A 40,738-nucleotide genomic window follows, 5' to 3' on the forward strand; every position below is an offset into this window, starting at 1 on the left:
GCACCACCCTGTTCCGGCCCCTGCGCCAGGTCATCGAATCGATCAACCAGACCTTCAAAGCCCAGCTCGACCTCGAACGCCACAACGGGCGCACACCCCAAGGAGTATGCGCCCGAGTCACCCAACGGATCCTCGCCCTGACCGCCGCCATCTGGCACAACGACCAACAACGCCAACCAGTCCTACGCTCCTTGACCGCCTACGACCACTGACCCCAAGGAATCAACCATCTAGGCCGCCGGTGCCATCCGCCGCCCGGGACGCGAAGGGGGTGTTCCGGGCGGCTCACTTTGCCGCCGAATCCGGTAGCGGTTCAAGCGGGCAGCGACGAAAAGGTCGCGAGCGGCGAAAGGCTCGCTGCGGCTGCCGGATTCGATCAATGCGGCGTTCAATCGGGCGGCGACAAAGAGGACTGAGTCGGGGCGGGTGTGCAGTGCGGCCGTCGGGCAGCGTCGTGAGAGCTTCCTGTTGCGGCCCAAGGCGGTACGTGGCACAACTGGGGCAGACATCGATGCTCCTCAATGGAATATTCACCCCATTGAGTGATGACACCACAACACCAATGTGTCATCATTGAAATACGAACAAGGAATCGAAAACCAGCAGTTTATTCGAGAAAAGCGGAAGGGAGGCGAGACCGATGACCACTCCAGCCCACCCCGTCGAGCGGCACTCCCGAGCTGCCGCCCTCCGCTCGGCCCTCGATACCGCCGCCGCTGCGATCAACGCCCAGCACGCCCAGGTCCTCACTGCGGTCATCTCCATGAAAGAGGAGAACCTCCACCGCTCCGAGTTCGGCTTCTCCGCCCTCCGCGACCTCCTGGTGTCCCAGTTCGACTTCCACAACCGCACGGCCGCTGACATCGCCGCGATCGCCCGCCTCTCCAGGAAGTTCTCCCTGCTTGCCGAGGCCGCCACCTCTGGGGCGGCCCGGATCGACCAGGTCGCCTTCGCCGTCCGCCAGCTCGACCAGACCCCTTCAATGCGCCTGTTCGCCCGCACCCCCTTCCGCACTCCGGTGGCCTCGCCCTTCGACCCCGCGGTCCAGTGCGCCACCCCTGAGGCGATGATCGCCCAGTACTGCGCCCACGCCTCCTTCAACGAACTGCGCCGCCACCTCGATGAGCTGTGGGCCTCGATCGCCGAAGAAGCCGAACTGTTCGACGAGCTGGGTGCGCAGTCGTTGCAGCGCTTGGAGCTGACCGAGACCGGCAACGGCATGTGGCACCTGGACGCCGACCTCTCCGAGGCAACCGGCAGGCTCCTGGAGAAGTACCTGCAGACCTCCTGCCCTCCCCCGCGCGCCGATGAGGCCGACGAGACCGGGCTCCTGCCACCGGCCGCCAACCGGCATGCCGAAGCCCTCCACCAGTTGCTCGCCGGTTACGGGTCCTCCCCGCAGGCCGCGACCCGGCACGGCCACACCGCGACCCTGGACCTGACCGTCGACATCGAGACGTTGCAGGGCAAGGACACCGGCCGCCTCCCCCTCCTGGAAGGCGCCCCGATCAGCGTCGCCCGCGCCCGCCTCCTCGCCTGCGAAGCCGGAGTCATCCCCTCGGTCTTCAACTACGCCACCGGTGAAGCAGTCGAACTGGGCCGAGCCCTGCGACTCCCCAACACCGCACTGCGCCGCAAGCTTGAACTCGAGCAACCCGAAGGCTGCGCCTGGACCGGCTGTTCCCGCCCGGTCGCCTGGACTGAAGCCCACCACATCCAGCACTGGTCAAAGGTTACGGATTTACGCCCTACGTTTGCCCTGGTCAAAGCCTATCATCGCCCAAACTCCCCGATAATTGTGATGCGCACCACCAAAATGAGCAGCCATCTGCAGGAATTCATACAGTATGAATGGCGGATGTCGAGAAGCGGGCCGCCTGGACACGCGCCACTGGGATCCCAACATGCCGGGGGCGTATCTCTTCCACCCCAGGATGGCCAAGCTGATACCAATCCCTACTTGTTTGGCACGATCGATATCCCACCCACCGCGAGTGAGAACATTCGGGCGAACGCGAGCCGGACATCTGGGTCCCTATCGAGTCGTTCCAGCGATGCGTACCTCTGCGGATCGATATCGATCGTGGCGACCCCGCCAGAACCCCTGCCGACAGCATCTGAGAAGAGGACAAGGCATCGGTATGCCCGCACGGCCCCATCCCTCTTTTCGCGAAGCAGCGACTGAAGGATGACGAAGTCTTCCTTAACCTGACTGCGAAGGCTCTCGACAGAGCTCCATCGAGTCGACCAGCTTCGGCCCTCAGCCTCCAACTGGAGTTCGAGCAGTGTGTCGAAACTGATCTGGCACACCCGGAAGTCCAAGTCTGTCAAATGAATCCTGGACATCGGTTCAGTACCTCTCCAATACCTCGAAGTTGACCGGTGTTTCGGAATCGATATCCCCGCTTCGGATCCTATTAACGAGTTCATCCAAGCGATGATGACCGCTAAGAATATATCGTTTGCGCTACGCCAGACTTCGATAACTACCGCATATCGATCTCGGAGCTCATTAACAAGGCATTGGTCAGCGGTCGCACAACGCCACGAGCGCCCCTCGGGACTGATCGCCACGGGCGTGCTCTCAGTCGAGGAACTCGGCGATCCGCAAGCGGTCAAAGGATGGGAGCTGCTCTGCGCCATTGACCCGGTCTTCTTCCGACTCACCTTCGAAGACGGATCGGACTTCGAAGTCCGGATGAATCCGGGCGATGAGACCAAAGCATTCGAACTTGCCGAGTACACCGGAGTACTTCTGCCCGGAACGCGACCCTCGACCTCGGTCTCCTGACCTGAACCGCCAAGTGCCGCAGCAGTACTAAAGACTCCAAGAACCAAAGCCGCTGTGCTTTGAAGTTGCTCCATTGAACTGAAATCGCGCACAAATAAAATTACAGTCGTAGAAATCCCTGAAGTTTATTTTTCAAGTAGTGACTATTTCGGCATTCAGGGTGAAATTTTCCAATCAATCTAAATGAATCAAAAACCGCGCTCGACGACAGTTCCGCAATCTCGCCAAGTGAGCAAACGGCTACTTCTTCCACGTAGCTCGCCTGGATGTACACCAGCTCATTTCGGAGTTCAAAGGAGAACCACAGATCCATGTTCGACAAACTAGTCAAACATTTCCCTGTTCGGTTAAGTTCTATCTCCACCCAGGACAACATGAACGCGAAATCGAATAGCGAGACTCCAATTCCTCTTCGCGAAAAGTCTACTCCCCCAAGGATGAGCTCATAATTGATGGTGAAATGGTGCCAGAGAAATCCAGCATCACTCAATTCATTCCATCCAACTATTTCGCCCCAAGGATTATTGCGAGGGACCCAGTCGGCATCCCACGAAGAATCCGATCCCACCGGGGTGATCATCAGCCACATCAATTTCCTCCAAGTATATAATCGATCACCCTGCCGAGTTCCACGTTGGATATGCGGTGGATAGGTTTCCATTCGCGTCGAATGCGAGTTCGATCGTATATTGCCCATTGTATCCGATATTGTCGTCAAACTCATATCGAATCAGGAATCCCTCACGGGGATCAGATGAGGATCGCGGAGTTCTGGTTCCATTTTTAATCGCTTCATCGATCATCTTTCTAAATTCTGACTCCGTTATGTCATCTGCGAGCACATTCCCCATATCGCCACTCTGATGATAAGTTCCGCCTGCCTTGTGATCATCCCAAGCATGGTTAAAGGCGCCATCTGAGACCGTACATTTTGTTGCCTGATTGTGCACCAGGATAGAATCATCATTTGCCGTAATGAAGTAGGTATGAAGACCTTTGACACTAAGATTGAAGGTGTCAACATCAACCGCGAAATGGCTGGTTTTGATGATTTCTACCCAAGTACCATCAATGCTTTTCAGCCACGATCCCACTTGCAAGTCACTTGCATGGGACCACGACTCCTGGGAGCCGCTTAGCTCAATCTCCCAGAATGCGTGTCCGGCAGTAGCGGTGATTTGGGCGTCGCCTTTACCGTCGCCGTCAGTGTCGACTTCGATGGTGACCAGGTTGCGGAGTTGTTCCGGGGTAGTCATCGTGTCGGAGACGACCGCGGTGACAACTTCGCCGGTGGTTACATCTTGCGCAAGGACTTCCTCGCCTGCCTTGACCTCTTCAATGGGTTTGACGGTGCCGTCGGCCATGACGACGAGGGTCCCTGCGACGAAGCTGTTGCAGGCCTTCGTCGCCCCTGCTGCTACGTCATCGCCGTAGGGGAGGAGTTCATCCGCATACTTGAGGATCAGGTCGCCGATGAAACCTGCCAATTTTCCCGCACCAGGCACGAATCCGACTACAGCAAAGATGCAATCAGTCCAATTCGGGTCATTCGCGCAATTGACTGCATCCTCAACAGTCAACGTATAGACAGCCTGGACGATCCCACTGAGTAGGAATGCTCCGAAATCTAGGATGCTCCCGGAGGTGCCGCAGCCTGCGCTGATGGGCCCTTCACCGTCGAATGTTGGTGATGAAGGGACGCAAGCGGAAGTGTTGTTCCCTGGCGATGACGGCGAGTCTGGAGCATCCGGAGCATCGGGGGTGGGGCTTGTACCCTCGTCGTCGTTGTCGGGCCAGTGCCAGCCGGTGCATCCGAATGGTGTGCCTCCGCAATAGGTGGGGACCATGCCCGGGATTGGGGCTTCGGCGCTTAGACCGGTGGGGTCGGAGAAGACGAGTGGGTTGTTGAGGGCGTAAGCGTAGCCGTTGAGTTGTTGGGCGTCGGCGTAGTCGGCGATGGGGTCGACGGAGATGAATCGGCCGTAGATCGGGTCGTATTCTCTGGCGCCGATGGTGGTCAGGCCGAGGTTCTTGTTGTCGATGCCGCCGATGAATCCGCGTTCGTCAGGCCAGGTGTCGGAACCGTAGGTGCCGTCGCGTTCGACCCATGCGGTGGCGGAGCGGTCGTTGCCGAACGGGTCGAAGCGGCGGACTTTGGTGGTGAGGGTGTTGCCGTTGACGATCCATTGGCCGGTGCCGTGGTGGTCGCCGGAGAGGAACTGGATGTCGCCCTTGCCGACTCTCACGGCGATTGCGGATCCGCCGTGGGTGTAGTAGCGGGTGGCCTGTTTGACGCCGGTGGTGGCGTTGTAGTGCAGTTCGTATCCGGCGACCCAGGCGGTGATGTCGCCGTTGGGGTCGATGCGGGCGATGCGCTTGCCCTGGGCGTCGTCGAAGAACTGGGTAGTGGCGTCTTCACCCTGCTTGATGGTGTCGAGGCGCCCTGTGGCGGTCCAGTCGAGGAGGGCGAGGTCGCCGCCGCGGTCGATGGAGGTGGTGTAGCCAGCTTTGTCATAGGTGAACGCGGTGCGCTCGCCGCCATTGGCGGTGGAGGTGACCTCGCTGAGGGCGTGCGGGTGGTCGCCGCGTGCGGCGGGGAAGGTGTAGTCGTAGGTGGTCTGGCTGCTGCCGTTCCACCGGTTTTCGCTGGTGCGGTTGCCGGTGAGGTCGTACTCGTAGGAGGACCAGTAGTCGGCGGGGCCGCCGATGACGCTGGCGCTGGGGGTGGTGGCGCAATCGCCGGTGCCGGCTTGTGACCAGGCTTCGGTGAGTCGCCGGTGGTGGTCGTATTGGAAGCACTGGGTCTCAGGGGCGAGGGCTTCGGAGGTGTGGACCGGTTCATCGGTGATGGAAAGGACGTTGCCGGCGTCGTCGTATTCGTAGGAGAGAGCGGCGATGCCGTAGTTGGTGCCGTCATATTCCCCGGCGGTGTCCTTGTCGAAGTAGAACTCGGACAGGCGCCCGGTGCCTTCTTCGAAGATCCAGGTCTGCCAGGCCTGCCCGGAGGTCCCGCCGACATCGGCGGGGTCGCCGAGGCGGCGCTGGAGCAGCTGCCCGTACGGGGAGTAGGTCGCTGCGTCGACGTAGACCTTCGCGGCACCGAAATCGGGGCTTTCGCCGATCACGCGGGTGGGTTGGCCCATCGCGTTGTAGTGGTAGCGCATGGTTTCGGGACGCAGAGAGCCGACGCCGTTGGCGCGGGAGGTCCGCAAGCTGCCATCAGGATGGTAGGAGTAGACCTGCCAGTACTCCCCGGCGAGCGCCCCCGCGGTGGAGGGCAGGTAGTTGACGATTTCGATCGGCCGCCCGGCGTCGTCGTATTCGTAGACCTCGTCGGTCCAGGCTTTGCCGCCGATCCAGTTGGTGGAGGTATGGGGCAGGCCGAGGCCGTTGACCGCGGTGTCGTAGGTCCATTCCGACAAGAGCGTGCCACCGGTGCCGACGGCTCCCTCCCACAGCTCGGTCTTGCGCCCGAGCTCGTCGTATACATAGGCGAGGGTCGTGTCTTCTTCGGTCGTCCTCGTGGTCGTGGTGGAGATGACCTGGTCCGCCGCGTTGTACGTGAGGTCAGTGTGGCCGCTGTCGGGGTCGTCGGCGGCGATCTTTCGTCCGCGCAGGTCGTAGGTGAACGTCCATATGTTCTGGGCCGGGTCGGTCACGGTCTCAAGCAGTCCGGCGGCGGTGTAGTCGTAGCTGGTCGTATCAGGGGTGCCGGTCGGTGTGTTGCCTAGGTAGCGGTGGACCTCCACAGTCCGCCCCAAGGCGTCGGTGAGGGTGCCGGTCGCCGACGCACCGTCAGGCGGTGTGGTCGTTTCTTGCCAGTAGTCGTCGTTGCCGCCGTATGCAGTGGTGATGCGCCACTGCTCGTCGTCTTTGACGACGAAGATCTGGTCGGTGATGCGCCCGGCTCCGTCGTAGACGTATTCGGTGCGCGAGACGTCGTTGGAGCGAGAGATGCGCACCAGGTCCGCGGTGGGCCCGGAGTCGTTGTTGAAGCTCGCACCGGATTCGTAGATGACTTGGCCGCGGGAGTCGTACTCGGTCTGGGTGATCAGGCGTCCACCATAGGTTTCGGCCTGGGTCTGGCGGGGACGCATGAGAGCGTCGAATATCTGGACCTCAGTGAGGTAGGACTGGTCCCAGATCATCGTCTCGGTGGTGGTGGTACTGGGGGCGATGTCGGACACCGTGTAGGCGAACTTCAGGTTGGGCACTGCGCCACCGGTCTGGGACTGGCCCGGGAGCCAGACCGCCGTGCGGCGCCCGAGCGCGTCATAAGTGGCGCTCGTGACCTCCCCGTTGACACCGGTCGCCGACAGCACGCTACCCCACGCGGGCGCGAGCACGCCGATCTCGATATGCCCGAGAGGATTCGTGGTGGTCATCTTGGTGACGGGCCCCGCACCGGCAGGGGTGTAGACGATGCTGGTGGTGGCGCCGAGTGCATCGGTAGTGGTGATCTGCCGCCCGAGCGCGTCAAACGTTGAGGATGCAAGGGTCGCGTAGACCGGGTCCGCATCCCAGTGGTCGAGCGTCTCGGCCTTGGTCATCTCTCCGTAGGTCGGTGCTGCGCCGAAGGCTTTCCCGTCGTAGTAGGCGCGGACGTCACCGACGATATCGCCCGGGCGGGAGGGGTTCTCTGTACTGCAGGGGACTGAGACGGTCTCGATCCGTGAAGGTGCCTGGAGGATCCACTTCGCGGTGTTGTCGGCGAAGGTGGTGTGCTGGCAGCGTTCATCGCCGCTGGTCGCGGTGTCGCCGAGGGTGCTGACTTCGGTCGCGCGGCCGTAGTCGTCGAATTCCGTTGTGGTCGTGCGAGTGGTGCGCCAAGCGGTGGTCGATAGTTTTGTATCGGCTTCGACTTGGCGGGGGGCGCTCATCCAGGCTTTGAGATCGCCGCCGTCGTGGGTTCGAGTGCCGGTGTTCCGGGTCCAGTACTGGGTTGTGGTCGAGCCGATGATGGTGGAGCCGTCGTAGACGATTTGCTCCCAGACCTGCCCCGCGAGGGCCTCATGGTCGGCGATGGTGTCGCCGCGGGTGCTGGCGAGTGTCACCGAACGTTCGCTCCCGTCAGGGAGCGGCTGGCCGTTCATGCCGCGGTAGTAGCGGGCCGCAGATCGCAAATGCGGTTCGGATCCGGCGGGGTCGCCGATCAGGGTGGTGACCTGGCTGTACCCGCGCCACTGGTTGTAGGTGCGGTCCTCGTCCTCGGTGAACTCGGAGTCGTCCCAGGCCCACAGCGCACTGGTGCCACCACCGGCAGTGGAGTACTGGTAGCTCGTCCAGACCGTTGCGGATTCGCCGGTGGTGTCGGTTTCTGCCACTTGGGTGACGACGTACTTGTGGAAGTAGGCTTCGACCGAGTTCATCGTGCCCTCGGGGACATACGATGCCGGGTAGCAGCGTTTGGTGTTGTTCTCGGCCTGGGTAGGCAGGTTCCCTTGCCCGCAGTCAGGCTCGGAGTAGTTAACGGTGGTCACGCCACCGGATTCGTTCTTGATCGATGTCAGGCGCGGTCGCTGGATCGAGGGGTTCGCCGACCCGTCGTCGACGCGGTTGGGCATGAACGTGCCGCCGAACTCGACGGCCGGCAAGGTAGCGGTGCCGCCGACGTGACCGGTGTGCTGGATCGAGGACAGCCACAGCACCACTTGTGACTTGTCGCCGTAGGCCTTGAACTTGTGGGCGAGGGTCCAGGAATCGACGGTGTCGAACACGCCGCCGGCGGTGTTCCAGACTTCGGTGGTGATCTTCGAGAGGCGTTTGGTGGAGAAGAATGCCGGCGCGTACTGCTCACAGCCGGTCCCTGAATCGCATTGCAGGTCCCAGGGGATGTCGGGCCAGCTCGATTCCTTCGGGCTACCGGAGGTGTTGTAGCAGTTGCTCAGGCACCGGTCGGCAGCGATCAACTGCACGCGCCCGGTGGGTTTGACAGTGGGTTCGCCAGAGCGCAGCCCATACTCGATCCGCTTCAACCAGCCCGCCCGGGTATAGGCGACCGCGGCCGCTTCGCTGTCGACATTCGGGGAGTAGTAGCCGGTCTCGGTCCCGTAGACGTACCGGGTCATGTTGCCGCGCACATCGATGACCTGGTCGAGCATCCACCGGTAGGCCTGCGCGCAGCGCGATGCGTCAAAGTCGTTTGCGGTGTAGCAGGGCTCCCCGGAGTGGTTGCCGAACACCGGCACCGTCCACCGCGAGGCTGTGGTGGTGGGGTCGGCGGCGAAGAGGTACTGAGTGCCGTCGGTCGTGGTGATCTTCCACCGCTCGGTGGTGGCATTCGAGCCGTTCGCTGCCGCGCCGAGCTTCTCGATCCGCCAATTGGCGTCTGATGCCGCCCGCCACTCACCGGTCGCATCGTCGAGCACCAGTGGCGTGTTCGTTCCGTTCAGCGACATCGTGATCGACGGAGAATCCCCATCCCAGCACAGGTCACCGGTGGGGTCCTCACCGTTGTTGCCGTCTTGCTCCGCCTCCGATCCGCAGGCAGCGTAGGTCCGTTCGATGAACCCCGGCGAGTACCCCCACCCGTCGCCGATCCATGAGGCCTGGTTGTTCGTGCCCGAGGTCAGGCCGTCATGGGTCGCCGAAGAGTACGACAACGACAGACTGGGTGCGGGACCCGTGGCAGGGGGCACCCGCATCCCGTACGAGTAGGAGTAGCCGCCGGAGGAGCCGCCCTGCGACCACGACCCGGCCGAGGCCAGGTCGGTCGCCGACCAGTCCCCCCCATTCGCCGCGGTCTCGGTCGACCCCGCCCAGTCGGCGGCCGCGTCGTTGAACGAAGATTCAGCGGCGCCGATTCCACCGACCGGGGTGGACGAGGTCGACTGCGCCCCGCGCTGGAACTCACTCGCGAGGGCAGGACCAGCAGTCATCAACGACAACGTGATCGTCGCAGCCACCGCTAGGACGAGCCCCCTACGGATCGTCGAAATCAAGCGCGGCAGGCTCATAGGGTTGCTCCGGAATGTCGAGCGCAGCTGAGGACGTGAATTCAGGGTGTGCACGGCCACTACACCTCGGTGGTCGGGTGAGTGGCGGCGATGGTCTCGGAGGGGAGGGCGCCCAGCCAGATCTGCACCCGGTCGACCGCACCGACCAGTCCATCGCGGATGGTGCCGTCGGCATTGAGCTCGGCACCGATCACCACGGGACCGGCCGAGGCAGGCATGACCACACCAGTGGCAGTCCCGGCAAGGACACCATCGACGTAGAGGCGCAACTCGCCTGCGCGCAAGTCATAGACACCGACCAGACGCGTCCAGACACCGGCCACCGGTGTCGGCGCGCCTTCGGCAACGCGCCACCCGTAAGTGCCGTCAGGTGGTGCGGCAAACTCCCAGGAGCCGCTCGCATGCGAGTACTTCAGATCGATGACCCCGCGACTGGCGCCGGCAATACTCACCGCGACCTGATCAGCAGCGAGGCTATCGAGGTTGACCCAAGCAGCGATCGTGAACGACTCATCCGTTTCGACTACAGGCCCGGCAGTGTGGGCATAGCCGCCGCCGTCGAGCGCGATCGCAAGCGCACCGCCACGTGTCCCGTCCTCACCTCGGACCCAGGAGTAATTGTCCACCAACGTCAGGCCGTGGCCGTTGTCAGTCCATTCATCCCCATTGGAGTCAAGGTCCCACCAAGCCACACCGTCAGCGGGTGGATTCCCCATCATGCCGGCGATCTGGGTGGCGTCCACGGCGCCGCGCCATAGGCTCACGCCGTGGAGCGATCCGTCCAGGTGTGCCGTGCGGTAGTTGTCCGAGGTCCGACCGGAGCATCCGACGAGGGTCGGTCCTTCAGCTTTCCACAGGCCTTGTGGCACCGTCCGAGTGCTGGAAAGTTCACCATTCAGATACAGGCTCATCGTTCCCGCAGCGCTGTCGTAGACACCGGTGACGTGGTACCACTTGTCCGCTGCGAGCGGAGTCTCGACGGGTGTCGTCCGCGACCACACGACAGGCGCTGTCGCTGAACCGTCTTCAAGGGCATCGCTGGAAGTGATGCGGAACTGGATTTGATCGCTGGTGAGTTTGCGCAGCAAGAGCGCGCTGTTGTTCGCGCCTGCGAGCGCGACTATGGTGTCGGATTCTCCCGACCTGTTGAACTTGACCCAGGAGGCGATGGTGACCGACCGGTCGGTGGCGACGATGGGCCCGGGATATTCCAGACAGGTGAAGTTGTCCAGTTCCAGTTCGCCGGAAGGCCGGTTGAACGGGTCGGTTCCGACGACCACGTTGTCGGTGTTCAGGTGCCGCCCATACACCGAGTCGTCAGTGCCGTCGTCTTTAAAGGTCCAGTCCGCCTGGATGGTCGCGCCTGGCAAGTCGATCATGGCCGCCTGGATCTGGGACTGGGAAAGCAGGCCCTGCCAGACCCCGACCTGATCGATCGCGCCATTCACCGCAGTCGAGGCGGCCGCGTCGGGCTTGCAGCCAACCCCGAAATCGCTATCGGCGTTCCACGGCGTGAAGCTGACAGCCCGTTCACCGACCAGGTTCCCGCCCAAGTAGAGGCGGATCAAGGCCGCATCGGGATCGTACGTAGCGGCGATGTGCTCCCATTCGCCTAGTGCTGCGGTGGGTGCTGCTCCGATACTGTACCAATTCTGGTTCGCGTCCAGGACCGAGAAGTACCATCGGTTGTCACCTGCGGAGTACCACATTTGGAAGCCCGCGCCGGTATCGCCGATCTGAGCCAGAGGCCGCTCAGTCGTGTTGTCCACTTCGTCAAGTCGGACCCATGCGGCCAGCGAGTATGCCCCGCTGGTGAAGATCACGCCATCACCGGTGTGCAGGCACGTGGACCCGTCCAAGGCAAGCGCCGAGGCCGGGCGGCCGTCACGGTCGGTGGTGTACGTGACCGTGTCGCCTGCCAACTGGGTGAGATGGTGGCCTTCGCCGGTGTCATCGGCCGTGTCGCCTTCGAACCGCCAGGTCGCCATGGGAGTGGCGGGGATGTCGGTGCCGGCGAAGAATGTGTAGGTCGTCGTACTCGAGGGGTTGCCGGCCGCATCCATTGAGCGGACGTACAGCACGTGCCTGCCCGCGGTCAGATTCGCACGAGTCAGTGTCGCTGTTCCAGTCGAAGTGAGGTCTTCATTGAGGGTACTGGTACCCCAGGAGTATTCGAATCGGACGACACCGGACGAGATCGAGTTGACGGTAGGGTCGGTCGAGGACAGGGTGAAGGTCACGGTGTCACGGACCGCGTACGGCGCGTCCGTCCCCGGTGTGACAGTCGGGGGCGACGGTTTGGTGCCGTCCACCTTGATCCGACATGCCGTCGTCCAATCGGAAGCGATGGCGTTGTTGGTGGTGCTGATGCTTCTGGCATGCCAGTGATACAGGCCGTCACCAAGCTGGTTGGCTCCGGGCACGGTGTAGGGGTGGCGGGTATCGGCGGTGACAGGGGCCGAGGTGTACTCGTGGAGGATCGCGTCGGTAGTGGAGTTGCGGACCCGCACGTGGTACTTGATCTTCGAGTCTTGGGAGCCGTACTGCGCCGACAGTGTGGGAGTCCGGTCGGTGATCCACGGCGCGCTCGACGCCGTCGAGGTGCAGCCGATGCCATTGGTTTGGGGTAGTTTCACCGTATACGGCCGGATGTCGTAGAAGATCTCCAAGACCGCAGTGTCGGCGTCGAACCGGTTCCACTGCAGCAGATCCGGCGACGGCGACTCATCCGGTGCCCGCAACCCCAGATGGAGGTTCGCCCAACCGGCATCGTGGGCCATCTTCACCATCGAGGTAACGTCGAACGACGTCCACGCCCAACCATCGCAGTTCGCCCCGTTGTTTGCCGAGGAGATCGTCACCGACTCATACCACGCCGGCTGGGAGTCCCAGGTGTCGTTCGAGTTGTAGCTGCCGGTCCGCCAAATCCTGGCAGCCCCGTTCGAACACGACGCCGAGTGCCGCTGCACGATCTTGAAGTAAGCCGCGTGAGGGATCCGGTAGGCATTCTGGGTGACTGTGTCAGTGTCCATCCGGAAGATCGAACGCATGTCGTAAGTGCTGCCATGGCAGTCAAGTTGCGTCCAAGAGTCGCAGGTCTGCCCAGCACCGGCGTTCCCGTAAGTCCCCGTGTTCGACATGAAGTCATTGCCCGAGGCGTTCTTCCCGCGGTAGAAGACATCGTCGGGGTATTTGGTGTTCACCAGGCCCCAGATGTTGTCCTGAATGCCGCCGTTCCACTGCGGGTCGATCACCACCGGATAGCGCGTGCCCTCACCGCGCAGCAGCTCCAGGTCGGGGCGCAGCACGAGGTCCTCGAACTCCAACGCCACTTCGACAGCGGCGACTTCCTGGTCGGGGTCGCTCGGTGTGTCAGTGATCGCGGTCAGTTCCGGGACAGTCTCAGTCCCGTCGTGATCGGCTGGCGCCTCCCACATGAGTGCTTCGCCTGAGGCCATCTCGGCCTGACCAGCGACCGTGACCTCGACTGCCCCGGTCTCAGGCGCCGTCAACTCGACACCCGTTGCCTCGACCGGGAAGATGATCGCCTCAAGATCCGGATTCTGAGCAGCCTCGGCATCGGCTACGACCAGGTCGTAGCGGAAGCCCTGAGCGGTCGCCTCAACCACCAGGTCCACACCGGTCATCACCTCGGTGTAGACCGCCTGCGGGCCATCGAGCACCGGTGCGGGCAACTCCCCTGGCCACGACAGTGAGAACGAACCCTCCGCGCCATAACCCACAGCCGCCAAAGGACTAGTCCCGCCACCGGAGAAGGCCACGTCCTCGGTGATGTTCACCGGCCGGACTGACCCGTCTCCCGTGATCTCGAGCGTGGTGTCGATCGGCGCCCATACACCTGAGTCGTCCAATGCTTGAATCGGCTCAACACCGATCTCGGCCTTGAGTTCACCGGAAGGCAGCGCTACCACGGTCCCGAACTCGTTGCGCTGATCGGTCACCTCAACCTCGACGCCGCATGCACCGGCGGCCTCGACAGCCGCGAGTTCGCCTTCAACTTCGGTGGGCGCGCCCGCCATGATCGGGCACGGCTCAGGCATCTCGTCCTGCGCCAAGGCCGGCACCGCCAGACCCGACAGGCCGAGCGCGGCAAGCACACCGAGAACCAGCGGGCGCGTACAGCGACGAAAAGTCAAGGGACGCTTGAACGAAACCTGAACAGCGGCAGCAAAAGGAGTGCACACGGCACTGGGCTGCGCCGCAGCAGGGAGATGGGGTTTCACGAGGGGTCGCTCTCCAGTTGTGGGTCGTACGGACAGCCGGACACCGACTGAGACGATACGGAAAGTTACCGATCAGAGCCCAACTCCGTCAAGCCCAACCCATCTCAAGTCATCCCTCAATAAAGGACATTTCATAGAAGACCACCGACCGGCAGCGGTATCGAGACCCGCCCGCCGTGCGGTCCACAGTGCGACAACCGCAGGTGAGCGCTTGCCTCTGCGCTCGCAGCGACGAGAACCCTGGGAAAATATCACGATTCTGCAACGACCACATCCCGGGGCGGAATCGAGCCGCGATACCCAGGCCCGACGAGCGTGCCCCCCGCCCCGACATCCCGCAGGCCCACGGAGGCACGAAGACGCCCAGATGAAGCGAGTCCCGGCAGCAACTAAAGCGCGCCAGCCCTTCACTCGCAACACCTCTCGGATCACACGACAACAGATAGCATCAATTGATACATAGCGATATATGAGTACATCACAACTTGGAGTGGGCCGACGGCGGCGCGACTGCCGCCGAGAACCTGATCCTGCTGTGCAGGTTCCACCACGGCCGCATCCATACGACTGGTTGGAGCGTGGAGAAGACTGGTCCGGGACAGGCGGTCATCACCCACCACGACCACGAGGGCCACGACCAGAGCGCCCCCAGTGACAGCACTGGGTGCGGCTGCTCCGATTGGCGCACCGACCAGGACATCGACACCGAGCACCAAGGCTCAGACTGGGACGTGTTCCCTACCGGCCTCTACCGGTCGGAATGGTCCGAAGCGCTGAAGCCCGACCTCGATGCCAGGGCCGAAGCCATTGATAAGGAACGATGCCTGGCGGCCATCAAGGAAGCCAAGGCCAAATGCCGAGAGCGGTTCGGGGCATCGCCACCGGTGCCGGTCTTAGGCTGCCCCAGCGGGCGACCGCTGGGGGAAGCGCCGCAACACCACCAGTGCAGCGCAGCCCGAAACCCGAAAGGGATCGGGCCCTCCGGCATGCCCAGGCCCGGCAACCGGCCCGGGAAGGCCCGCACACCGCAAAGCCGACAAGGGGGCCCGGCCCGCCACTCACCTCTTTGTCGCCGCCCGATTGAACCGCAAGGCACTCCAGACCTCGAAGCCGAGCACCAGCCCCGCGAGGAGGCCACCCCTTTGTCGCTGCCAGCCTGAACCCCGACCCGTTCCAACCAGAAACCGGGAAAACCCGACCCGAAAGGTACGAGACCTCGTTACTTGATGGCCCCAGCCGTCAAACCCGCCTGGATCTGGCGTTGGAAGAGGATGTAGGCGATGAAGATCGGGATCATGGCGAGCACGGTGCCGGCGAAGAGCGCGCCCGAGTCGCCTTCGTAGCCCTGGCGCAGCGCGAGGTTCGCCAGGCCCTGGGAGATCATCGCGTCCTCGGGGTTGCGGCCCAGGAGCACCAGCGGCAGCAGGAACTGGTTCCACTGGCCGATGACGTTGAAGATCGTGATGGCGATGAGCCCGGGCTTGGCCATGGGCAGCATGACCTGGAAGAACAACCGGTAGTGCCCGGCGCCGTCCACGACTGCGGCCTCGGCGACCCCGGTCGGGAGCGTGCGGAAGAACGCCGTCAGGAAGAACACCGTGAACGGCAGCGAGTAGGCGATGTAGACGATCACCAGCCCCGTGTAGGTGTTCAGCAGCGACACGTTCTGCAAAGTCTTGAACAGCGGGAACAGGGCCAGGAACACCGGGAACATCATCCCCGCGGCGAACCCGAAGTAGATGACCCGGTTGCCCGGGAACTCGTAGCGCGCGAGCACGTACGCGGCCATCGCGCCCAGCAGCATGGTACCCGCGACGCTGAAGACCATGACCTGCACGGTGTTGAGGAAGTAGCCGCCGATGTTGCCGTTCGTCCAGGCGTTCACGTAGTTCGCCCAGTGCATCGCCTCGGGCAGGGCGAGCGGGTTCGACGCGATCTCCCGCGTGGTCTTGAACGAGGACAAGACGATCCAGGCCACAGGGATGATGACCATGAGCGCCCACAGCCACAGGAAGCCCTGCGAGAACACGTTGAGCACGTTGCCTTCGGGCTTCGGCGCCTGCTGCCGGGCCCGGGCGGGGGCGGTCTCGTCCGTCGCGGGCGCGGCCTCGGGGGCGGTGTCGGTTGCCATGTCGCTCCTCAGAACTCGATCCGCTCGCGGCGGCCGAACCGCAGCGACACGACCGCCAAGGACAGGGCGGCGAAGAACAGGACCACGCCGAGCGCCGACGCGAACGCCTGCTCGCCGTGGTTGAACGCGTACTTCCAGATGACGCCGCCGACCACTTCGCTCGCCGCGTCGGGGCCGCCGCGCTCGGGCGTCATCATGTAGATGAGGACGAACACGTCCAGGGCCACGATCGAGAGGTAGATCCACGCGGTCTGCACCGAGTCCCACAGCAGCGGCAGCGTGATCCGGAAGAACATCGGGCCGCGCCCGGCACCGTCGATCACCGCCGCCTCGTACAGGTCGCGCGGGATCGAGGCCATCGCCGATGAGAAGAACACCAGGTAGAAACCGACCGCGCTCCACACGAGCACGCCGATCACCGCCGCCAGCACGAACCGCGTGTCGGCGAGGAACCCGTTGACCGGGGCCGGCAGCCCGACCGCCGTGAGCGCGCCCGTGATGAGCCCGCCGAAGTTCTCGGGCGCGTACACCTGCTTCCACAGGATCCCGATGATCGCCACCGACAAGACCTGCGGGAAGAAGTACACGATCTTGTGGAACCGGGCCCCGCGCACGCCCTCGATGCGGCCCCGGCGGACCCGCCCGCCGAGGTTGAGCATGAACGCGAAGAACAGCCCCAGCGCGATCGTCACGACCGGCAGCACCACCAGGATGATCCCGGTGTGCCGCAAGGCCGGCAGGACCAGCCGCTCGTCCTTGAAGAGGTTCACGTAGTTGTCGAACCCGATGTACTCGAACGAGTTCGACGACCCCGACCAGTCGGTCAGGGAGATCTGGAAGGCCTGGGCGAACGGCAGGATCACCAGCCAGGCGTACAGCCCCACCGGCAGCGCCAGGAAGCTCAGGATGAACGGGTACCTGCCGTGCTTCACAGCCCAGGCCCTCCTCTCGTCTCGTCGCGCCTAGTCCTCGTGGGTGAACTTCTCGATCGTGTCGTCCGCGGCGGTCTCGTCCGCGACCGTCTGCATCCGCGCGATGAACTCCTCGGGCGTCGACTCGGCGTTGATGAGCTGGCCGAGCGCGGGTCGCACCTCCTCGTTCATCTTCGTGTACCAGTAACGGAACTGCGGCTGGAACATGTCGTCCGGATTGGACACCAGCGCGTCGGTCATCTTCGCGGCCTCGTTGTCGAGCGCCACCCCCTTGACGACGGTGGTGGCCTGCACCGTGTCGCCGAAGATCTGCGAGCCCTCCTGCGAGAGCATGATCCGCAGGTACTCGTACGCGCCCGAGAGGTTCGTCGCGTTCTTCGGCACCACGAACGGCTCGTCGCCGCCGGCGCTGATGAGCCCCGGCTGCGCGCTGCCCTCGAGGTAGGGCACGCCCATCGGCGCGTACTCGAAGTCCGCCGGGGCGATCGCCTTCTGCTCGTTGGGAAGCCAGGAGCCGCACGGCAGGAACGCCGCCTCGTTGTTGTTGAAGGCCGTCTGCGACTGGATGTGGTCGATGCCCGCGCTGCCGTCGAGCAGGAACCCGGACTCCCCGAGGCTGTGCATCGCCTGCGCCGCCAGCACCACCGACTCGTGGTTCCAGGCGCCTTCCTTCAGGTTGTCGATGTCCTTGAGGACCTGCACGCCGCCGTGGCGCCCCGCGAGCATGAGGAACATGTCGTAGAGGTACACCGGGTGCTGCCCCGCGTAGGTCCACGGCGCGATCCCGGCGGCCTTGATGGTCGGGCAGAGCGCGATCATCTCGTCCCACGTGGTCGGCGGCGTCCAGCCCTGGTCGCGGAAGAGCTTGGCGTCGTACCAGATCGTCCACGCGTTGAACACGTAGTTGAGGGCGTAGACCTTGCCGTTGAAGGTGCCCGCCTCGAGCACGCCCTCGCGGAGCGTGTCCCGCACCGTGACCTCGGGGTCGTCGTAGGACGGCGCCTCGAGCAGCGGGGTGAGCTCGGCGAGCTCGCCGTCGCTCACGAGCGCGTCCATCGGGATCTGCTGCGCGCCCGAGTTGTCGAGGACGTCGGCCGGCTTGCCCTCGGCGAACCGCGGCTGCTGCGTCTCCGCGATCGCCTGCGTGGCGAGGTGGTTGACCTCCGCGTCAGGGAAGGCCCGCTTGTAGATCTCCTGATGCGCGACGGCGTACTCGTTGCCGAAGCCGCCGTCGAAGATGACGACGTCCAAGGGCGCCGCGGGGTCGACGCCGAACGGGTTCTCCGCGTCCTCCCCCACCTCGACCTCGCCGGCCTCGTCGTCCCCGCCGCTGGTGGCGCACGCCGCCAGCGAGGAGACCGCGAGGCCGGCAGCGGTGGCGCCGAACAGGTTGCGGCGGTTGAACATCAGGTGCTTGTCGGCTGGCGTGTTCGTCATGGTCGCTCCTTCAAGGGGTATGAGGTTGGGCAAGACCGCGGTGGACGGCGAGCGGGTCAGCTCGCGCCGTTCCGTTGGCGTGACGGCCGGTGGCCGACCACGGCTCGGGCCCGGGACTCCAGGGCCTCGAGGGCTGCGGGGAAGCGCTGCTGCGCGACGGCGATGTGCACGAGGTCGGCCACGAGCAGCGCCGAGTGCCGGGACGCGAGCAGGTCGGCGCGGTGGCCGGTGCGGGTGGTGGCCGAGGTCAGGCAGATGTCGGCGATCTCGGCGAGCGCCGAATCGCCGTCCCCGGTGAGCGCCACCGTGAGCGCGCCGCGGCTGTCGGCCTCCGAGAGCATCTCGATGACCTCGGCGGTGGAACCGGAGAGGGAGACCGCGAACGCGACGTCGCCCTTGCCGAGGAGGGCGGCGCTGGCGAGGGCGTCGTGGACCTCGGTCCAGACCCAGGCGGCGACACCGGTGCGGTAGAAGCCCATCTGGAGCTCGCGGGCGACCGTGGCGCTCGTGCCGACGCCGTAGACGTCGACGCGGCGGGCGTCGCAGACGCGGGCCGCCACGCGCTCGACGGCGCCGAGGTCCAGGGTGTCCACGGTGTCGCGGAGCATCGCGGCGTCGATGGTGATGAGCTGCTTGAGGACCCGGTCGAGGGGGTCGGAGGGGGCGATCTCCTGGCCGATGTTGACGTCCCAGCCGGTCTCGCGGCGGGCCGAGGCGCGTCCCGTTTCGGTTGCGATTGCAACCCTGAGGGCTGCGTAACCGTCATATCCGAGATGACGGCAGAATCGGGTGATGGTTCCTGGGGAGGTACCGGAGAGTTCGGCGAGGTCCATGATCGTGGCCCGCGCCGCCGCTTCGGGGTCGGCGAGCACTTGGTCGGCCACTTTGGACATGGCTTCGGACAGTTCACTGGCGCCGTGGCGGATCCGTTCGAGGACTCCGGCCGCGGCGGGTGCGTTGGGCGCATCTGGGCTGGTTCGCTCCATTGGCATCCCCTTCGGGAGGTGGATGCAAGAAAAACTATTACCTGTGCCACACTCGTGTCAAGTTCATGAGAATTATTTTTACTGGTTTGCACCGAAGGCGGATACTGCTGGTATCGCAAGGAGCGGGGACCCCAACATGCACGCAAGACTCGCCGTCGGCCTCGACGCCGGCGGGACCAGCAGCCGTGCCGTTCTCATCGACGAGACCGGCGCACTGCTCGGCACCGGCGCCTCCGGACCGGCCAATCCGGTCGGCGGCGACCGGGAGATCGCGCTGTCCAACATGGCCCTCGCGTTCCAGCGGGCCCTCGGCGGCATCGACCCGTCCGAGGTCGGCTCGGTCTGCGTCGGCACCGCCGGTGCGCTCTCCCTCACCGAGGAGGTGCGCGAGCTCTCCGCGGACCTCAAGCGGCGCTTCGCGACCCAGTGCGAGGTCCGGGTCGTCTCCGACGCGGTGATCGCCTTCGCGGCCGGATCGTCCGCATCGGACGGCACGGTCGTGGTCTCGGGCACCGGCGCGGTGGCGTTCGCGATCCGCGACCGCGCCCCGGCTCTGCGCTCGGACGGCTACGGCTGGCTCTTCGGCGACGCCGGCTCGGGCTTCTGGCTCGGCCGCGAGGCCGTGCGCGCCGCGCTGCGGCACATCGACGGCAACGGCCCCGGCGGCCGGCTCGTGGAGGCCATCATCGCCGCGATCTCGCCCGACAAGCGCCGCTCGGGCGCGCTGGTCGCCAAGTGCATGGCGGACCCGCCCGTGCGGCTCTCGCGCTTCTCAGCGCTCGTGTGCGAGGCGGCCGACGGCGGCGACCCGGTCGCCGAGTCGATCGTCGCCAGGGCGGTCGGTCACCTGGCGGAATCGGTCTCGTACGTGGTCGACCGCGAACTGCCGATCGTCATGGCCGGGAGCCTCCTGACGCGCCCGACCCCGATCGCCGCGCTGCTCCAGGAGCGGTTCCGGCTCGTGTACCCGAAGGCCGGCATCAGCAAGGCCACCGACCCCGCGATCGGCGCGGCCTGGATGGCCGCCAGCGCCTTCGTCACCGACCCCGAAGCCCGCGTCCGCCTTCACCGCCAGCTCGCCTGGCGCTAGCCGTTCGGCGGCCCGCTGGGCCGCCGCTGCCGTGCGGCGGCAAACGCCCTCGCCGCCGGCTCCCTGGCGTTAGCCGCTCAGCGCTCGCGGCGCGCGGTCGGCTCGCGTGCAGCGGTCATTCCCGGGTCCACCGTCAGCCCGCCCGGCTTGAGCCGTTCGGCGGCCCGCTGGGCCGCCGGCGGCCGTAGGGCATGCCCCTTCCCACCCGCATCCACCTCCGACCAACCGAATAAATGCGACGACTCTCCCACACGGGTCCGACATCGAACACCATGCGAGCCATGCTCACCCGTGCCCTGAGCGGAGCGGGCCGTGCTCATCTCGCCCTCACGCCGCCCTGAGCGCTCCTGAGAGGCGGCCCTCGGCCGCCTCCAGCCTCGCCTTGGCCTCCGGTGCGCCGATGCCGAGTTCGAGCATGACCACCGCGGTCTTCACGTGGTCGCCCGAGGCCGCCAGGGCCGCCTCTGCGGCCTCCGCGTCGGCGCCGGTGATCTCGCGGATCATCCGCACCGCCCGCGCCGCGAGCTTCGAGTTGGCGACCCGCATGTCCACCATGTAGTTGCGGTAGACCTTCCCCAAGCGCACCATCGTGATCGTCGAGATCATGTTGAGCACGAACTTCTGCGCCGTACCGGATTTCAAGCGCGTCGAACCGGCCACGACCTCGGGCCCGACCTCGACCTCGATGCGGTGCTCCGCAACCGCCGACAGGAGCGTGTCGGCATTGCACGACAGCCCCACGGTGAGCGCCCCGCGCCGCCGGGCCTCCTCGACCGCTGCGACCACGAACGGGGTCCGGCCGCTCGCGGCCAGGCCGACCACCGCGTCGGCGGGGCCGATGTCCTCGGCGGCCATCGCGGCGATCCCCGCCGCGGCGTCGTCCTCGGTGCCCTCCACCGCGCCGCCTTCGGCGGCCCTGCCGCCCGCGAGGATCGCCTTCACGAGCTCGGGGTCGGTCGAGAACGTCGGCGGGCACTCGGCGGCGTCCATGACCGCCATCCGCCCGGCCGTCCCGGCCCCGACGTACCGCAGGCGCCCGCCCTTGGCGAGCCGCGCGGCCACGGCGTCGATCGCGGCGGCCACGTCGGGCAGCACCGCGGCGACGGCGGCCGGGACGCTCGCGTCGGCCTCGTTCATGGTGCGCGCCAGGTCGAGCGTCGCGAGCGCCTCGATCCCGGCGTAGCGGGGGTCGGCCTGCTCCGTTGCCAGGGCGGCCAGCTGCGTGCGCGCCCGCAGGCGCTCGGTCGTCTCACTCACAGTTGCGAGCCTAGCGCAATGAAGTGAATTTTCATCCCAACGTATGGAAATGAAGAATCGCGCCGTACCGTGGCAGCGCCCCTGCAGGTGTACGGTGTCGTCATGCCTGCCAGCCGCACCGACACGCCCAACCTCCTGGTGCTCATCAAGTCCGTCCTGCCCTCGCTCTCGAAGGCGGAGACCAAGGTCGCCCAAGAGATCATCCGCGAGCCCGAGGCCGCCTCGACCCGGACGATCACCGAGCTCGCCCGCGCCGCGGGCACCTCCGAGGCCACCGTGGTGCGGTTCTGCCGCTCGCTCGGCCTCGCCGGGCACCGCGAGCTTCGCATGCGCGCCGCGCAGGCCGTCATCGGCACCGGCGAGGGTCCGGACCGCGAGATCGCGGGCGGCGACATCCCCACGGGCGCCGACATGTCCCGCATCATCGCGACCGTCTCCTACGCGGACGTCGGCGCGATCACCGACACCGCGAACGCCCTCGACACGGCCGCCTGCGAAGCCGCCGTCGCCGCGCTCGCGGCCGCGGGCCGCATCGACGTCTTCGGCGTCGAGGCCTCCGGGATCGTCGCCGCGGACCTCGTCAAGAAGCTCCACCGCATCGGCTGCACCGCGTTCTCCTGGCCTGACGTGCACGCCGCGCTCGTCGCGACCGCGCTCGCCAGCCCGAAGGACGTCGCGGTCGCGATCTCCCACTCCGGGGCCACCACCGAGACCGTCGAGTTCCTGGAGTCCGCCCGCGACCGCGAGGCGACCACGATCGCGATCACCAACCACGCGCGCTCGCCCCTGGCGAAGGCCGCCGACCTGGTCCTCACCACCGCGGCCCGCGAGACCACGTTCCGCTCGGGAGCCACCGTGAGCCGCATCGCCCAGCTCATGGTCGTCGACTGCCTCTTCGTCGGCGTGGCGGCCAAGCAGCGCAAGCGCACCGCCAAGGCCCTCGCCGCCACGGCGGCGGCGGTCTCAGGGCGCCAACGGGCCTGAGCGCGACGAAGGCGGGGACCGCCAGGGCCCCCGCCTATCCGGTCGATCGGATCAGGTGTTGTTGGCGAGGGCCAGGAGTCGGTCCCTCGACCCGTTGAAGTGGTCGCGGTCGACGTTGCCGGCGATGCCGGAGACCGAGCCGGTGGCGGTGTACTGCCAGAACGTCCAGGTCGTGCTGCTCCAGCCGGCCGGGAGGGCCGGGCTCGTCGCGCCCCAGTGCGCGATCCACAAGGGGCTCTTGGAGGCCATGCCGGTCCACGATCCGGTGCAGGAGTTCCACCACGAGGCGGTCGTGTAGATGACCACGTCGCGGCCGGTGCGCGCCTTGTACCGGTTGTAGAAGTCGGTGATCCAGGTGCGCATCTGGGTGGTGCTCAGGCCGTAGCAGGCCGCGCCCGAGGGCGGGGCCTCGAGGTCGACCGCGCCGGGCAGGGTGAGGTTGTCGGCCGACCAGCCGCCGCCGTTGCTCGCGAAGTAGTCCGCCTGCGCGGTGCCGCTGGAGCTGCCGGGCCGGGCGAAGTGGTACGCCCCGCGGATGACGCCCGCGTTGTAGGCCGCCACGTAGTTGGTGTTGAACCGGGGGTCCTTGTAGGTGGTGCCCTCGGTGGCCTTGATGTAGGCCCACTGGACGCCGGAGTTCCTGACGGAGGTCCAGTTGATCGAGCCCTGGTAGTTGGAGACGTCGATGCCGGCGACGCGGGTCTGCGCCTGGGCCGGGCTCGCGAGGGTCAGCCCGGCGATGGTGAGGACGGTGGCCGTGAGGAGCACGACGGCGGCCCGCAGTCCGCGGCGGGGGTTTCGGGGGGCTTCTCGATGGGTGGTGAAGCTGAGGTTTGAGAGACGCGGCACTATTACTCCCTGCTTGTGAGGAGATCAGTGGAATGGGAGGAGTGCACGGTTTGCACCCGGAACCCAGTATGAAGAGAAGTTCCACAAGGAGTCAAGCGTGTGAAAATAACTTTCTGCTACGCGCGGGTGAACGGCTACGTGTAGCGCAGGCCGTGGCCGAACGCGAAGGCGACCGCGCCGTCCGCTCCTGGCACGTCCACCGGGAGCGTCCCGCTCGGGTCGACCGCGCCGGTCACGACCTTCGCCAGAGCCCCAAGGGAAGCGGCCGTGTACGAGTAGGTCGCCAGGCTCGCGTTGACCGCGCCGACGTGCGCGGCGTCGTACGGGGTGCCGACCGCGGCGTGCACGACCGGGACGCCGGTCTTCAGCAGTTCGGCCACCAGGTCCGCCTGCGCCCCACCGGCTTCCGCACCGAAGGTCGTGACGATCACGAGGTCGCGGCCCGCGGCGGCGGTGACGGCGGCCTTGACCTGCTCCGCGCTCGGCTCCTCACCGGTGACGAGCGCTTCCGCTTGCAGCCCTTCGGCATTCAGGGATTCGGTCAGGCGCGCGGTGGTGTTCTCGCCCCAGCCGGTGACCAGAACGCTGCCACCCGCGAACGGCAGGGTGCCGTCGTTGGCGAGCAGCGTGATCGAGCGGTCGGCGATGTCGGCGGCCACCTGCCGGTGCTCGTCCGAGCCGACCACGTCAGTACCGGCGGGGTCGGTCGCGGGCTCGGCGATGATCCCGCGGGCGACCTTGAGCGCGAGCAGGCGCCGCACGGAGGCGTCGATGCGCTCCTCGGTCAGCTCCCCCGACTCGACGGCCGCGAGCACCGCCTCGAAGGCCAGCTGGAAGTCCGGCGGCATGAGCAGGAGGTCGACCCCGGCCTGCAGGGCCATCACCGGCACCCGCTCGTCGCCGAACTCGGCCCGGACCCCCTCCATCTCGAGGGAGTCGGTGACGACCACGCCTTCGAAGCCGAGCCGCTCGCGCAGCAGCCCGGTGAGGATCGGCGCCGAGAGCGTCGCGGGTTTGAGCGAGTCGTCGAGCGCCGGGAACTGGAGGTGGCCTGACATGACCATGTCGGTCCCGGCCGCGATCGCGGCCGTGAACGGCGGGGCGTCGATCCGCTCCCACTCCTCGGCGGAGTGCGTGATCACGGGCAGGCCCACGTGGCTGTCCGTGCCGGTGTCCCCGTGCCCGGGGAAGTGCTTGGCGGCGACCGCGACGCCGCCGGCCTGGTAGCCGCCGGCCTGCGCCGTGGTGAACTCGGCGACGAGCGCCGGGTCCGAGCTGAAGGACCGCACCCCGATCACCGGGTTCCGCGGGTCCACGTTCACGTCCGCGTCCGGCGCGAAGTTGAGGTTGAGGCCCATCGCGCGCAATTCCGCGCCGGCCGCCTCGGCCGCCCGGCGCGCCGCCTCGGTGTCGCGGGTCGCGCCAAGGGGCATCGCCCCGGGGAACTGCGTGGCGGGCTCGCCGATCCGCACGACCGAGCCGTACTCCTGGTCGGTGGCGATGAGCAGGGGGATCTCGGAGGCCTCCTGGAGGCCGTTCGAGAGCGCCGCGACCTGGGCGGGGTCCGACAGTCCGTTGGACCAGTCGAAATAGATGATCCCGCCGGGCTTGAAGGCGGCGATGAACGCCGCGCCGTTGGCCGCGCCGAGCCGCTCCATGTTCGAGGCCACCGCGTCCGACTGGCCGGTGTCGGCCGACTCGCCGTGCACGTAGACCATGAACAACTGCCCGACCTTGTCCTCCAGGGACATCCCGGCCAGCTGCGACTCGACCCAGTCCGGGGTCGGCGCCGCCGCCTCGTCCCCCGCGGGCTCCTCCTCGTCGCCTCGCCGGGCCGCGGCCTCGGCGATCACGGCGCCGCCGCCGATGACCGCGAAGGCCCCGGCGACGCTCGAGACGAGCACGGTCTTGCGGGAGAGCTTCGGGGAAGGCACCCGCCCATCCTGGCCCAGACCCGCGCCCGGCGCCACCGCGACCCGCGGCGGGCCCGACGCAAATCACACCGAACACGACGAAAGCCGGGAAGGAGCATCAGCTCCTCCCCGGCTTCGAAACCGTTCCGAAGTCCTAGAACTTCAGGCCGTTGTCACGGGCGGCGTCGGCCAGGGCCGCAACGCGGCCGTGGTACTTGACGCCACCGCGGTCGAACACGACCGCTTCGACGCCGGCTTCCTTGGCGCGCTCGGCGACCAGCTTGCCGACTTCCTTGGCCTTAGCGGTCTTGTCGCCCTCGAACGCACGGAGGCCGGCTTCCACCGTCGACGCGGCGGCCAGCGTGCGGCCGGTGACGTCGTCGATGACCTGGGCCACGATGTGCTTCGAGGACCGGAAGACCGCGAGGCGCGGCTGAGCGGCCGTACCCGTGATCTTCTTGCGGCCACGGAAGTGACGGCGGTTCTTGCCGATCCGGCGACGCTCCGAGATGGTCCCGGAGGGGCGGCGGTTTTCGAGTTTGCTCGCCATTACTTACCAGCCTTTCCGGCCTTGCGGCGGATGCGCTCGTCGACGTACTTGACGCCCTTGCCCTTGTAGGGCTCCGGCGGACGCAGACGGCGGATGTTCGCCGCGACCTGGCCGACGAGCTGCTTGTCGATGCCCTCGACGTGCAGCAGGGTCGGCTTTTCGACCTTGAACGAGATGCCTTCCGGCGCGTCGACCTGGATGGTGTGGGAGAAGCCGAGGCTCATCTCCACGCCCTTGCCCTTGGCGACGGCCCGGTAACCGGTGCCGTTGATCTCGAGGGACTTCTTGTAGCCCTCCGAGACGCCGACGACCATGTTGTTGACGAGGCTGCGGGCCAGGCCGTGCAGGGCCCGGGACTTGCGCTCGTCGTTCGGACGGGTGACCGCGAAGGTCCCGTCCTCTTCCTTCTCGATGGCGATCGGCTCGGGCAGCTCAGTGCTGAGCTGGCCCTTGGGGCCCTTCACGGTCACCGTCGCGCCATCGATCTTGAGCTCGACGCCGGAGGGCACCAGAATCGGCTGCTTCCCAATGCGGGACATGCTTATACCCTCCTGCTACCAGACGTAGGCGATGACTTCGCCGCCAACGCCGCGCTTGCGAGCCTGGCGGTCCGTCAGCAGGCCCTGGGACGTGGACACGATGGCCACACCCAGACCGCCGAGGACGCGCGGAAGCTCAGTGGACTTGGCGTAGACCCGCAGGCCCGGCTTGGAGACGCGGCGCAGGCCCGCAAGGGACCGCTCGCGGCGCTCGCCGAACTTCAGGTCGATCACCAAGGTCTTGCCGACTTTGCCCTCTTCAGGGTCCACGACCTTCCACTCGGCGATGTAGCCCTCCTGCTTGAGGACCTCCGCGATGGAGGCCTTCATCTTGGAGTGCGGCATCTTGAGCTCGTCGTGGTACGCCTGGTTGGCGTTACGCAGACGGGTCAGCATGTCTGCGATCGGGTCGGTCATTGTCATTAGCGTTGTTTACCTTTCTCACTCCGGTTCCCCGCCTTATGGAGACTGGCGGGGCCTGTAGCGATCGGAGCTATGGGCCCTGGAGTTACCAGGAAGCCTTGTGGACGCCCGGGAGTTCACCCGCGTGGGCCATGTCGCGCACGCAGACGCGGCACAGGCCGAACTTGCGGTAGACGGCCTTCGGCCGGCCGCACTTCTGGCAGCGGGTGTAGGCGCGCACGGCGAACTTCGGCTTCCGCTTGGCCTTCGCGATGAGGGCTTTCTTAGCCATTGTCGTTCTCCTTGAACGGGAAGCCGAGCAGCTTCAGGAACGCCCGGCCTTCGTCGTCGGTCTTCGCGGTGGTCACCAGCGTGATGTCCATACCGCGAACCCGGTCGATCTTGTCCTGGTCGATCTCGGGGAACACGCTCTGCTCGGTGAGACCGAAGGTGTAGTTCCCGTTGCCGTCGAACTGCTGGTCCGAGAGACCGCGGAAGTCGCGGATGCGCGGCAGCGCGATCGCCAGAAGGCGGTCGAGGAACTCCCACATGCGGTCGCCGCGAAGGGTCACCTTCGCGCCGATCGCCTGGCCCTCGCGCAGCTTGAACTGCGCGATCGACTTCTTGGCCCGACGGACGAGGGGCTTCTGACCGGTGATGGTGGTCAGGTCCTCCAGCGCGCCGTTGATGAGCTTCGAGTCGCGAGCGGCCTCGCCGACACCCATGTTGACCACGATCTTCGTCAGACCGGGGATCTGGTGGATGTTGGTGTACTTGAACTGGTCCTGCAGCGCGGGCCTGATGTCGGAGCGGTAAGTCTCCTTCAGGCGCGGCTGGACCTTCTCTGCAACGTCAGTCATTACAGGTCCTTACCCGTCCGCTTCGAAACGCGGACCTTGCGGCCGTCGTCGCCGAACCGGTAACCCACGCGAGTGGGCTGGTTGTCGGCGTCCAGAACCTGCACGTTCGAGATGTGGATCGCGGCTTCCTGCACCACGATGCCACCGGTCTTCGAACCGCGGGCGGTCTGTCCGGCCTTGGTGTGCTTGGTGATGCGGTTGACGCCCTCGACGAGCACGCGCTCGCGGTCGGGGTACGACTCCAGCACCAGTCCCTCGGCACCCTTGTCCTTGCCAGCGATGACGCGGACTCGGTCGCCCTTCTTGATCTTCATCTCTTACAGCACCTCCGGTGCGAGGGAGATGATCTTCATGAACTGCTTGTCGCGCAGTTCGCGGGCGACCGGCCCGAAGATACGGGTCCCTCGCGGTTCGCCGTCCTTGACGAGGACGGCGGCGTTCTCGTCGAACTTGATGTACGTGCCGTCGGGACGGCGCGTCTCCTTGACCGTGCGAACGATGACGGCCTTGACGACGTCACCCTTCTTCACCCCGGCTCCGGGGTTGGCGTCCTTGACGGTCGCCACGATCGTGTCGCCGATACCGGCGTAGCGTCGGCCGGAGCCGCCGAGAACACGGATGCACAGGATCTCCCGCGCACCGGTGTTGTCGGCGACCTTGAGCCGCGACTCTTGCTGAATCACGTCCCGATCCCCCTACTTCGCCTTCTCGAGGATCTCGACGATGCGCCAACGCTTGGTCTTCGACAGCGGACGGGTCTCCATGATGGTGACGCGGTCGCCGATGCCGGCCTCGTTGTTCTCGTCGTGAGCCTTGTACTTCTTGTTGGACCTGATGACCTTGCCGTACAGCGGGTGCTTCTTGCGGTCTTCGACCTCGACGACAGCGGTCTTGTCCATCTTGTCGCCGGTCACGAAGCCCTCAAGGACCTTGCGCCGACCGCGAGTCTGAGTTTCCTCGCTCACTTCTCAACCTCCTCCGGCGCGGCGCTGAGGCCCAACCGGCGCTCGTTCATCACGGTGTAGATCCGCGCGATCTCCTTGCGGACCAGACCGAGCTCGTGGTTGTTCTCCAGCTGGCCCGTAGCGTTACGGACCCGCAGGTTGAACAGCTCTTCCTTCTTCTCCACGAGCTTCGCCTGGAGTTCCTTGTCGTTGAGCTCGCGCAGCTCACCGGTGTCGATACCAGTAGCCATTGCTACTCACCTGCCCCTTCACGAGAGACGATGCGGCACTTCATCGGGAGCTTGTGGATCGCCCGCTGGAGCGCCTCGTGGGCGATCTCCTCGGTCGGATACGAGAGCTCGAACATGACGCGGCCCGGCTTGACGTTCGCCACCCAGAACTCGGGTGAACCCTTACCGGAACCCTGACGGGTCTCGGCGGGCTTCTTCGTGATCGCACGGTCCGGGAAGATCGTGATCCAGACCTTGCCACCACGCTTGATGTGGCGGGTCATGGCGATACGAGCGGACTCGATCTGGCGGTTGGTCACATAGCTGTGCTCCAGCGCCTGGATGCCGTACTCGCCGAAGGAGACCTTCGTGCCGCGAGTGGCCTTGCCCTTGCGCTTCGGAGCGTGAGGCTTCCGGTAACCGCGCGGCGGTTTCCGTGGCATGAGCATGTCGCTTAGCCCTCCTGCTTCTCAGACTCGGCGGGCGCGGCGGCAGCGGCCTCCGCAGGCTGAGCGGCGGTGCCGCGGCCACCACGGCCGCGTCCGCCACGGGCGGCGCCGGCTCCGCCGCGGCCACCACGGCCGCCGCGGTCGGGACCGGAGTCCCGGCGACGCTGCACCTGCTCGGCCTGCTCCTTGAGCGTGGCCTCACCCTTGTAGATCCAGACCTTCACGCCGATGCGGCCGAAGGTCGTGGCGGCCTCGAACAGGCCGTAGTCGATGTTCGCGCGCAGCGTGTGCAGAGGGACCTGGCCCTCGCGGTACTGCTCGGAACGGCTCATCTCGGCACCGCCGAGGCGGCCGGAGCACTGAACCTTGATGCCCTTCACGGTCGGGTTGCGCATGGCCGACTGAATGGCCTTGCGCATCGCGCGACGGAAGTTGACACGGCTGGACAGCTGCTCCGCGACGCCCTGGGCGACGAGCTGCGCATCGATGTCGGGGTTCTTGACCTCGATGATGTTCAGCTGGACCTGCTTGCCCGTCAGCTTCTCCAGGTTGCCGCGCAGACGATCGGCCTCGGCGCCTTTGCGGCCGATGACGATGCCCGGGCGGGCGGTGTGGATGTCGACGCGGACCCGCTCGCGGGTGCGTTCGATCTCCACCTTGGAGATGCCGGCGCGCTCGAGACCCTTGGTCATGAGCTGGCGGATCTTGACGTCCTCGCCGATGTAGTCGGCGTACTCCTTGTCGGCGTACCAACGCGAGGTCCAGTCGGCGCTGATGCCGAGGCGGTACCCGTGCGGGTGGATTTTCTGACCCATTAGGCGGTCTCCTCCTTCTCAGCGTTCTCGGACTTCACGTCAGCCTCGACCGGCTTCGGAGCGGCGGCCTTGGGCCGGCGAACCGAGGGAGCGGCGGACTGCTTGGCCTGGACCGACTCGACCACCACGGTGATGTGGCTGGTGCGCTTGTTGATCCGGTAGGCGCGACCGTGGGCGCGCGGGCGGTACCGACGCATGGTCGGGCCCTCGTCGACCTTGATCTCGGACACCAGAAGCGATTCCGGGTCGAGACCGAGGTTGTTCTCGGCGTTCGCCTGAGCCGACGCGATGACCTTGTACACAATCTCGGCCGCGCTGAAAGGCGCGAACTCGAGAGTCGTCAAGGCCTCGTCCACGGGCAGACCACGCACGAGGTCGACGACGCGGCGCGCCTTGCGAGGTGCTACGCGGACGTACCGCGCCACCGCGCGCGCCTTCGGAGCCTCCTGCTCCACTGTTGCCATCGTTTTAAATCCTTCGTTCGTTTCTCATAGCCCGTGGCCTAGCGGCGACGGCTCTTCCGGTCGTCCTTCTCGTGCCCGCGGAACGTGCGGGTGGGAGCGAACTCGCCGAGCTTGTGCCCGACCATGTTCTCCGTGACGTAGACCGGAACGTGCTTGCGACCGTCGTGCACGCCGAAGGTCAGCCCGATGAAGTCCGGGGTGATCGTCGAACGGCGCGACCACGTCTTGATGACGTTCTTGCTCTTGGTCTCGATCGCAACGTCCACCTTCTTCTGCAGGTGGTCGTCGATGAACGGGCCCTTCTTGAGGCTGCGAGCCATGGACTACTTCCCTCGCTTCCGGTTGACGTTGCGACGACGGACGATGAGCCGGTCGTTCGGGTGGTTGCGCTTGCGGGTGCGGCCCTCGGGCTTGCCCTGCGGGTTCACCGGGTGGCGACCACCGGACGTACGGCCTTCACCACCACCGTGCGGGTGGTCGACCGGGTTCATGACGACACCGCGGACGGTCGGGCGCCAGCCCTTCCAGCGCATGCGGCCGGCCTTGCCCCAGTTGATGTTGCCCTGCTCGGCGTTGCCGACTTCACCGACGGTGCCGCGGCAGGTGACCTGGACCAGGCGGATCTCACCGGAAGGCATGCGCAGGTGCGCGTACTTGCCTTCACGGGCGAGGAGCTGGATCGAGGCGCCGGCGGAACGGCCCAGAGCGGCGCCGCCGCCGGGCTTGAGCTCCACCGCGTGGATCGTGGTACCGACCGGAATGTGACGCAGCTCCAGCGAGTTGCCGGGCTTGATGTCGGCCTCCGGGCCGTTCTCGATCACGTCACCCTGCTTGATGCCCTTGGGGGCCAGGATGTAGCGCTTCTCGCCGTCCGCGTAGTGCAGCAGCGCGATGTTGGCGGTGCGGTTGGGGTCGTACTCGATGTGAGCGACCTTCGCCGGCACGCCGTCCTTGTCGTGGCGACGGAAGTCGATCACGCGGTAACGGCGCTTGTGGCCGCCGCCGCGGTGACGCGTCGAGATCTTGCCCGAGTTGTTGCGCCCGCCGGTCTTGGAGATCGGGCGGAGCAGCGACTTCTCGGGAGTCGAACGGGTGATCTCGGCGAAGTCGGAGACGCTCGAGCCACGACGCCCGGGCGTCGTCGGCTTGTACTTGCGAATAGCCATGCTTCTTGCTCCTACGAGATCTGTCCGCCGAAGATCTCACCCAGGCGACCGGGGTCGCCTTCCACGGTGACGATCGCGTGCTTGACACTCTTGCGCTGACCCCAGCCGGTGCGGGTGCGCTTGCGCTTGCCCGACCGGTTCAAGGTGTTGACGCTCTTGACGTCCACGTTGAAGATCTGCTTGATGGCGATCTTGATGTGGCTCTTGTTGGCGCGCGGGTCGACCTCGAAGGTGTACTTGCCCTCGCCGAGGAGGGTGTAGGTCTTCTCCGAGATGACCGGCTTGATGATGATGTCGCGCGGGTCGGCGACGGTCACTTCGCTCACGCCGCGACCTCCTGCTCAGTCCGGTCAGCGATGAACGCCTCGATGGCGGCCTCGCTGAACACGATGTCCTCGTTGTTGAGCACGTCGTAGGTGTTGACCTGGCCCCAGTCGAGCAGGTGCACCTCGGGCAGGTTCCGCAGGCTCAGGGCCGCGGTCTGCTCGTCGCGCGTGAGGACCACCAGGACCTTGGAGGACTCGGTGATCGTGGCCAGTGCGGCCTGCGCGGACTTCGTCTTGGGCGACTCGCCCTCGACGAAGGCGTCGATGACGTGCACGTTCTCGCCGCGCACCCGGTCGGTGAGGGCACCCGCGAGAGCGGCTGCCTTCATCTTCTTGGGGGTCCGCTCGGCGAACGAACGCGGCTGCGGGCCGTGGACGACGCCGCCGCCGTTGAACTGCGGCGCGCGGATCGAGCCCTGACGGGCGCGACCGGTGCCCTTCTGGCGGTACGGCTTCTTGCCACCACCGCGGACTTCGCCGCGGGTCTTGGTCTTGGCCGAGCCCGTGCGGGCGGCGGCCAGCTGCGCCGTGACGACCTGGTGCATGAGCGGGATGTTCGGCTCGACGTCGAAGATCGACGCCGGAAGCGCGATGGTCTTACCCGTCGCCTCACCAGAGGCGTTCTTCACGTTGATTTCGAGGCTCATGGTTATGCCACCTGCTTGACTGCCGTGCGGACGAGCACCAGGCCGTTCTTCGGCCCGGGGATGGCGCCCACGATGAGCAGCAGACCGCGCTCGGCGTCGACCGCCTGGATGCGCAGGTTCTGCGTCGTGTGTCGGGAGTGACCCATCCGGCCGGCCATGCGCATGCCCTTGAAGACGCGGCCCGGGGTGGCGCAGCCACCGATCGAACCGGGGGCGCGGTGGACCTTGTGCGCGCCGTGGCTGGCGGGGAGACCCCCGAAGCCGTGGCGCTTCATCACACCGGCGAAGCCCTTGCCCTTGGTCGTGCCGGTCACGTCCACGAGCTGACCGGTTTCGAAGATGGTGGCTTCGACGGTCTGTCCGAGGTCGTAGTCGGCGGCGTCCGCAGTGCGCAGTTCGACGAGGTGGCGACGCGGAGCGACGCCTGCCTTCTCGAAGTGGCCCTGGAGCGGCTTGGTCACGTTCTTGAGTTTGATGTCGCCGAAGCCCAGCTGGACGGCCGCGTAGCCGTCGACGTCGGGCTTGCGAACCTGGGTGACCACGTTCGGGCCGGCCTGCACCACAGTGACCGGAACGGCGCGGCCGTTCTCGTCCCAAACCTGGGTCATGCCGAGCTTGGTGCCCAGGATTCCCTTGATCTGCCTGTCCATTGGTCCCCTACAGCTTGATCTCGATGTCGACGCCGGCCGGGAGGTCAAGGCGCATCAACGAGTCGACCGTCTTCGGGGTCGGGTCGAGAATGTCGATGAGGCGCTTGTGCGTGCGCATCTCGAAGTGCTCGCGCGAGTCCTTGTACTTGTGCGGCGACCGGATCACGCAGAAGCGGTTGATCTCAGTCGGCAGCGGCACCGGCCCGGAGATGGCAGCACCGGTACGGGTGACCGTCTCCACGATCTTGCGGGCCGAGGAGTCCACGACCTCGTGGTCGTAGGCTTTCAGCCTAATGCGGATCTTCTGTCCCGCCATGATTCCTAACCTAACGTAAATTGGCTGTTCAGACCGCTCCACGCGGTCGGGCGTGTCGCGAGTTTCAGATTGACCTGGGGCACAGTTGTGCCCCTTGCCGGTCTGTTTGGCTCGCCCGCCTGCCCGTCATGAAACGGTCCCTCTCAGCACGGCTAAGTGCCTACTCGGGCCCGCGGGCCGGGCGTGAGCACCGGTGTCCTTCGCAGTGCACAGCACTGGGAACGCCGGAGCGTACGCAACCTGAATATTATGCCTGCTCCCCCATTCGCCCAGCAAGCTGGGGTCGGGCAACAGTGGGACAGGTTACGCGTATGCGGTTCGTGCGCGCCTCAAGCGCCGGACCGGAGAGCGTCTCCGGCCACGCAGCGTTCGCTGTGAGGCGCAAGTGAACCGGGGCGGCCCTTCGCTTTCGGCTCGGCTGGTGAGCTTCGCCTCGGGCGTCGGACCGCCCCGGTGTGCGGTCTTACTTGAGCACCTTGGTGACTCGGCCGGAACCGACCGTGCGGCCACCCTCGCGGATCGCGAAGAGCAGGCCCTCGTCCATGGCGATGGGCTGGATGAGCTCCACCTTCATGTCGGTGTTGTCACCCGGCATGACCATCTCGGTGCCCTCGGGGAGGGTCACGACGCCGGTCACGTCGGTGGTCCGGAAGTAGAACTGCGGACGGTAGTTGTTGAAGAACGGCGTGTGACGACCGCCTTCGTCCTTGGAAAGGATGTAGACCGCGGCCTCGAAGTCGGTGTGCGGGGTGGTCGTCTTCGGCTTGACGACGACCATGCCGCGCTCGACCTCTTCGCGCTTGGTGCCGCGGAGCAGGAGCCCCACGTTCTCACCGGCGCGCGCGTCGTCGAGGGTCTTGCGGAACATCTCGATCGCGGTGACCTTGGTCTGGATCGCGCCCTCGCGGATGCCGACGATCTCGACTTCCTCGTTGGGGAGGAGCACACCGCGCTCCACACGACCGGTGACCACGGTGCCGCGGCCCGTGATGGTGAAGACGTCCTCGATCGGCATGAGGAACGGCAGGTCGGTCGCGCGCTCCGGCTCCGGGACCGAGTCGTCGACGGCCTGCATGAGCTCGGCGACGGCGTCGACCCACTTCTGCTCGCCCTCGAGGGCGCCCAGAGCGGAGACCTGGACCACCGGAGCGTCGTCGCCCGGGAAGCCCTGGTCGGACAGCAGCTCGCGGACCTCCATCTCGACGAGCTCGAGGATCTCCTCGTCGTCGACCATGTCGGACTTGTTGAGCGCCACCACGACGTAGGGAACGCCGACCTGGCGGGCGAGCAGGACGTGCTCGCGGGTCTGCGGCATGGGGCCGTCAGCGGCGGACACGACCAGGATCGCACCGTCCATCTGGGCGGCACCGGTGATCATGTTCTTGATGTAGTCGGCGTGGCCGGGGCAGTCGACGTGCGCGTAGTGACGGGCCTCGGTCTGGTACTCGACGTGCGAGATCGAGATCGTGATACCGCGCTGGCGCTCCTCGGGAGCGTTGTCGATCTCGTCGAACGGCGTGTACGGGTTCAGGTCCGGGAACTTGTCGTGCAGGACCTTGGTGATCGCCGCGGTGAGCGTGGTCTTGCCGTGGTCGACGTGACCCAGCGTGCCGATGTTGACGTGCGGCTTGGTCCGCTCGAACTTTGCCTTTGCCACTTCGTCCTCCTGTGGACTGGTTAAATCTGGTTTGACTTATCTGACCTATTGCGTCGCTTTGGAACTCAGCGCCTCTGCTGGCAACAGGTGGTCAGCGCCGGGCGCCCAGGCTTGGGCGCCCGAAACGCTTACTCGCCTGTCGCCTTGGCGATGATCTCCTTGGCGACGTTCGCCGGGACTTCGGCGTAGGTGTCGAACTGCATCGAGTAGTTCGCACGCCCGGCCGTCTTCGACCGCAGGTCGCCGACGTAACCGAACATCTCCGACAGCGGAACGACGGCCTTGACCGTACGGTCGTTGCCGCGCTCACCCATCTCCTGGATCATGCCGCGACGGGAGTTGATGTCGCCGATGACGTCGCCCATGTTGTCCTCGGGGCAGATGACCTCCACGGACATCATCGGCTCGAGGATCACCGGACGCGCCCGCTTGGCCGCTTCCTTGAGCGCCATGCGGCCGGCGATCTTGAAGGCCATCTCCGAGGAGTCGACCTCGTGGTACTGACCGTCGATCAGTTCCATCTTGACGCCCACCAGCGGGTAGCCCGCCAGGACGCCGTCTTCGAGCGCGGACTCCGCGCCGGCCTTGACCGACGGGATGTACTCGCGCGGGATGCGGCCACCGGTGATCTTGTCCTCGAAGGCGAAGATCTCGTCCTCGTTCGACTTCATCTCCAGCGGCTCGAGGTTGACGAGCACGCGCGCGAACTGACCGGAACCACCGGTCTGCTTCTTGTGCAGGTACTCGACCTTCTCGATCCGCTGGGTGACCGTCTCGCGGTAGGCCACCTGCGGCTTGCCGATGTTGGCCTCGACGTTGAACTCCCGCTTCATGCGGTCGACCAGGATGTCGAGGTGGAGCTCGCCCATGCCGGAGATGATCGTCTGGCCGGAGTCCTCGTCGGTCTTGACCCGGAAGGTCGGGTCCTCTTCGGCGAGGCGCTGGATCGCGGTGGCCAGCTTGTCCTGGTCGGCCTTCGACTTGGGCTCGATGGCCACGTCGATGACCGGCTCGGGGAAGATCATCGATTCCAGGATCACCTGGTCGCTGGAGTCCGACAGCGTGTCACCGGTGGTGGTGGCCTTGAGGCCCTGCACCGCGATGATGTCGCCGGCCTGCGCCTCCGAGCGCTCTTCGCGCTTGTTGGCGTGCATCTGGTAGATCTTGCCGACGCGCTCCTTGCGGCCCTTGGTCGAGTTCACGACCTGGGTGCCGGTGGTGACCGTGCCCGAGTAGATCCGGACGTAGGTCAGGCGGCCGAGGTGCTTGTCCGTCTGGATCTTGAAGGCCAGACCGGAGAAGGGCTCCTCGACGTCCGCGTGACGCTGCGCCGGGGTCTCGTTGTCGGTGAGCGTGCCCTCGATCGCCGGGATGTCGAGCGGGCTCGGCAGGTAGTCCACGACCGCGTCGAGCAGGGGCTGCACGCCCTTGTTCTTGAACGCGGTGCCGCAGAGCACCGGGTTGATCTGGTTGGCGATCGTGGCCTTGCGGATCGCGGCCTTGATCTCGACGGTCGTGATCTCCTCGCCGGAGAGGAACTTCTCGGCGAACTCGTCGTCGACGTCCGAGAGGGTCTCCAGGAGCTTCTCGCGGTACTCCTCGGCCTGGTCGGCCAGGTCCGCGGGGATCTCCTCGACCGTGTACTCCTCGCCCAGACCGGTCTCGCCGCGCCACACCTTGGCGTGCATCTCGACCAGGTCGACGACGCCGATGAAGTCGGCCTCGTTCCCGATCGGCAGCTGGATCACCGCGGTGTTGGAGTTGAGGCGGTCCTGCATCATCTCGACGCAGCGGAAGAAGTTCGCACCGGTGCGGTCGAGCTTGTTGACGAAGCACATGCGCGGAACGTCGTACTTGTTCGCCTGGCGCCAGACGTTCTCGGTCTGCGGCTCGACGCCCGCGACACCGTCGTAGACGGCGATGGCGGAGTCGAGCACGCGGAGCGAGCGCTCCACCTCGACGGTGAAATCGACGTGGCCGGGCGTGTCGATGATCTGGATGATGTGGTCGTCCCACTCGCACTTGGTAGCGGCGGAGGTGATGGTGATACCACGCTCCTGCTCCTGCTCCATCCAGTCCATCGTCGCGGCGCCGTCGTGGACCTCACCGATCTTGTGCGACACGCCCGTGTAGTACAGGATGCGCTCGGTGGTGGTCGTCTTGCCCGCGTCGATGTGGGCCATGATGCCGATGTTGCGGAGCTTGGCGAGCGCCGCATTAGCTTTGTTAGCCACGATCTCTCAGTCTCTCTGCGACTACCAGCGGTAGTGCGCGAATGCCTTGTTGGAATCGGCCATCTTGTGCGTGTCTTCACGCTTCTTGACCGCGGCACCGAGGCCGTTCGAAGCGTCCAGGATCTCGTTCGTGAGGCGCTCGACCATGCTCTTCTCGCGGCGGTCGCGGGAATACCCCACGAGCCAGCGGAGACCGAGGGTGGTGGCGCGCTGCGGACGAACGTCGACCGGGACCTGGTAGGTCGCGCCGCCGACGCGGCGGGAGCGGACCTCGAGCGTGGGCTTGACGTTGTCGAGCGCGCGCTTGAGGATCACCACGGGGTCCGAGTCGGCCTTCTTGCGGCAGTTCTCGAGGGCTTCGTAGACGATGCGCTCGGCGAGACGGCGCTTGCCGTCCTTGAGGACCTTGTTGATCAGCTGGGTGACGAGCACCGAGTTGTAGACCGGGTCGGCGGTAAGCGGCCGGCGCGGCGCGGGACCTTTACGCGGCATGGCTTACTTCTCCTTCTTCGCGCCGTAGCGGCTGCGGGCCTGCTTGCGGTCGCGGACACCCTGGGTGTCGAGCGCGCCGCGGATGATCTTGTAACGGACACCGGGGAGGTCGCGGACACGACCGCCGCGGACGAGCACGATGGAGTGCTCCTGCAGGTTGTGGCCCACACCCGGGATGTAGGCGGTGACCTCGGTGCCGTTCATGAGGCGCACGCGGGCGACCTTGCGCATGGCCGAGTTCGGCTTCTTCGGCGTCGTGGTGTACACACGCGTGCACACACCGCGAGCCTGCGGGCTGCCCTTCAGCGCGGGCGTCTTGGTTTTGCTGGTCTTGGCCTTGCGGCCGTTGCGGACCAGCTGCTGGATGGTTGGCACTGAGGCGAACCCCTCTCAACAGTCGACGGTTGCGTATTCCTGACTCTGCGGCGTCACCTGTTCACCCGCGCGCTTCCCCGAGGCCGTACAGGCCCAGCTCAGCTGGCGTGGGTTTCCGTCCCCCGCGTTCGGGCGTGTCGCGTCTCTCCGGACCCATATCCGCCCAACCGGCAGGCCAGGGCCGAAACCCGGGTCGAACCGTCGTGCAGATTCAGACGCGTTCGCGAACGGACCCGATAGGGCCGGCCATCACGACCGTGTTCACGAAGCCCCCAGTGCGAGGGATGCGTGCCGGTGACGCCAGCCGGAGGGATCAGATCCCACCGTCTTGCAGGCACGCAACCTGGCCTGGCTCTCACGGGGACCGAGCTGCCGGAGTTGACAGGGCCACCATGCCGCTCAAAGCGGTGTCCAGGCGCAAGGGAGAAGCCTACCTAGCCTAACGAACAAGGTCAAAGCCGTTTTCGCTCCGCAAGGCATCCGTGTTCAGTGTCACGGATACCGGGATGACGCCGTTCGCGGCTCGCAAGCTTTGCCGAGGCTGGGGCGTTGACCTGTACGTTCGGTGCGGTAGACACACCGTGGCCTATATTAGCTCGCTAAGCGGGACGGGCCCGCGCGGGATGCCCTACTAGAGGCGCTGTTCACCAGCAGTTCCCTGAGGCGTCAACCTGAAACCGCGACGCCCCCGTCGTAGCTCGGATCGCCCGCGGCGCGGGCGAGCGAGAGGACCCAGAGCAGCAGGCCCGCCACGACGACCGCGGTTGCGATGCCGAGGGCGATCCAGGCGAGCCGCCGGATCAGCGGCAGCCGCGAGGCGCCGAGCAGGAACCCTTCGGACGCACGGATATCGGCCTCGGCCTGGCGTGCCAGCATCAGCGCGATGAGCGCCGGAACCGCACCGCCCACAAAGGGCGACAAGGCGACCCCGACGGCCGCGAGCAGCCGCGCCGCCACCACCTTCGTCGACTCCACCGGCTCCGGATCGTCCGGATGCCGAACCCCGAAGACCCCCCGCACCTCAACCACCCGCCCATCCTATTGGCCATCGGGCCGCATCGCGCGGCGCGCTACCCGCCGGTTCAGGACCGCCGGCATTCGCCGCCGCCCCGAACCTCCGCCCACCCGCGACACACCCTCGGATATCCCTCTTTCGAGCCTCACCTTAAGGTAGGAATTTTGGGTATGATGACTAGTATGAAAGTCAGCCTGAGCATCCCCGACGAGGACATCCGCTTCCTCGACAACTTCGCGCGTGAGCATGGCATCGCCTCTCGCTCCGCTGCGGTGCAGCGGAGCATTGCGATGCTTCGTGAAGTGGAGCTCAAGGAGCAGTACAAGCTCGCGATGCAGGAGTGGCGCGACTCCCCTGACGCTGAGCTCTGGGAGCGAACGGCCGGAGACGGCATCACCGATGCGTAGGGGCGACATCTACCAGGTCGACTTCGAACCCGCACGAGGCGCCGAGGCGAACAAGGCCCGCCCCGCCGTCATCGTCAGCAACAACGCCCTCAACGAGGCGGTCGACGAACTTGGATACGGCGTCATCACCGTGGTGCCCCTGACTTCGAACACCAAGCGCGTCTTGCAGTTCCAGACGCTACTGCGGGCCGCGGACACGGGCCTGTCCTTCGACTCGAAAGTCCAGACCGAACTCGTCCGAGCGCTCAGCGTCGAACGGTTCATCCACCGGATCGGCGGGCTGAACGCCGAACTGCTCGCTCATGTCGATGAAGGCCTGCGGATGCACCTCGACCTCTACTGAGCGTCCCGCCGCTCCCGCTTCGCCCCGCTCCGTATGCGCTGCGCCTCCTCCACCAAGATTCCGAGGAGGTAGTCCTGCATGGAAAGCCCGCGCGCCTCGGCATCTGCCACGAGTACATCCCAGACTTCCTGCGGCACATCACGAATCTCGATGTTCACCATGCCCAAGTTCTACATGTTTCCGCAGCTGAACATCGTGCTGGAAACGCCGGTGGGGCGGGGGGGGGGGGGGGGCCCCCCCCCCCCCGGGGGGGGGGCGGGGGGGGGGGGCGGGGGGGGTGGGGGGAT

General features: G+C 65.9%; 41 protein-coding genes and 1 pseudogene. 8 read left to right on the top strand and 34 right to left on the bottom strand.

The genetic code is table 11. From position 1 onward, the window contains the following. From O2L52_RS08615 to O2L52_RS08625, 3 genes and pseudogenes are all read left to right on the top strand, one after another. A pseudogene (locus O2L52_RS08615) lies at window positions 1-212 on the top strand (IS982 family transposase); the annotation flags it as partial. A gap of 428 nt (window positions 213-640) precedes the next feature. Continuing rightward, a complete protein-coding gene (locus O2L52_RS08620; protein ID WP_270114962.1) occupies window positions 641-2,185 on the top strand; it encodes a DUF222 domain-containing protein in 1,545 nt (514 codons plus the stop codon). A 393-nt stretch (window positions 2,186-2,578) separates the two neighbouring features. Next, entirely contained in the window at window positions 2,579-2,791 is a 213-nt protein-coding gene (locus O2L52_RS08625) for a hypothetical protein (RefSeq protein ID WP_270114963.1), read from the top strand. A 100-nt stretch (window positions 2,792-2,891) separates the two neighbouring features. Here the strand turns inward: O2L52_RS08625 and O2L52_RS08630 are convergent, their stop codons facing one another. Genes O2L52_RS08630 through O2L52_RS08640 form a run of 3 tightly spaced genes read right to left on the bottom strand, consistent with a single transcriptional unit; the run spans window position 2,892 to window position 13,865 of the window. Further along, window positions 2,892-3,380, bottom strand: coding sequence for a hypothetical protein (locus O2L52_RS08630; RefSeq protein WP_270114965.1), 489 nt, complete (start codon window positions 3,378-3,380; stop codon window positions 2,892-2,894). Between the two features lie 25 nt (window positions 3,381-3,405). Next, window positions 3,406-9,747, bottom strand: a complete 6,342-nt coding sequence (locus O2L52_RS08635; protein WP_270114966.1) for an RHS repeat-associated core domain-containing protein — start codon at window positions 9,745-9,747, stop codon at window positions 3,406-3,408. 59 nt (window positions 9,748-9,806) lie between these two features. Next, complete coding sequence (locus O2L52_RS08640; protein WP_270114967.1) at window positions 9,807-13,865, bottom strand: LamG-like jellyroll fold domain-containing protein; 4,059 nt, start codon at window positions 13,863-13,865, stop codon at window positions 9,807-9,809. A gap of 611 nt (window positions 13,866-14,476) precedes the next feature. Here O2L52_RS08640 and O2L52_RS08645 point away from each other — a divergent pair. Then, complete coding sequence (locus O2L52_RS08645) at window positions 14,477-15,151, top strand: HNH endonuclease signature motif containing protein (RefSeq protein ID WP_270114968.1); 675 nt, start codon at window positions 14,477-14,479, stop codon at window positions 15,149-15,151. Window positions 15,152-15,210: 59 nt separating this feature from the next. Here O2L52_RS08645 and O2L52_RS08650 read toward each other — a convergent pair whose 3' ends face one another. The 4 genes from O2L52_RS08650 to O2L52_RS08665 are packed head-to-tail and all read right to left on the bottom strand — an operon-like array spanning window position 15,211 to window position 19,477. Then, complete coding sequence (locus O2L52_RS08650; protein ID WP_270114969.1) at window positions 15,211-16,122, bottom strand: carbohydrate ABC transporter permease; 912 nt, start codon at window positions 16,120-16,122, stop codon at window positions 15,211-15,213. A gap of 8 nt (window positions 16,123-16,130) precedes the next feature. Beyond that, window positions 16,131-17,054 carry a carbohydrate ABC transporter permease gene (locus O2L52_RS08655; protein ID WP_270114970.1) on the bottom strand — a complete coding sequence of 308 codons (924 nt, stop codon included), beginning with the start codon at window positions 17,052-17,054 and terminating at the stop codon, window positions 16,131-16,133. Window positions 17,055-17,084: 30 nt separating this feature from the next. Further along, complete coding sequence (ngcE, locus tag O2L52_RS08660; RefSeq protein ID WP_270114971.1) at window positions 17,085-18,491, bottom strand: N-acetylglucosamine/diacetylchitobiose ABC transporter substrate-binding protein; 1,407 nt, start codon at window positions 18,489-18,491, stop codon at window positions 17,085-17,087. A gap of 56 nt (window positions 18,492-18,547) precedes the next feature. Then, on the bottom strand, window positions 18,548-19,477 hold the full coding sequence (locus tag O2L52_RS08665; RefSeq protein ID WP_270114972.1) for a MurR/RpiR family transcriptional regulator: 930 nt from the start codon (window positions 19,475-19,477) through the stop codon (window positions 18,548-18,550). 136 nt (window positions 19,478-19,613) lie between these two features. Between O2L52_RS08665 and O2L52_RS08670 the strand changes: the two genes are divergently transcribed. After that, window positions 19,614-20,567, top strand: coding sequence for an N-acetylglucosamine kinase (locus O2L52_RS08670; RefSeq protein ID WP_270114973.1), 954 nt, complete (start codon window positions 19,614-19,616; stop codon window positions 20,565-20,567). 327 nt (window positions 20,568-20,894) lie between these two features. Here O2L52_RS08670 and murQ read toward each other — a convergent pair whose 3' ends face one another. Next, complete coding sequence (murQ, locus tag O2L52_RS08675; RefSeq protein WP_270114975.1) at window positions 20,895-21,824, bottom strand: N-acetylmuramic acid 6-phosphate etherase; 930 nt, start codon at window positions 21,822-21,824, stop codon at window positions 20,895-20,897. A gap of 102 nt (window positions 21,825-21,926) precedes the next feature. Here murQ and O2L52_RS08680 point away from each other — a divergent pair, with 102 nt between their 5' ends. After that, window positions 21,927-22,808 carry a MurR/RpiR family transcriptional regulator gene (locus O2L52_RS08680; RefSeq protein ID WP_270114976.1) on the top strand — a complete coding sequence of 294 codons (882 nt, stop codon included), beginning with the start codon at window positions 21,927-21,929 and terminating at the stop codon, window positions 22,806-22,808. A gap of 51 nt (window positions 22,809-22,859) precedes the next feature. Here O2L52_RS08680 and O2L52_RS08685 read toward each other — a convergent pair whose 3' ends face one another. From O2L52_RS08685 to O2L52_RS08805, 25 genes are all read right to left on the bottom strand, one after another. Continuing rightward, complete coding sequence (locus O2L52_RS08685; RefSeq protein WP_270114977.1) at window positions 22,860-23,657, bottom strand: lysozyme; 798 nt, start codon at window positions 23,655-23,657, stop codon at window positions 22,860-22,862. A 134-nt stretch (window positions 23,658-23,791) separates the two neighbouring features. After that, window positions 23,792-25,591 (bottom strand): glycoside hydrolase family 3 protein, encoded by a 1,800-nt coding sequence (locus tag O2L52_RS08690; RefSeq protein ID WP_270114978.1) that lies wholly within the window; start codon window positions 25,589-25,591, stop codon window positions 23,792-23,794. A 133-nt stretch (window positions 25,592-25,724) separates the two neighbouring features. Continuing rightward, on the bottom strand, window positions 25,725-26,120 hold the full coding sequence (gene rplR, locus O2L52_RS08695; RefSeq protein ID WP_270114979.1) for a 50S ribosomal protein L18: 396 nt from the start codon (window positions 26,118-26,120) through the stop codon (window positions 25,725-25,727). Further along, window positions 26,120-26,659, bottom strand: a complete 540-nt coding sequence (gene rplF, locus O2L52_RS08700; RefSeq protein WP_270114980.1) for a 50S ribosomal protein L6 — start codon at window positions 26,657-26,659, stop codon at window positions 26,120-26,122. Before rplF ends, rplR begins: the two co-directional genes overlap by 1 nt. Window positions 26,660-26,674: 15 nt before the next feature. Then, window positions 26,675-27,082, bottom strand: coding sequence for a 30S ribosomal protein S8 (gene rpsH, locus O2L52_RS08705; protein WP_270114982.1), 408 nt, complete (start codon window positions 27,080-27,082; stop codon window positions 26,675-26,677). 85 nt (window positions 27,083-27,167) lie between these two features. Then, the gene (locus O2L52_RS08710; protein WP_030155111.1) at window positions 27,168-27,353 is read right to left on the bottom strand and encodes a type Z 30S ribosomal protein S14; all 186 of its coding nucleotides are present in this window, start codon (window positions 27,351-27,353) and stop codon (window positions 27,168-27,170) included. After that, complete coding sequence (rplE, locus tag O2L52_RS08715; RefSeq protein ID WP_270114985.1) at window positions 27,346-27,921, bottom strand: 50S ribosomal protein L5; 576 nt, start codon at window positions 27,919-27,921, stop codon at window positions 27,346-27,348. The genes O2L52_RS08710 and rplE overlap by 8 nt, the downstream gene beginning before the upstream one ends. Then, on the bottom strand, window positions 27,921-28,235 hold the full coding sequence (rplX, locus tag O2L52_RS08720; RefSeq protein WP_270114986.1) for a 50S ribosomal protein L24: 315 nt from the start codon (window positions 28,233-28,235) through the stop codon (window positions 27,921-27,923). Before rplX ends, rplE begins: the two co-directional genes overlap by 1 nt. A 3-nt stretch (window positions 28,236-28,238) precedes the next feature. Then, window positions 28,239-28,604 carry a 50S ribosomal protein L14 gene (rplN, locus tag O2L52_RS08725; protein WP_270114987.1) on the bottom strand — a complete coding sequence of 122 codons (366 nt, stop codon included), beginning with the start codon at window positions 28,602-28,604 and terminating at the stop codon, window positions 28,239-28,241. A 12-nt stretch (window positions 28,605-28,616) separates the two neighbouring features. Continuing rightward, window positions 28,617-28,820, bottom strand: a complete 204-nt coding sequence (rpsQ, locus tag O2L52_RS08730; RefSeq protein WP_373897047.1) for a 30S ribosomal protein S17 — start codon at window positions 28,818-28,820, stop codon at window positions 28,617-28,619. A 62-nt stretch (window positions 28,821-28,882) separates the two neighbouring features. Beyond that, a complete protein-coding gene (gene rpmC, locus O2L52_RS08735; protein ID WP_205326516.1) occupies window positions 28,883-29,116 on the bottom strand; it encodes a 50S ribosomal protein L29 in 234 nt (77 codons plus the stop codon). A gap of 2 nt (window positions 29,117-29,118) precedes the next feature. Then, window positions 29,119-29,544 carry a 50S ribosomal protein L16 gene (gene rplP, locus O2L52_RS08740; RefSeq protein WP_136528409.1) on the bottom strand — a complete coding sequence of 142 codons (426 nt, stop codon included), beginning with the start codon at window positions 29,542-29,544 and terminating at the stop codon, window positions 29,119-29,121. Between the two features lie 5 nt (window positions 29,545-29,549). Beyond that, a complete protein-coding gene (gene rpsC / locus O2L52_RS08745) occupies window positions 29,550-30,359 on the bottom strand; it encodes a 30S ribosomal protein S3 (RefSeq protein WP_270114989.1) in 810 nt (269 codons plus the stop codon). Then, entirely contained in the window at window positions 30,359-30,823 is a 465-nt protein-coding gene (gene rplV, locus O2L52_RS08750; protein WP_205326518.1) for a 50S ribosomal protein L22, read from the bottom strand. Before rplV ends, rpsC begins: the two co-directional genes overlap by 1 nt. A gap of 38 nt (window positions 30,824-30,861) precedes the next feature. Then, a complete protein-coding gene (gene rpsS, locus O2L52_RS08755) occupies window positions 30,862-31,143 on the bottom strand; it encodes a 30S ribosomal protein S19 (protein ID WP_208496280.1) in 282 nt (93 codons plus the stop codon). A gap of 3 nt (window positions 31,144-31,146) precedes the next feature. Continuing rightward, the gene (gene rplB / locus O2L52_RS08760) at window positions 31,147-31,989 is read right to left on the bottom strand and encodes a 50S ribosomal protein L2 (RefSeq protein ID WP_228094838.1); all 843 of its coding nucleotides are present in this window, start codon (window positions 31,987-31,989) and stop codon (window positions 31,147-31,149) included. Between the two features lie 11 nt (window positions 31,990-32,000). Further along, window positions 32,001-32,315, bottom strand: a complete 315-nt coding sequence (gene rplW, locus O2L52_RS08765; protein ID WP_030155137.1) for a 50S ribosomal protein L23 — start codon at window positions 32,313-32,315, stop codon at window positions 32,001-32,003. Continuing rightward, entirely contained in the window at window positions 32,312-32,962 is a 651-nt protein-coding gene (rplD, locus tag O2L52_RS08770; protein ID WP_270114990.1) for a 50S ribosomal protein L4, read from the bottom strand. Before rplD ends, rplW begins: the two co-directional genes overlap by 4 nt. A gap of 2 nt (window positions 32,963-32,964) precedes the next feature. After that, window positions 32,965-33,612, bottom strand: a complete 648-nt coding sequence (gene rplC / locus O2L52_RS08775; protein WP_270114991.1) for a 50S ribosomal protein L3 — start codon at window positions 33,610-33,612, stop codon at window positions 32,965-32,967. Between the two features lie 7 nt (window positions 33,613-33,619). Then, window positions 33,620-33,928 (bottom strand): 30S ribosomal protein S10, encoded by a 309-nt coding sequence (gene rpsJ, locus O2L52_RS08780; RefSeq protein ID WP_026922761.1) that lies wholly within the window; start codon window positions 33,926-33,928, stop codon window positions 33,620-33,622. Window positions 33,929-34,391: 463 nt separating this feature from the next. Further along, a complete protein-coding gene (gene tuf / locus O2L52_RS08785) occupies window positions 34,392-35,585 on the bottom strand; it encodes an elongation factor Tu (protein ID WP_270109021.1) in 1,194 nt (397 codons plus the stop codon). 128 nt (window positions 35,586-35,713) lie between these two features. Beyond that, on the bottom strand, window positions 35,714-37,819 hold the full coding sequence (gene fusA, locus O2L52_RS08790) for an elongation factor G (RefSeq protein ID WP_270114992.1): 2,106 nt from the start codon (window positions 37,817-37,819) through the stop codon (window positions 35,714-35,716). 21 nt (window positions 37,820-37,840) lie between these two features. Continuing rightward, window positions 37,841-38,311 carry a 30S ribosomal protein S7 gene (gene rpsG / locus O2L52_RS08795; protein WP_030155149.1) on the bottom strand — a complete coding sequence of 157 codons (471 nt, stop codon included), beginning with the start codon at window positions 38,309-38,311 and terminating at the stop codon, window positions 37,841-37,843. 3 nt (window positions 38,312-38,314) lie between these two features. Continuing rightward, complete coding sequence (rpsL, locus tag O2L52_RS08800) at window positions 38,315-38,686, bottom strand: 30S ribosomal protein S12 (protein ID WP_270114993.1); 372 nt, start codon at window positions 38,684-38,686, stop codon at window positions 38,315-38,317. 666 nt (window positions 38,687-39,352) lie between these two features. Beyond that, window positions 39,353-39,715 (bottom strand): hypothetical protein, encoded by a 363-nt coding sequence (locus O2L52_RS08805; RefSeq protein ID WP_270114994.1) that lies wholly within the window; start codon window positions 39,713-39,715, stop codon window positions 39,353-39,355. A gap of 168 nt (window positions 39,716-39,883) precedes the next feature. Here O2L52_RS08805 and O2L52_RS08810 point away from each other — a divergent pair, with 168 nt between their 5' ends. Both O2L52_RS08810 and O2L52_RS08815 read left to right on the top strand, forming a co-directional pair. Continuing rightward, window positions 39,884-40,108, top strand: coding sequence for a ribbon-helix-helix domain-containing protein (locus O2L52_RS08810; protein ID WP_270114995.1), 225 nt, complete (start codon window positions 39,884-39,886; stop codon window positions 40,106-40,108). Next, window positions 40,101-40,451, top strand: a complete 351-nt coding sequence (locus O2L52_RS08815; protein ID WP_270114996.1) for a type II toxin-antitoxin system PemK/MazF family toxin — start codon at window positions 40,101-40,103, stop codon at window positions 40,449-40,451. Before O2L52_RS08810 ends, O2L52_RS08815 begins: the two co-directional genes overlap by 8 nt. Here O2L52_RS08815 and O2L52_RS08820 read toward each other — a convergent pair. Next, window positions 40,445-40,612: a hypothetical protein gene (locus tag O2L52_RS08820; protein WP_270114997.1), complete on the bottom strand. Its 168-nt coding sequence runs from the start codon at window positions 40,610-40,612 to the stop codon at window positions 40,445-40,447. The genes O2L52_RS08815 and O2L52_RS08820 overlap by 7 nt on opposite strands. Window positions 40,613-40,738 lie beyond the last annotated feature (126 nt).

This window comes from Glycomyces algeriensis (assembly GCF_027622855.1).
Taxonomy (GTDB): Bacteria; Actinomycetota; Actinomycetes; order Mycobacteriales; family Micromonosporaceae; genus Glycomyces; species Glycomyces algeriensis.

Coding starts and splice junctions, on each gene's coding strand:
- O2L52_RS08620 (WP_270114962.1), top strand. CDS start 641: ATGACCACTCCAGCCCACCCCGTCGAGCGGCACTCCCGAGCTGCCGCC.
- O2L52_RS08630 (WP_270114965.1), bottom strand. CDS start 3,380: ATGTGGCTGATGATCACCCCGGTGGGATCGGATTCTTCGTGGGATGCC.
- O2L52_RS08635 (WP_270114966.1), bottom strand. CDS start 9,747: ATGAGCCTGCCGCGCTTGATTTCGACGATCCGTAGGGGGCTCGTCCTA.
- O2L52_RS08650 (WP_270114969.1), bottom strand. CDS start 16,122: ATGGCAACCGACACCGCCCCCGAGGCCGCGCCCGCGACGGACGAGACC.
- ngcE (WP_270114971.1), bottom strand. CDS start 18,491: ATGACGAACACGCCAGCCGACAAGCACCTGATGTTCAACCGCCGCAAC.
- O2L52_RS08665 (WP_270114972.1), bottom strand. CDS start 19,477: ATGGAGCGAACCAGCCCAGATGCGCCCAACGCACCCGCCGCGGCCGGA.
- O2L52_RS08670 (WP_270114973.1), top strand. CDS start 19,614: ATGCACGCAAGACTCGCCGTCGGCCTCGACGCCGGCGGGACCAGCAGC.
- O2L52_RS08680 (WP_270114976.1), top strand. CDS start 21,927: ATGCCTGCCAGCCGCACCGACACGCCCAACCTCCTGGTGCTCATCAAG.
- rplR (WP_270114979.1), bottom strand. CDS start 26,120: ATGGCGAGCAAACTCGAAAACCGCCGCCCCTCCGGGACCATCTCGGAG.
- rplF (WP_270114980.1), bottom strand. CDS start 26,659: ATGTCCCGCATTGGGAAGCAGCCGATTCTGGTGCCCTCCGGCGTCGAG.
- rpsH (WP_270114982.1), bottom strand. CDS start 27,082: ATGACAATGACCGACCCGATCGCAGACATGCTGACCCGTCTGCGTAAC.
- O2L52_RS08710 (WP_030155111.1), bottom strand. CDS start 27,353: ATGGCTAAGAAAGCCCTCATCGCGAAGGCCAAGCGGAAGCCGAAGTTC.
- rplE (WP_270114985.1), bottom strand. CDS start 27,921: ATGACTGACGTTGCAGAGAAGGTCCAGCCGCGCCTGAAGGAGACTTAC.
- rplX (WP_270114986.1), bottom strand. CDS start 28,235: ATGAAGATCAAGAAGGGCGACCGAGTCCGCGTCATCGCTGGCAAGGAC.
- rpsQ (WP_373897047.1), bottom strand. CDS start 28,820: ATGGACAAGACCGCTGTCGTCGAGGTCGAAGACCGCAAGAAGCACCCG.
- rpmC (WP_205326516.1), bottom strand. CDS start 29,116: ATGGCTACTGGTATCGACACCGGTGAGCTGCGCGAGCTCAACGACAAG.
- rplP (WP_136528409.1), bottom strand. CDS start 29,544: ATGCTCATGCCACGGAAACCGCCGCGCGGTTACCGGAAGCCTCACGCT.
- rpsC (WP_270114989.1), bottom strand. CDS start 30,359: ATGGGTCAGAAAATCCACCCGCACGGGTACCGCCTCGGCATCAGCGCC.
- rplV (WP_205326518.1), bottom strand. CDS start 30,823: ATGGCAACAGTGGAGCAGGAGGCTCCGAAGGCGCGCGCGGTGGCGCGG.
- rpsS (WP_208496280.1), bottom strand. CDS start 31,143: ATGGCTCGCAGCCTCAAGAAGGGCCCGTTCATCGACGACCACCTGCAG.
- rplB (WP_228094838.1), bottom strand. CDS start 31,989: ATGGCTATTCGCAAGTACAAGCCGACGACGCCCGGGCGTCGTGGCTCG.
- rplD (WP_270114990.1), bottom strand. CDS start 32,962: ATGAGCCTCGAAATCAACGTGAAGAACGCCTCTGGTGAGGCGACGGGT.
- rplC (WP_270114991.1), bottom strand. CDS start 33,612: ATGGACAGGCAGATCAAGGGAATCCTGGGCACCAAGCTCGGCATGACC.
- rpsJ (WP_026922761.1), bottom strand. CDS start 33,928: ATGGCGGGACAGAAGATCCGCATTAGGCTGAAAGCCTACGACCACGAG.
- rpsG (WP_030155149.1), bottom strand. CDS start 38,311: ATGCCGCGTAAAGGTCCCGCGCCGCGCCGGCCGCTTACCGCCGACCCG.
- O2L52_RS08810 (WP_270114995.1), top strand. CDS start 39,884: ATGAAAGTCAGCCTGAGCATCCCCGACGAGGACATCCGCTTCCTCGAC.
- O2L52_RS08815 (WP_270114996.1), top strand. CDS start 40,101: ATGCGTAGGGGCGACATCTACCAGGTCGACTTCGAACCCGCACGAGGC.
- O2L52_RS08820 (WP_270114997.1), bottom strand. CDS start 40,612: ATGGTGAACATCGAGATTCGTGATGTGCCGCAGGAAGTCTGGGATGTA.